At 36.8% G+C, this 57,671-nt stretch carries 50 protein-coding genes and 1 pseudogene (1 of these 51 running past the window's edge); 13 read left to right on the top strand and 38 right to left on the bottom strand.

From position 1 onward, the window contains the following. From APF76_08915 to APF76_08850, 14 genes are all read right to left on the bottom strand, one after another. Positions 1–994 carry the 5' portion of a hypothetical protein gene (locus tag APF76_08915; protein ID KUO53351.1) on the bottom strand. Its footprint begins 92 nt before the window's first position, so the window shows 994 of its 1,086 coding nt (coding positions 1–994); the start codon lies at positions 992–994; its stop codon lies off the left edge, out of view. Positions 995–1,052: 58 nt separating this feature from the next. Next, a complete protein-coding gene (locus APF76_08910; GenBank protein KUO53350.1) occupies positions 1,053–2,090 on the bottom strand; it encodes a hypothetical protein in 1,038 nt (345 codons plus the stop codon). Positions 2,091–2,111: 21 nt separating this feature from the next. After that, positions 2,112–3,344, bottom strand: a complete 1,233-nt coding sequence (locus APF76_08905) for a C4-dicarboxylate ABC transporter permease (GenBank protein KUO53445.1) — start codon at positions 3,342–3,344, stop codon at positions 2,112–2,114. A gap of 61 nt (positions 3,345–3,405) precedes the next feature. Then, positions 3,406–3,915: a hypothetical protein gene (locus tag APF76_08900; GenBank protein KUO53349.1), complete on the bottom strand. Its 510-nt coding sequence runs from the start codon at positions 3,913–3,915 to the stop codon at positions 3,406–3,408. A gap of 89 nt (positions 3,916–4,004) precedes the next feature. Continuing rightward, positions 4,005–5,069, bottom strand: a complete 1,065-nt coding sequence (locus tag APF76_08895; protein ID KUO53348.1) for an ABC transporter substrate-binding protein — start codon at positions 5,067–5,069, stop codon at positions 4,005–4,007. A 135-nt stretch (positions 5,070–5,204) separates the two neighbouring features. Then, positions 5,205–6,503 (bottom strand): hypothetical protein, encoded by a 1,299-nt coding sequence (locus tag APF76_08890; protein ID KUO53347.1) that lies wholly within the window; start codon positions 6,501–6,503, stop codon positions 5,205–5,207. Between the two features lie 30 nt (positions 6,504–6,533). Continuing rightward, the gene (locus APF76_08885; GenBank protein ID KUO53346.1) at positions 6,534–8,261 is read right to left on the bottom strand and encodes a dihydroxy-acid dehydratase; all 1,728 of its coding nucleotides are present in this window, start codon (positions 8,259–8,261) and stop codon (positions 6,534–6,536) included. Between the two features lie 155 nt (positions 8,262–8,416). After that, on the bottom strand, positions 8,417–9,481 hold the full coding sequence (locus APF76_08880) for a hypothetical protein (GenBank protein ID KUO53345.1): 1,065 nt from the start codon (positions 9,479–9,481) through the stop codon (positions 8,417–8,419). A gap of 308 nt (positions 9,482–9,789) precedes the next feature. Further along, positions 9,790–10,944, bottom strand: coding sequence for a hypothetical protein (locus APF76_08875; GenBank protein ID KUO53444.1), 1,155 nt, complete (start codon positions 10,942–10,944; stop codon positions 9,790–9,792). Between the two features lie 75 nt (positions 10,945–11,019). Then, positions 11,020–11,775, bottom strand: a complete 756-nt coding sequence (locus APF76_08870) for a 1-(5-phosphoribosyl)-5-amino-4-imidazole-carboxylate carboxylase (GenBank protein ID KUO53344.1) — start codon at positions 11,773–11,775, stop codon at positions 11,020–11,022. Between the two features lie 25 nt (positions 11,776–11,800). Beyond that, complete coding sequence (locus tag APF76_08865; GenBank protein KUO53343.1) at positions 11,801–12,976, bottom strand: hypothetical protein; 1,176 nt, start codon at positions 12,974–12,976, stop codon at positions 11,801–11,803. A 36-nt stretch (positions 12,977–13,012) separates the two neighbouring features. Beyond that, on the bottom strand, positions 13,013–13,765 hold the full coding sequence (locus APF76_08860) for an ABC transporter permease (GenBank protein ID KUO53443.1): 753 nt from the start codon (positions 13,763–13,765) through the stop codon (positions 13,013–13,015). Between the two features lie 54 nt (positions 13,766–13,819). Continuing rightward, on the bottom strand, positions 13,820–14,593 hold the full coding sequence (locus APF76_08855; GenBank protein ID KUO53342.1) for an ABC transporter ATP-binding protein: 774 nt from the start codon (positions 14,591–14,593) through the stop codon (positions 13,820–13,822). Next, positions 14,580–15,545, bottom strand: coding sequence for a hypothetical protein (locus tag APF76_08850; GenBank protein ID KUO53341.1), 966 nt, complete (start codon positions 15,543–15,545; stop codon positions 14,580–14,582). The genes APF76_08855 and APF76_08850 overlap by 14 nt, the downstream gene beginning before the upstream one ends. Positions 15,546–16,026: 481 nt before the next feature. On the opposite strand from APF76_08850, the gene APF76_08845 reads away from it, so the two are divergent. Then, complete coding sequence (locus tag APF76_08845) at positions 16,027–16,455, top strand: hypothetical protein (protein ID KUO53442.1); 429 nt, start codon at positions 16,027–16,029, stop codon at positions 16,453–16,455. Between the two features lie 28 nt (positions 16,456–16,483). Here APF76_08845 and APF76_08840 read toward each other — a convergent pair whose 3' ends face one another. Next, entirely contained in the window at positions 16,484–17,395 is a 912-nt protein-coding gene (locus APF76_08840) for a hypothetical protein (GenBank protein ID KUO53340.1), read from the bottom strand. Next, positions 17,395–18,012 carry a hypothetical protein gene (locus APF76_08835; protein KUO53339.1) on the bottom strand — a complete coding sequence of 206 codons (618 nt, stop codon included), beginning with the start codon at positions 18,010–18,012 and terminating at the stop codon, positions 17,395–17,397. Before APF76_08835 ends, APF76_08840 begins: the two co-directional genes overlap by 1 nt. Positions 18,013–18,242: 230 nt before the next feature. On the opposite strand from APF76_08835, the gene APF76_08830 reads away from it, so the two are divergent. Next, on the top strand, positions 18,243–18,752 hold the full coding sequence (locus tag APF76_08830; protein ID KUO53441.1) for a hypothetical protein: 510 nt from the start codon (positions 18,243–18,245) through the stop codon (positions 18,750–18,752). Between the two features lie 239 nt (positions 18,753–18,991). Here the strand turns inward: APF76_08830 and APF76_08825 are convergent, their stop codons facing one another. The 3 genes from APF76_08825 to APF76_08815 all read right to left on the bottom strand — a co-directional run bounded on the left by APF76_08825 (position 18,992) and on the right by APF76_08815 (position 23,047). Beyond that, entirely contained in the window at positions 18,992–20,479 is a 1,488-nt protein-coding gene (locus tag APF76_08825; protein KUO53338.1) for an arginine decarboxylase, read from the bottom strand. A 536-nt stretch (positions 20,480–21,015) separates the two neighbouring features. Then, a complete protein-coding gene (locus APF76_08820; protein ID KUO53337.1) occupies positions 21,016–21,417 on the bottom strand; it encodes a hypothetical protein in 402 nt (133 codons plus the stop codon). Between the two features lie 247 nt (positions 21,418–21,664). Continuing rightward, positions 21,665–23,047 carry an argininosuccinate lyase gene (locus tag APF76_08815; GenBank protein KUO53336.1) on the bottom strand — a complete coding sequence of 461 codons (1,383 nt, stop codon included), beginning with the start codon at positions 23,045–23,047 and terminating at the stop codon, positions 21,665–21,667. Positions 23,048–23,255: 208 nt separating this feature from the next. On the opposite strand from APF76_08815, the gene APF76_08810 reads away from it, so the two are divergent. From APF76_08810 to APF76_08800, 3 genes are read left to right on the top strand one after another with little or no spacing between them, the layout of a single operon-like run. Continuing rightward, entirely contained in the window at positions 23,256–23,636 is a 381-nt protein-coding gene (locus tag APF76_08810) for a hypothetical protein (GenBank protein KUO53335.1), read from the top strand. Next, positions 23,636–24,121: a permease gene (locus APF76_08805; protein KUO53334.1), complete on the top strand. Its 486-nt coding sequence runs from the start codon at positions 23,636–23,638 to the stop codon at positions 24,119–24,121. The genes APF76_08810 and APF76_08805 overlap by 1 nt, the downstream gene beginning before the upstream one ends. Continuing rightward, on the top strand, positions 24,109–24,636 hold the full coding sequence (locus APF76_08800) for a permease (protein ID KUO53333.1): 528 nt from the start codon (positions 24,109–24,111) through the stop codon (positions 24,634–24,636). Before APF76_08805 ends, APF76_08800 begins: the two co-directional genes overlap by 13 nt. Before the next feature lie 50 nt (positions 24,637–24,686). Here APF76_08800 and APF76_08795 read toward each other — a convergent pair whose 3' ends face one another. Beyond that, on the bottom strand, positions 24,687–26,537 hold the full coding sequence (locus APF76_08795) for an asparagine synthetase B (GenBank protein KUO53332.1): 1,851 nt from the start codon (positions 26,535–26,537) through the stop codon (positions 24,687–24,689). Positions 26,538–26,729: 192 nt separating this feature from the next. Between APF76_08795 and APF76_08790 the strand changes: the two genes are divergently transcribed. Continuing rightward, a complete protein-coding gene (locus APF76_08790) occupies positions 26,730–27,857 on the top strand; it encodes a hypothetical protein (GenBank protein KUO53331.1) in 1,128 nt (375 codons plus the stop codon). A gap of 1 nt (position 27,858) precedes the next feature. On the opposite strand, the gene APF76_08785 is transcribed toward APF76_08790, so the two are convergent. The 4 genes from APF76_08785 to APF76_08770 all read right to left on the bottom strand — a co-directional run bounded on the left by APF76_08785 (position 27,859) and on the right by APF76_08770 (position 31,343). Further along, positions 27,859–28,686 carry a polysaccharide deacetylase gene (locus APF76_08785; protein ID KUO53330.1) on the bottom strand — a complete coding sequence of 276 codons (828 nt, stop codon included), beginning with the start codon at positions 28,684–28,686 and terminating at the stop codon, positions 27,859–27,861. A 160-nt stretch (positions 28,687–28,846) separates the two neighbouring features. Then, entirely contained in the window at positions 28,847–29,761 is a 915-nt protein-coding gene (locus APF76_08780) for a hypothetical protein (GenBank protein KUO53329.1), read from the bottom strand. Then, positions 29,728–30,660, bottom strand: a complete 933-nt coding sequence (locus APF76_08775) for a hypothetical protein (GenBank protein ID KUO53328.1) — start codon at positions 30,658–30,660, stop codon at positions 29,728–29,730. Before APF76_08775 ends, APF76_08780 begins: the two co-directional genes overlap by 34 nt. Before the next feature lie 20 nt (positions 30,661–30,680). Continuing rightward, complete coding sequence (locus tag APF76_08770) at positions 30,681–31,343, bottom strand: transporter (GenBank protein ID KUO53327.1); 663 nt, start codon at positions 31,341–31,343, stop codon at positions 30,681–30,683. 192 nt (positions 31,344–31,535) lie between these two features. Between APF76_08770 and APF76_08765 the strand changes: the two genes are divergently transcribed. Next, positions 31,536–32,906, top strand: a complete 1,371-nt coding sequence (locus APF76_08765) for a glucose-6-phosphate isomerase (GenBank protein ID KUO53326.1) — start codon at positions 31,536–31,538, stop codon at positions 32,904–32,906. 101 nt (positions 32,907–33,007) lie between these two features. Here the strand turns inward: APF76_08765 and APF76_08760 are convergent, their stop codons facing one another. The 11 genes from APF76_08760 to APF76_08710 form a co-directional block, all read right to left on the bottom strand. Further along, entirely contained in the window at positions 33,008–34,441 is a 1,434-nt protein-coding gene (locus APF76_08760) for a hypothetical protein (protein ID KUO53325.1), read from the bottom strand. A 27-nt stretch (positions 34,442–34,468) separates the two neighbouring features. Continuing rightward, positions 34,469–35,920 carry a hypothetical protein gene (locus APF76_08755; GenBank protein ID KUO53324.1) on the bottom strand — a complete coding sequence of 484 codons (1,452 nt, stop codon included), beginning with the start codon at positions 35,918–35,920 and terminating at the stop codon, positions 34,469–34,471. Between the two features lie 167 nt (positions 35,921–36,087). Next, complete coding sequence (locus APF76_08750; protein KUO53323.1) at positions 36,088–37,881, bottom strand: hypothetical protein; 1,794 nt, start codon at positions 37,879–37,881, stop codon at positions 36,088–36,090. Positions 37,882–38,024: 143 nt separating this feature from the next. Then, positions 38,025–39,440, bottom strand: a complete 1,416-nt coding sequence (locus APF76_08745) for a trimethylamine--corrinoid methyltransferase (protein KUO53322.1) — start codon at positions 39,438–39,440, stop codon at positions 38,025–38,027. Between the two features lie 243 nt (positions 39,441–39,683). Continuing rightward, positions 39,684–41,039, bottom strand: coding sequence for a hypothetical protein (locus APF76_08740; GenBank protein ID KUO53440.1), 1,356 nt, complete (start codon positions 41,037–41,039; stop codon positions 39,684–39,686). A 404-nt stretch (positions 41,040–41,443) separates the two neighbouring features. Further along, complete coding sequence (locus tag APF76_08735) at positions 41,444–41,839, bottom strand: trimethylamine methyltransferase (GenBank protein KUO53439.1); 396 nt, start codon at positions 41,837–41,839, stop codon at positions 41,444–41,446. A gap of 99 nt (positions 41,840–41,938) precedes the next feature. Next, complete coding sequence (locus tag APF76_08730; GenBank protein KUO53438.1) at positions 41,939–42,868, bottom strand: trimethylamine methyltransferase; 930 nt, start codon at positions 42,866–42,868, stop codon at positions 41,939–41,941. Between the two features lie 424 nt (positions 42,869–43,292). Then, the gene (locus tag APF76_08725; GenBank protein KUO53437.1) at positions 43,293–44,957 is read right to left on the bottom strand and encodes a choline/carnitine/betaine transporter; all 1,665 of its coding nucleotides are present in this window, start codon (positions 44,955–44,957) and stop codon (positions 43,293–43,295) included. A gap of 481 nt (positions 44,958–45,438) precedes the next feature. Beyond that, the gene (locus APF76_08720; protein KUO53321.1) at positions 45,439–46,653 is read right to left on the bottom strand and encodes a pyridine nucleotide-disulfide oxidoreductase; all 1,215 of its coding nucleotides are present in this window, start codon (positions 46,651–46,653) and stop codon (positions 45,439–45,441) included. A gap of 39 nt (positions 46,654–46,692) precedes the next feature. After that, complete coding sequence (locus APF76_08715) at positions 46,693–47,019, bottom strand: thioredoxin (protein ID KUO53320.1); 327 nt, start codon at positions 47,017–47,019, stop codon at positions 46,693–46,695. Positions 47,020–47,263: 244 nt separating this feature from the next. Continuing rightward, positions 47,264–49,309 carry a nucleotide pyrophosphatase gene (locus APF76_08710; protein ID KUO53319.1) on the bottom strand — a complete coding sequence of 682 codons (2,046 nt, stop codon included), beginning with the start codon at positions 49,307–49,309 and terminating at the stop codon, positions 47,264–47,266. Between the two features lie 529 nt (positions 49,310–49,838). Between APF76_08710 and APF76_08705 the strand changes: the two genes are divergently transcribed. The 6 genes from APF76_08705 (at position 49,839) to APF76_08680 (ending at position 54,533) form a co-directional block, all read left to right on the top strand. Continuing rightward, entirely contained in the window at positions 49,839–50,630 is a 792-nt protein-coding gene (locus APF76_08705) for an ABC transporter permease (GenBank protein ID KUO53436.1), read from the top strand. Positions 50,631–50,669: 39 nt separating this feature from the next. Further along, entirely contained in the window at positions 50,670–51,317 is a 648-nt protein-coding gene (locus tag APF76_08700; protein ID KUO53318.1) for a hypothetical protein, read from the top strand. Between the two features lie 155 nt (positions 51,318–51,472). Then, entirely contained in the window at positions 51,473–52,324 is an 852-nt protein-coding gene (locus tag APF76_08695) for an FMN-binding protein (protein KUO53317.1), read from the top strand. Between the two features lie 161 nt (positions 52,325–52,485). Continuing rightward, entirely contained in the window at positions 52,486–53,562 is a 1,077-nt protein-coding gene (locus APF76_08690) for a thiamine biosynthesis protein ApbE (protein ID KUO53435.1), read from the top strand. Between the two features lie 12 nt (positions 53,563–53,574). Continuing rightward, positions 53,575–53,964 carry a hypothetical protein gene (locus tag APF76_08685; protein ID KUO53316.1) on the top strand — a complete coding sequence of 130 codons (390 nt, stop codon included), beginning with the start codon at positions 53,575–53,577 and terminating at the stop codon, positions 53,962–53,964. Between the two features lie 38 nt (positions 53,965–54,002). Continuing rightward, positions 54,003–54,533, top strand: coding sequence for a heptaprenyl diphosphate synthase (locus APF76_08680; protein KUO53315.1), 531 nt, complete (start codon positions 54,003–54,005; stop codon positions 54,531–54,533). Here the strand turns inward: APF76_08680 and APF76_08675 are convergent. From APF76_08675 to APF76_08665, 3 genes and pseudogenes are all read right to left on the bottom strand, one after another. Further along, positions 54,522–55,586, bottom strand: a complete 1,065-nt coding sequence (locus APF76_08675) for a hypothetical protein (protein KUO53314.1) — start codon at positions 55,584–55,586, stop codon at positions 54,522–54,524. The genes APF76_08680 and APF76_08675 overlap by 12 nt on opposite strands. Before the next feature lie 59 nt (positions 55,587–55,645). Further along, on the bottom strand, positions 55,646–57,010 hold the full coding sequence (locus APF76_08670) for a hypothetical protein (protein ID KUO53313.1): 1,365 nt from the start codon (positions 57,008–57,010) through the stop codon (positions 55,646–55,648). Positions 57,011–57,113: 103 nt separating this feature from the next. Beyond that, positions 57,114–57,671: pseudogene (locus APF76_08665) on the bottom strand.

The raw sequence follows: 57,671 nt of genomic DNA, 5'->3' as shown, positions 1-57,671 counted from the left end.
CATTTGATGCGACACCAACCTTAGCTACCAACTGAATATCCTTATCTGTTAACTGGCAAATTTCATCTAATGTAATTGGAACACCAATTGATTTTGCTAATTTAATGGCATCCATTATTTCTTGTTCTGGTCTTCCTTCTAATTCTAATAAGCACAAGTTACCATACCCTACAAGCTCACCATGGTATTTTTTATGGGCTTCATCAATATTAGTAAAACCAAAGTATATCGCATGGGCTGCAGCTCCCCTGCACTTATCGCCACCTAATACACTAGACATTCCTGCATGCCAGATAATAGCATCAACTGCTTGCTCTAGAGAATTTGATGGTTCATTTTTCTCAACTGATATCTTGGCATCAGGACCAAACTCAACTATTACATCATAACAAGCCTTTGCAAGAGCAACTGCTGCGATTGTCCAACTAGTTTTTGGTATTCTACTTGTAGTTGCTCGTAGTTCATACCATTTTGCTAGTGTATCTCCCATTCCAGCAAACAGCAGCCTATCAGGACCAGCAGAAATAATATCTGTATCAGCGAAAATCGCCTGCGGAATAGCTGATTCTAGACAATTTTCTAAATAAAAACCTTCTGGTGTATGGATTATTGACAAAGGTGTAAAAGGAGCACATGTTGCTGCAATGGTGGGAACTGTTACCATAGGCAGTCCTGCTTTATAAGCAGTTGCTTTACCAGTATCAATAGATTTTCCTCCCCCAATGCCTACTACTAAGTCAGCATCAGTTGCAGACACCTTTTCAACTAGTTTATTAATGTTATCCCAGGAGCACTCTCCTCCATACCAAAACGTATCTATGATCTCAATACCTGATTTCTCAAGAGACTTAATTAAATTATCCTTTACAGCCTCAAGTGATTTCTTGCCAGCGATTATTACCACTTTATTCCCAATGGGTTTACATACCTCTCCCATTTTTGCTATAACATTTCTTCCTCTAAAATATTTAGGTGGAACAAATGTAGTATCCATTAGCATACTCCTTTCAATAAATCTTTTTTGCCAAAGCTAACCTTCCCCTTTAATATTTCTAAGGAATTAGCATAACCTTACATGCCTCTCTTGACTGGAACAGCCTAAACCCTTCTTCCCACTTAATAAGCGGTAGTGAATGTGTTACAAGAGGTTTTAGATCAACCTGATTATTTCTGATGAGTCTGATACTTCTTTCCCATGCAGATGGCTTATGAGCGATTTCTCCAGTTACTTTGAGTTCCTTAAAAGCTATCAGGTCAAAGTTGATTGAAACTGCACTCCAAAAAAGGCCTAGTTGACAATATTTACCCCTCTTAGCTACTACTTCTAAGCACTGATTCGCAGATTGGCCTTTTCCTGCACATTCTAATACCACATCGGCACCATAGCCATGGGTAACTTTAGAAATCTTTTCCTTGTAATCATCTTTATAAATATCTAATACTACGTCTGCACCAAGCTTCTTTGCCAGCACAAGACGTTGTGCACTTGAAGTTGTTCCTAAGACAATAACAAAAGCTCCTTCAGCTTTAGCAACCTGAAGTGCTAATAAACCAATCGGGCCTGGACCTGAAATTACAACAAAATCTCCTGCAGATATTCCGGTGTTTTCAATAATTCCATGAACAACACATGCAAGGGGCTCAATTAAAGCACCTTCTTCATAAGAAATATTATCTGGTAAGACATGTACGTTTTTCTCAGGTACAACAATATAATTCGTAAAAGCTCCATCTAATTTTACTCCTATGTTTTTTCTGTCAGCACATAAATTATAAAATCCATCTTTACAATAAATGCATTTGTTACAGATATAACTCTGAGTTTCACTTGTGACCCTTTGCCCTACCTTAACTCTATTAACTCCTTCGCCGACTTCAACTATTTCACCTGAGAACTCATGACCTAAAACAACAGGAGGAACGGCTTTTATTGGTTCAACCATTCCATGATATAAGTGAATATCTGTTCCACATATTCCAGCAGCCATTATTTTTATCTTTACAAATCCGGCTGATGGACTAGTTGGAATTGGAACTTCCATAAGCTTCACTTGATCTGCATCATTTCCATACTTAACTAAACCGTACATGTATAAACCTCCTATTATCTACTATCTAAAAAGTTGAGGAAGGAATAATGATATCTGTGGAATATAGGTAATTACAAACAACCCTATAATCATCACAATAATAAAAGGCAAAATACCCTTTGACAATTTTTCCAAGGGAACTCCTGATATTCCGGAAGCAACGAATAAATTCACACCAACTGGAGGCGTCATTAGACCAATCTCCGCGGCAATAACTAACATAATTCCGAAGTGAATAGGATCTACACCCAAATTCAATACAATTGGTAAGAATAGAGGAGTAAAGATAATTATCAAAGACAAGGTTTCCATCCACATTCCGGCAAACAAAATAACTAAATTTATCAAAGCCAAAACAACCAATTTGTGTTCTGAAACCCCTAGAAGCATTTGGCCTAACATATTAGGAATCTGGTACATGGTAATTAATTTGCTAAAAGCTGCCGCCATTCCTACAATAATCATAACGCTTCCTGTAACCATTGCTGAGTTAACAAATACTCTAGGAAGATCCTTCCATTTAAGCTCTTTGTAGACAAAAATACCTATAATAAGACCGTATACAACTGCTACTACCGCTGATTCAGTAGGGGTAAAAATACCACTATAAATACCACCGAGGATAATGACAGGTGCTAATAGTGCCCAAAAACCCTCTCTTGCAACTTTCATGAAATTTTTCATTATAAAAGGCTCTCCCGAACCTTTATAACCCTTCTTTTTAGCGATGAAATATACAGTTCCTAATAAAATACTGGAAATAAATAGTCCAGGAAGAAATCCAGCTAAAAACATCTGTCCTATTGAAACATTTCCAACTACACCATAAATAATCATAGGAATAGATGGAGGAATCAGAATTCCTAAACCACCACCTGATGCCGCAACACTTGAAGCAAATGTTTTATGATAACCCCTTTTAACCATAGCCGGTATCATCATAGTTCCAATTGCAGCAACTGTGGCAGGACTAGATCCAGAAATGGCTGCAAAAAAAGCACATGCTAATATTGTTACCATACCAAGGCCACCCGTAAATCTTCCAACAACAGCATTTGCCACATCAATTAATCGCCTAGACAAGCCTCCCGTTTCCATTAAAGCGCCTGCCAAAATAAAAAATGGAACCGCCATAATTGCAAATGAATCTGTAGCAGAAAAAAGGTTTTGTGCTAAAAAAGCAAAGGGTATTCCCCCAACCCACAATGCTGCCATAGTTGAAACCCCAATGGTAAATGCAATGGGAACTCCCATAATTAAACATATAACGAAGGTTAACGCTAAAACTACTGGTGCAGACACTCTCTTACCCCCTTTAATCTATAACAATTTGTCTTTCTTCAAACTCTCCACCTTTAATCTCTTTTGCACGAATAATTACTTGCTGCACTAACCGGACTGACATTAATGCAAATCCAATAGGAATGGCCGCATAAACATATCCCATGGTTAGCCCTACTGCTGGAGATGTCTGCCCGTGACCTAGAATCATCATTGCAACGTTTTTACCCTGCACAGTCATAACAGATGTTAAAAATAGCCATATACAATCTGATACCAGCCCTAACCAAGCTGCTGCTTTTACAGGTAGAAATATCTCTGCTATCTGTACCCGAATATGTCTCCTATGCTTGATTGCCATGCTAGCCGCCAGGTAAACCAGCCATACGAAACAAAATCTTGCCAATTCCTCACTCCAAGATAGGGAGTAATTCAATAGAAACCGCGATAGTACTTGAAAAAAAGTCAACGTAGTCATTGTTGCAAAAATCACGACACATGATGCTTCCTCTAAATACTTATCTAGTAATTTAAGTACGTTCATAAAATCACCTCAATTCATAAATAACTAATCACATTTTTTTAAAAAGAGGGGTCTTAGTAAGACCCCTCTTAAATTATCCATAAAATTGCTTACTGCTGACCAGCTAATTCAATCTGTTCAAACATTTGTGCAACTAACTCTTCTCCAACTTCTTCACTATATTTTTCTATAGTTGGAAGTACAGCAGCTTGAAACTCAGCTCTAGCTTCATCAGACAAAGTAGTTACAGTCATACCATTTTCTTTTAGAACCTCTACGCTATTTTGCTCTTGTCTTCTAATTTCGTCTCTTTGCCAAGCATTGGCATGATCTGCCGCTTCTTGAAGAATTTGCTGCTCTTCAGCACTTAAATCATCCCAGAAAATCTTACTAATTAGCATTACAAATGGTGTATAGACATGGTTAGTAAGTGAAACGTGATCTTGTACTTCATAGAACTTTGAAAGTTCAATAGTGATTAGTGGATTTTCCTGACCATCAACAGTTCCCTGCTGCATAGCTGTGAATAATTCAGTAAATGCCATTGGAGTTGGGTTTGCACCTAAGGCTCTCCATGCATCTAAGTGAACTTTGTTTTCCATAGTTCTGATTTTTAAACCATCAAGGTCTTCTACACCAGCTACTGCGTGTCTGCTGTTCGTCAAGTTACGGAACCCATTTTCCTGGAATCCCAAACCAATTAAACCTTGGGCTGGAAGCATATCTAACATGGTGTCACCAAATGGACCGTCTAAAACAAAGTCTGCAACCTGACCATCAGCAAAGATAAATGGAAAGTCAAAAATCATATATTCTGGTATAAAGTTTGCTAACGGTGAAGTTGATGTAATAACCATTTCCAATGTTCCTAATTGTAAAGCTTCCATAGCTATTCTGTCATCACCTAGTTGCCCACTATGATATACTTCAACATCAAAAGCATCTGTTTTTGATTCTACAAATTTTTCAAATTCAAGACCCGATAAGTACGTTGGGTGTGCATCATTGATACCATTACTAATTCTGATAGTTTTAACTTCTTTAGCTTGAGGCTCCTCATTTGGTTCAGCATTTCCTTCATTATCGTTTGCTGCTCCTCCACATCCAACTAAAGCAACTGCCATAATCAACATAACTACCAGTAATAGCAACCCTCTTAATTTAAAAGATTTCATTAATTAAACTACCTCCTCTTATTTCTCTTCAAATTGTAATGCCTGTCTTTCATAAATCTTAGAACTTTGTATAGCATTTTAATCTATTCCTACCACCCCCTTCAAAAACTAGATAAAAATTTAAAGAATAAATTATTATAGCTGTGAAGGTCTTAATTGCAATCGTCCATTAGCATCAAAGAGAATTGCTTGTTCCTTCCCAAGAACTTCAATATCCTTATCCTTAATGTCATTTAAAAGTGGCTCAGAGACTAAGATTTTACTTAGTTCTAATGTATTTTTAATGAATACAACCTTGGCATCAGGTATTTTTACCATGTTACTGGTCCATAGTGCAATAACCAAAGCTTCCTTCTCAGTATTCATGGCTATTGGCAACTTTGCAGGGTCTAGAACTGTAGATGTTATTGAATTTGTATAGAGATAAGTAAAATCTATTTTTTCAACTAGACTCTTTGTAGTAATATCAGCCATGCCTATGCCACATGCATTACCTTTTGTTTTCTCTGTCAAGTCCAATACAACTAGCTTTTGGAAGGAAGGTCCATCAAAACCTGGCAAACCAGAACCTGGCCTTCCTACTATGTTTGGATCCATACCTGCTCCGCTAATGTCCTTGCCTATTTGTTCAATTAAAAGAACATCAAAGTTTCTAGGTATTAAATAACCCATGTAAGACTTTGCTTCTTTCAACAACTCAGGCTCTCTTATAAACAAAGTATCTGCAGGAACTGCCTCAAGCCTAGCAGTTTCATCACAAGCATTCTCTAAGATTGCCATTCCAAATAATATATTTGTCTTTTTTAAAATCTGTTTCCCCACTTCAGGTATTATAGTGTTGAATTGCTTAAATCCCATGTTATGAATATAGGAAGCGCCCTTGTGTTTACCTAGACCAATTACCAACATTTTCATAAGTCCACTTTCAAAAGATCCCTTAAAGTCTGTATGGGGCTTTATGCGATTTATTACAATAATTCCATCACTTTGATAGGCATTTTTGTCAAAATAAACAGGAACTCCATGCTCAGTTTCAGCTATTTTTACCGTTTCCATTGAGGATACTATTGGAGCACCAATCCTTTCTTCAGTAATGCCATACTCTTTAATCACCTTAATCTGGCCCTCAGCTGTAGCACCCCCATGACTTCCCATCGCAGGAATAATTATGGGCTTTGCGCCAAGTTTTTTCAGGTTTAGTACCGTTTGCTTAACTATCTCTTCCAAATTTACAATTCCACGACTTCCCACAGCTATTGCTATTCTACTACCTGGTTTTATAGATTTTTTTACTGCCTCTTTAGAAAACTCTAGATCAACGGCCATAGGAATATTTTCTAATTTATGTGCTTTAAATTTTTGTTGTATTGGAACTAACTTAGGTAGCTCTATATCATAGCCACCTTCAATTTTCACGTCGACATTATTAATCATTATAATTTCCTCCCTGAATACATTCGTGTCCTATTTATTCGTATCGAAATATGCGCCGTTCATGGGAGATGCAGCTAATTTCCTAAAGACATCTAGGATACCGGTGTGTTTTATATCAGGAGGCTGCCACTTAGCCTTGCGATCACTAAGAATAACTTCAATTTCTTTTAATGTCTTAATTTGACCAGAAACACCTACTATATTTAATGAATTATTTTCAATATCTATTTCTATAATATCGTTTTCCTCAACCAAAGCTATTGGTCCACCAGCAAGAGCTTCTGGTGACACATGCCCTATAGCCGGACCCCTAGTTGCCCCCGAAAAACGTCCGTCGGTAATTAAGGCAGTAGTAGAAACCAGTTTTTCATCCGAAGCTAGTGCTTCAGTTGTATAAAACATCTCTGGCATACCTGCACCCTGGGGACCTTCATATCTGATAATCAACACATCCCCTGGTTTGATGCTTCCAGTTCTGATAGCCTCTTGGGCTGCCTCTTCAGAGTCAAAAGGTCTTGCTGGTCCCCTATGTTTTTTCATTTCTGCTGCAATGGCAATATGTTTTACTACAGAACCTTCTGGTGCCAGGTTTCCAGTAAGAATTGCAACTGATCCCTTTGCATTTATTGGGTTTTCTATTGGTCTAATAATATCTTCCGGTTTTAAACAATATTTTCTTAAATAAGCATTGTTCTTCTCAATAAAGCCTGTTTCCTCAATCATTTCCAGATTCTCTCCCACTGTCTTGCCTGTCACGGTGAGAACATCCAAGTAAAGATAATCCCGTAGTGCAAGCATTACTGCCGGGACACCTCCTGCATACCAAAAGTATTCGGTAGCATGTTGACCTGAAGGCCGAACATTAACTATATATGGTATTTTCTGATTGATTTCATTAAATGTTTCGGGCTTAATTGAAATGCCTGCTTCCTTTGCTATTGCTGGCATGTGTAATAATGCATTAGTTGACCCACCTATTGCGGCATGTATCATTAATGCATTATAAAAAGCCTTTTCAGTTAGTATCATTCTTGTAGTTATCTTACCTTCTAGGAGACTCATAATTTGGCGAGCAGCCTGTCTAACAGCATACTTTTGTGCATTTAAAGCAACTGGCATTAAAGCTGTACCCGGTAAAGCTAGCCCTAATGCTTCAGACATTACCTGCATGGTACTAGCAGTTCCCATAAACTGACAAGCACCACATGTAGGGCACGCCTCCTTTTGATAATACTTGTATTCCTTTTCTGATATCTTATTTTGTTCCTTTAAAGCACCATAGGTTGCTGTCTGTTCTAAAGTTAAATTGTCAGGACCAGCTGTCATAGTGCCACCAGGAATATGGATGATGGACCTATCTAATCTAGCAGCAGCCATTAGATGGGCAGGTACTGACTTGTCACAGGACGAAATGAAAATGCATGCATCAACAACATTTGATTTGACATGAACTTCCACCATTCCAGCAATTAATTCCCTTGATAACAGAGAATAGTTCATACCATCATGGCCTTGAGCTATTCCATCGCAGATATCTGTAACATAAAAAACAGATGGCTTACCTCCGCTTTCTAATATACCTGTTGAAGCATAATCAACCAACTTATCCAGGTGAAAACTACCTGGATGACTATGCCCAAAGGTTGATTCTATGAGAATCTGTGGCTTATCTAAATCATCCTCAGTCCAATCCATAGCTAATCTTAGCGGATCAATTTCCCACCCTTTTTTCCTAAGTTCTTGAGACTTTAGCTCCATATTTTTTCCTCCTTATAATGTACTCTGCAGCTGAGGAATGTCCCCAACTTGGTGTACGGGGAGTATTGCTACGAAGCAGCTCTTGAATTCTCACATCTAACATCCCACTTCGCACTTCCATGGACAGGAATGTCCCCAACTTGGTGGTTAAATACTTAGTACTTGTGGTTTCTAGCTGTTGTAATCATTGCTTTTAGGTTATCCAGCGGACTATCAACGGCTACTTCACAGCCGGAGCCTAGTATAAAACCACCATTGTCTCCTGCGTTTTCAATGCATCTTTCGGCCTCTTGCTTGACAAGCTCTGGACTTCCCTGCAGTAAGACTTGTGTAGGGTGAAGATTTCCTAATAAACACGCCCTATGTCCAACAGCCTCCTTTGCAGCTTTTAAATCCACCTTATAATCAATTTCTATAATTGGAGCCCCTGTATCAGCCATCAGACCCAAAACCTTTGTAGTGTTACCGCAAATATGTAATACGGCAGAAGCCTCGTACTTTTTGGAGTACTGATTTATCTCCTGAAAGAATTGTTTTTCGTAGGGAAATGCCCATTCTTCATACATTTTCGGAGAAATAACATCAATAGATGCTAGAGAATCTCCTGCCTGTACTATATGTGCACCAGCATCAATTTCTGCCTTTGCAAACTCAGTCAAAGCTTCTGTTGTTAATTGCATTAGTTTTCTAAGAAGCTTAGCACTTTTGCCATCAGGGTCATGTTTAGTCATTGCCAATTCCATCAAAAATCTTTCTGTGCCCATTAGATGGGAAGCCAATGAAAATGGGCCAGTACCCGTACCACGAATGGTCACCTTATCCTGCATTTTTTTTGCTAAGATGCTGATTGCCTTTAAATATACAGGCATTCTTCCATCAGATAAAGGATTTGGTACTTTCAATTTATTTATATCTTCTAGTTCATTTATAACAGGTTTTTTTAATGTCGGTGTAGAATCATATTCTAAATCTATCGTAATTCCAAAACCTTCAGCAATGTAATAATTGTCACTTTGGACAACCAACATATCCTGTCCTAATATTGTCCAGGCTGTATATTGCGCTTCAGCCATCTTCTCTCCATCAGTACAATATTTTGAGATTGGTACACCAGCTAATCTAGCCCCATAGTTGCCCATGTATGGTGCAACAGGAACTACATCAGGCTTTTCCAATTTAATTGCCTTAGATACTCTTTCACGGGAAGTTAATTCAAACAAGTCACAACGCCTCCATTGTTGCATAATACGAAACTATAATTCATCATGTTGAACAATAATATTCTCTGAATCTTTTAAAATTCCTTCCCAAAAACAAAAAAAATTATATTCTTTTTAATTTTCTTACTAATGGTTAAGAAAAATAAATGTTGGCAAAGCAAAGTACCCATGCTACAATAAAGTTACCATATAAGAAATTCGATTTCGCATTATGAAACAAAATATGGGTGTTATTTATTCTAATACGCCTCCTCCTCACTCAAATATATAATATATAAAAGACAGGCATCCTTCTAGATGCCTGTCTTTTATATATCCTTATTATTTTCGTATATGACAATTGCTTTTTGGTAAATAACTTTAAGTGGAATTCCTTTTTCTTGGGCTATTTTTTTACAGTCCTCATACTCTGGTGAAATATTTACTGATTCATCTTGGTAAAAAGCTAGCTTTATATTCACCTCACCCCATGGAGTCTCTACTTTTTGGGATTCTCGTTTAAGCATTATCTTTTCAACAGGATATATCCTTACACCTATACTAGTTGTTTCTTTAAAAATAACCGAAAGAATAGCAGGCTCTATATCCTTTGCATATAATACACTCAGTTTTAATGCAGGGCGGTTCTTCTTCATTTGAATGGGTGTTATGTAAACATCCTTTGCTCCTGATTGAAACAGTTTTTCCATGACAAATTCCATAAATTCATGATTCATATCATCTATGTTGCACTCAAGAACCCACTGTTTCTCTTCATTTAAGACATTATTTACTTTACTCCGCTCTCCCGCTTGTAAATACCCAAGAGATACCCTAAGGACATTGGGTATTGACAGGTCTTTTGTGCCTGCTCCATATCCAATTCTATCTACCTTCATTAGTGGCATTTTACCAAATCCATTTGCTAATGTACTAAGGATGGCTGCTCCTGTAGGAGTTATAAGTTCACCTTTAATTTCAGTAGAATATATAGATGCTCCTTTTAAAAGTTCTAGAGTGGCTGGTGCAGGTATAGGCATCATCCCATGTTGACAGGCAACAAAACCACTACCTGTATGTATTGATGAAATATATATTTCATCCACTTGAAGCTTGTCCAATAGAATTGCAGTACCTACTATATCTACTATTGCATCAATGGCACCTACTTCATGAAAGTGTATTTTATCTACTGTTGTTCCATGTATTTTTGCTTCAGCTTCCCCTAGTCTAGTGAAAATTTTAACTGCAGTATCTTTCACTTTTTGATTAAGAGAGCTTTCATTTATGATATTTTTTATTGTTGTAAGTCCCCTATGGGGAGAATCCTCTTCCGTTATTACTACATCAGCTTTTGTGGCTTCTATTCCCCTTTTATTTACCTTTTTCACTGCAACTTCAAAACCCTTTAATGGAAGTTTATAGAGCTCAGAATTTAGTTCTTCTACACTTATTCCTAGACTTAAAAGCGCACCTAATGTCATATCTCCACTTGCACCTGCTGAGCAGTCAAAAAATAATATCTTTTTCAATAAAGCTCCTCCTCGTTAATCTTTTACCTATTCTTCACCAAGGGCATTAATCAAGGATGCTGAATACGCCGCCCCAAAGCCATTATCAATATTTACAACACTAACTCCACTAGCACAGCTATTTAACATTGTAAGTAAAGCTGATATACCGTTGAAGCTTGTGCCATAGCCAACACTAGTAGGCACAGCTATGATAGGCTTATCTACTAAGCCACCAACAACACTTGCTAGCGCCCCTTCCATGCCTGCTACAACAATAATGACTTTTGCGTGGTTAAGCTTTTCTCGTTGTGCTAGTAGTCTATGTATTCCTGCAACTCCTGTATCATAGATACGAACAACATTATTCCCCATTGCTTCAGCTGTAATGGCAGCTTCTTCCGCAACTGGTAAATCTGCTGTACCCGCACTTAGTATGACAATACACCCCTTATTTTTTTTCTCACCTTGTTCTATTATGAGTATATTAGATTGTGGATAATATATGGCATCTGGAAGCCGATCCTTAATTAATTCATATACTTCCTTTTTAACTCTAGTTGCTAGTACGTTGCTACAGCTTTTGCCCTTTAGCTTGAGCATTATGTTTACTATTTGTTCAGGAGTCTTTCCTTCACCATAAATCACCTCTGGAAACCCTTTTCTTAGCTGTCTATGGTGGTCAATTTTGGCATAACCCAAATCCTCAAAGGGTAAATCCTTAAACTCACAAATAGCCTTTTCAATATCAGTATCTCCTGACTTTACAGATAAAAGTAACTGCCTTATCATATTTTCATCCATGATTACCACCCCATTATTTATCAATTTACTTAGTTTGTAATACTTTACTTTTGTAGGACCAATAGTAAATCCATGTCAAACATCCTAAAAGCAGTGTAACTGTTCCCCCAACAAAAAATGCCATATTATATGACATAATGCTTGCTACCACGCCCAGTATAAAGCCAGCCAAAGAGATGCCAAGGTCAAATGCATTTCCAAAAAAAGAAATAGTAAATCCTCTGTTTCTAGGTGAGCATTTATCTATTGTAAATGCTAAAAGCCCGGTGTGTCCTCCTCCAAATCCTAAACCTATTAGAGCACAGGCAATATAAAAGTACATGTCACCTGTAAAAAAAGCAATAATATACATGCCAGCAGCAGTTGCCAGGATAGTTGGTAGTATAACTATTTCTCGCCCTATCTTGTCTGAAACCCTGCCAACAATATACCTACCTACCACCAAGAAGATTCCTAAGAAAGCAAATAAGTATCCAATATTGCCTACTCCAAGCTGATTAGCAAAAACCGCCATGAAAATTAGAATGCTCCCAAAGGAAAAAGCTAACCCCAAACCAATCATAGTTGGTACAAATAAAATGGGATCTTGCACAAGGTCTTGCCAAGAGCTTTTTGGAACATCCTTGTTCGAGAAGCTAGTAGATGTCTTTTCTTCTTTTACAAAGGAGATTATTAGTAGACCAACTGCTGCAATTAAGGCGGACACAGCAAAAACCCAATTAAAGCCATAGAAGTCCATTAGCCAAAAGCCAATAAGAGGTCCTATAATAATGGCAGATGCATCTCCTATTCCTTGGAGAGCTAACGCCTGCCCCCTGTTTTGTTGGTCAACTTGTTCCGCCATAAGGGCCTGTGTGGCAAGCACTACACCTGCCATACCTATACTCTGAAATATCCTAACCAGGGCTATCCACAGAAAACTATCTCCCATAAGCAAAAATACTGGAGATAAGAAGGAGGCAAGCATTCCTATAATAAGTATTCCCCTTTTGCCGTTCACATCACTCCACGTACCCATTATTGGTCGAACTATAACTGTAACAATTCCAGTTATACCTATCAACCAACCAATTGTACTTGGGCTTCCCCCTAAGCCTTCAATATAAAGAGGTAGTGGAAGCTGTAATATGTCAAGGCTTACGAAAAAACTAAATGTTATTAGAAATAAGAAAACCATGTTACGAAGATTAGTTTTAGTCATATTTAATACTCCATTCAAAGATTATCATACAAAATATTATTTTTCTAGGTGTTTCCATCTACAGAACATCTTCTCAAATAAGTCTATCATAATATACATGAAAAATCCTAACATTCCCATTCCTATAATTCCTGCAAACATCCTAGAATAATTAAACCTACCCATGGAATCCATTATATAGTATCCAAGCCCTTCCTGGGTAGCATAGGCTTCTGCTATAAAAAGTACGGCAATGGAAGTGCCCAGGGCAACTCTTAGAGCAGTTAATATTTCAGGAAGGCACCCCAAAAAATATACATGAAAATACAAGTGCCAGTTTCCTGCGCCTAGGGACTTAACAGACATAATAAGACCTGGATCTATACCCCTTGCTGCATCTCTGGTGGTAACAAGTATTTGATAAAATACAATAAGTGAGATTAGAAATATTTTTGAGCTATCACCATAACCAAGCAAAATTAAAAGTACTGGTAAAAAGACAATCTTGGGTATTGGGTAGGTTAGGTAGATCATAGGTGCAATATAGGAATCTAGCTTTTTATGAGTTCCAAATAATATACCTAAGGGTATTCCAACCAGTAGTGCAAAAAGTAAACTCACACCAATCCTATAAAAACTTACCCAGGCATGTGTTGCCAGTCCCATTTGAATTTGGGCGACAAACTCCAGTAATGCTGCTCCTGGAGGTGGTAATACTGGCTTATCGACTAATCCAGAAACAAGCCACCATAATATAAGCAGTACTGCTACTGCTATATAATAAGGTTGCCAGGCAAATATTTTATTAATGCTTTTTTGTAAAAGTTTTTGCAAATTTCTCACCCGTATTCTGCATTTATTAAATTACTGAAGCAGAGATCTTAAAAAAGCACACCCATCATAAAATTCCTTTTTTCCTCTATAAGAAATATCTCCTGCCAGCGGATTATCTACTACGTTTATGATAGTCCCTGGATTTTTGGACATGACAAATATCTTTTGCCCCATTAAAACAGCCTCTTCAATATTATGAGTCACAAGTACAATACTAATTTTTGCTTTTTCCCATATGCTTAGCAATAAACCTTGCAGGCTCTCTCTTGTCAACGCATCCAGAGAGGAAAAAGGTTCATCCATAAGAAGAAGCCTTGGCTGCAGAGCCAGGCTCCTTGCTATAGCAACCCTTTGTCTTTGACCACCACTAAGTTGGGCAGGAAAACGTTTAGCAAGGTTATCAATAGCTAAATCAGTTAATATGGAATTAACCCTTTGTCGTGCATCATTTTTGGATACACCCCTAATTAAAAGGCCTAGTACCACATTCTGTTCGACAGTTTTCCATGGTAGTAAACCATAATCCTGAAGGATTAACGTTGTGTCATTTCTTCTTGACAGAAGGAGTTGACCATCAATATAGACTTCCCCTTCCTGTGGCTTTAATAGTCCAGACAAAACATACAATAGTGTACTTTTTCCACATCCTGAAGGCCCAATTATTACGGAAAATTCTCCGGGATTAATGTCTAAGTTTACATCCATTACAGCTTCTACTTGTTCATCCTTTTGTTGATAGACCACATTTAATGACTTCACGTGTACAAACGAGCTGTTGTTGTTTTTATTTTTAGTAAAGTCCATTACTTATCAAATCCTCATATTTGATGGGAGTATCCAGCAATTCTTTTTTTACAAGCCAATCGTACACCTTGTCCAGATCATTTTGCTCAGGTACTTTAGGCTCGGGAAATACAGGAACAGAATAAGTATCCTTTATTGCTTCAGGAACCCCAGTCTCTGTTATAAAAAGCTCATGATATTTTTCTGGATTGGAATTAATTGCCTCTACTGATTTTGAATATCCCTTATAAAAACTTTTTAAAACATCTCTTTTCTCTTCCACAAATCCTGATTGGAATAAGAGTACAACTTGGGACAGATTATTGCCTTCTGTATCATCTGCAATTAATGTTGCCCCCTGGATTTGGGCAAATGATAATAGTGGCTCTGGTAAAATAGCTGCATCGAGCTGTCCACTCATTAGCATTTCTAACCTTACAGGTATTTTGGGAACTGAAACCTTTTCAACAAAGTTTTCATCATCTATACCTTCTTGCTCCAATAGTCCGTCTAAAACATATTCTATAATTGTATGATACGACATGCCAACTTTTTTTCCTTGTAAGTCATGTAGATTCTTAATTTCTGACCCAGGGGCTGCTACTATACCAAAGGGTCCTTCCTCTGGTGTAACACCTAGTGAAAGAGATCCAATCTTCACCGGTACTCCTGCACCCTCTAATGAATATGCCACAATTACATCAGTAATTATACCATCAAGGTTGCCTGACTGAAAGGCGCTTTCCTTTTCTACAGCACTTTGGAAGGTGACCAATTCTATTTCTACACCTATTTCCTTAAAGTAACCTTCCTCTATTCCAACCACAAGGGGAAGCATATCCCCAATTGGGAAGACACCTATTTTGATAGTATTTTCCCCATTTTGCCCGCTCGACTGTGAATTACCACAGCCAGCAAGTAGAATGGGCAACAATAAAACCGTTAAAATTGTTATAATTATTTTCTTTTTCATTCTAATCACTACTCCTTTAACCTAAAGTGAAACTGCTTTTTAAAAAAATGAACGGCGGTTCATTTTTTTCTCTGAGTTAACTTCTCTTTTTTTGTTTAAAATCCTTCTTTTATATAAAGGTTTTAAAATCAAAATTCAGCAGAAATTCCCCTGGTAAAGACAACCAGAGGAACCATTGATACATAATTGGAATAATGTGGTCTATAGAGTTAAAAAGAGAGGAGTGAATAATATGATTTATGTAGTTCAACCTGGAGATAGCCTGTTTGTCATTGCACAACGTTTCAACGTCAGTATCGAAGCCTTACTAGCAGATAACCCGCAAATTACTGACCCTAACTTGATATTTCCTGGTCAAATAATAGGTATCCCGCTACCCGGTCCTACACCACCTTCGGTTCCCGGCATCACCTATATTATACAACAAGGAGATACATTATTTTCCATTGGCCTCAGTTTTGGAGTAAGCGTTGATGACCTGATGGCTGCCAATCCACAAATTGAAGACCCTAACGCTATCTTTCCAGGTCAGGTAATAACAATTCCCACAGGCCCCACACCACCACCCATACCACCACCAAGTTTCACTTATGTTGTTCAACCTGGTGACACATTATTTGTCATTGCCGGACTTTTTGGAGTTAGCCTTAATGCTCTAATTGCTGCTAACCCTGAAATTGCAGATCCTAACTTTATATTCCCAGGTCAGTTTATTAGAATTCCTACAGATGATCTGCTTCCTCCACCTCCATCCGGCGGCTCTGTCTATATTGCGCAGCCCGGTGATACCCTTTTCTTCATAGCCCAACGTTTTGGAGTAAGTCTTAATGAATTAATTGAAGCAAACCCTCAAGTAAGTGACCCAAATCTCATTTTTCCAGGCTTGATTATTATTATCCCGCCAGTTTAGAGCAGTCTAACACCCCCACCTGGGGGTGTTAGACACTTATTTTTTCAAACAATTCATGGGTTCCTGCAGCAATAACTTTAAATCTCAAATCCTTTAAAAGACTGTGATCATTTACTATCCTGGTCAAAAAGTCAGCGGAATACTCAGGAGCTGCTTTTCCTTTATTTAATATCTGAAAAGCATAAATACCTCCTGCTTCCTTAACCAGATGATAGGATTGACAGACATCTGTTACTTTTAATCTCCCCGAATCAGAAATATAAGCATCATATTGACCACAAGCAACCTGACATAAATCTAAGTGTGAGCTTCCCAATCTACGTTGGATAATATGTGAAGAAATCAAACTGTATAAGGGTTGAGAGATTTCACTTATATTATCTAAATCAATTCCAATAATACATTTTTCTTCTAGAGTTCTTACTGGAGATACCTTAATAGGAATTGTAGAATACCCATCACTAAAATAAGCACCCTCACCACTTATTCCATAAAATACCCATTTTCTAAAAATCTCCTTATGGAGACTGATAGTTATTGCATCTGCCATAAGTTTTTCATACAAGTCACTTACATAGCCAATTGCTAAGGACATGGTTATATTCGGAGCAGGGGTAAAAAATGATCTTATATTATTGGAGCCATCTACTGGGTCTAGAATAAGAAAATATTCAGGGCACCCAGAACCCATGAATTCAACTCCAGTCTCTTCACTTATTATTAGAAGTGGGTGGATTTTGGTAGTGCTCTTGAATATATCAATAATTCTCTGATTTACCTTTTCATCAAACAGGGTAATCTTGTCCCCACATGAATTAACCCTATCAAAATGGGTATGTAATTGCACTTTATCACTTAAAAGTTTTTTTACATAAAAGGAAACTTCCTCTGCAATATGTAAACCAATCTCAAGCAAATCTTTAGAATTTAACCTTACCATTACTCTACTATTTCCATTACTTCATTCAAAGGCTTTCTAGGACGTGCCTGGGGAACTTCTAAAGGAACCCCTACAGGAATAACTGCTGCTAGCTTCCATTCTCCTACAACCCCCAAAACCTTCTCAATTTCTCTTGCAGCTACATTTGGCGCTGTCATCCAACAACCACCATAACCCATAGAAGTGGCAGCAAGGAGTATATTTTGAATCGCACCGGCTATGCTTTGAATTCCTGGATTAGCACTTACCTTAGCTATTTCATGGGGGCCCATTTTATCCCCGACTAAATCTTCTAAGAAACCCTTTGCAGGACTATGAAAGGCATAAATCACAACAGGAGCATTATTAAAAAACGAACTGTAAAATCTCCACCCCTTAACCGATTCCTTGACTTCATATCTTTCAACCAAGGAATTTATCTTAGCTAAAACAGTTTTCGAAGCCCTAGTGTTAATTTCTTTATTATAAACTACTTTGAAAAACCACTTTTGTGTATTATGGGCACTAGGTGCTAATGTCCCAATTCTAATTATCTCTTTTATGTCTTCCTTGGGAATACTATTTGATTTAAATTTACGAGTGCTTCTTCTCTCTTCTGCAACTTTCTTAAAATCCATCATAAAAACCTCCTATGGTATAGAATTCAGGAGTCAGTAGCCATAATGCAGCTTAATCTCCAAAAATTTTGTGCTGTTTAGTTGTTTTAATCATTTTAGGGCAAACTTGAAAATATGGCAAGTTTTTGCGAAAGTCAAGGTTATATAAAGGACTTTCCATAACATAAATAGAATAGTATAATGTTGCGTATACAAAGGAGGCAACTTAGTAAATGGGAACTTTTAGAACAATTGCGAAAAAGATACTTTTAAATGAAATTGTACTTGCAATAATATTTGCACTACTATTAAAGGCATACATAATGGACAGCCGTTATGTACCTAGTTCTTCAATGCACCCTACCTTGCAAGTTAACGATAGATTACTTGTAAACAAACTCAGTTACAAATTCGGTGAGATGCAAAGAGGTGACATAATAATCTTTCAGCCACCTCCAAGTGTAGAATCCGAGTACGATTATGTTAAAAGGCTAATCGCAATGCCAGGTGATATAGTGGAAGTAAAAAGTGGTATTCTATATGTTAATGGAGAGCCCCAGGAAGAGGACTATATAAATGAAATTCCGAATTATGAATTTCCAGCCACACAAGTACCAGACAATAGTCTGTTTGTTATGGGTGATAACAGAAATTATAGTTTTGACAGCCACCTTTGGGTTGACTGGTTACCTATAGGCGATGTGAAAGGAAAAGTTTTTTATAGGTATTGGCCGATTAGCAGAATAGGCACAGTTCAATGAAAAAAAGCAGTTACATGGTAACCCCATGAACTGCTTTTATGCTTTATTGTTCTTTTTCTATTAATTGTTCTTTTTCTATGGTTCCAGTATCTGCTGTTTCAATTACATTATGAGGAAATATATTAACACCTAGATCCTTACTTTGTCTTAGTACATAATAAAAAACCGCTACGATTACACCTATCCCAAAAACTACACCCCAAGTACTCATCATGACCCCTCCGTTAGTATCAACTTGTTTAGCTTATCTGATCCTCTGTCTTAGCTAGTGTCAAAACAGGTTTTAGAACCTTAATATAATCTATCTTTGGATCTTCTGTTCCTTGTAAGTCTGCCTGTTCATTTTTTAAAACCTGAACATAATCAATGGTTTCTTGACTAATATACTCTCCAGGACAGACTAAAGGAATTCCAGGTGGATATGCCATAATCATTTCTGCACTAATTTCCCCGACAGCTTCTATAAGTAGTATCCTTCTTGTTTCACCATACATGGCATCCCTGGGTGATACAGATACTGTAGGTATTGCAGGCCATGGAGGTACATATTTAAGAAGTTTCTCAAGCTGTCTTCCCTCTGCAATTTCCCTGCAGGAATTAATGAGATATTGGATAGTATGCTCATCATCAGCAAGGGTTAGTAAAAATATTACATTGTATAAGTCGGCTAGTTCTACTTGGATTTTGTAATCTCGCCTTAATATTCTTTCCATATCATATCCAGATAAACCAAGGCTTTTTAAATTGATAGTCACTTTTGTTATATCATATTTTTGACATCCAGAAGTTTGTTCTTCAGGTTCAAATAGTTTAATTCCTGGTATTTTTCTCATTTCTTCCCTTGCCCATCTTGCTAATTCAAGGGTTTTTGTTGCTATTTCTCTCCCATTTAGTGCGATTTGTTTCCTAGCAACATCTAATGATGACATTAACACGTACGATGGACTTGTTGTTTGAGTTATATTTAAAACTGCTTTAACCCTCTGTGAACTTATTAATTTACTCTTAATAAGCAACATAGAGCTTTGGGTCATAGATCCCAGAAGCTTATGGGTTGAACTAGCAGCTATATCCGCACCAGCTTGCATAGCTGATAATGGAAGGTCATCTGAAAGATGGAGATGGGCACCATGGGCTTCATCTACTAAAACTGGAACTTCATACCTATGAGCTAATTTTACTATTTCCTCTAATTTAGAAGATGTACCATAGTAGTTGGGATTTATCATAAAGATAGCCTTTGCCTCTGGATGCTCGTCAAGGGCAGCTTTTATAGTTTCTACTGAGACTCCTGTGGATATCCCATACTCTAAATCCATTTCAGGTCTTACATAAATAGGAATAGCACCGCTGATAATCAAACCGCCAAATGCAGATTTGTGAGCATTCCTTGGCAAAATAACCTTATCACCTGGTTTACAAACAGACATAATCATAGCCTGAATACCATTTGTAGTTCCATTTACAAGGAAAAAAGCTTTATCAGCTCCAAAGGCTTTAGCGGCCAAGTCTTCTGCTTCAGCAATAACTCCTATTGGGTTACAAATATTGTCGGTATCTGGCAAGCATGTTAAATCAATACCCAACGTATTTTTACCAACAAATTCACAAAACTCTGGTATTCCTCTGCCTTGTTTGTGACCTGGTACGTGAAAGGGTATTGTATCGTCTGTCATATATTTTTTTACTGCATCGAAAACTGGAGTTTTAGATTGATGATTTAACATCTAGCTCACCGCCTTTCTTACAAAACAATATCTACCAAGAATAATTAGACCACAATTTTTAATAAAGTTCAATATTAAATTCACAACTTTTCAAGTAAAATACAGATACTTTATCCGATGACTATCACCGCTAGCCTTGCATGGGTTCAGCTATGTCAACAAGTTGACAAGTTTCACTCCAAGACTCCCATCTTCTAGCCTTGCACTAGTATTTCTACGCATTGCTAAAACACAATGCTAGAACTACGGTCGTAAGTGGGAGATAAGCGGTGCTATGTCCCTGGATAACGGTTTCCCCTAAAGGATTAGCTCAGCTAAACATTTAATCTGCTGATTAAATGAAGTTTCGCTCTATAACCTTCAGATGGAGTAATTCAGTGAAACTTAGTTCAGATGCTTTTTTCTGAACTGTAGTTGAACTAATCCTGTGGGAAACTCCACCTGAAGTCAAGAATCCTGTTTATTAGTATTGGCAGTAGAATCAAAAAGACCCAGCTAAAGCTACCTTCAGCTAGGTCTTAGATTATGTTCAACTATTAGATTACATCATTATAAGTATATAACGTATATGTTTCTTCATGCTGATAGTCTTGTCTATAATTTATTTCATCAACCTCATGAACTAGAATAGCATATTTTGCTTCTGGATCAAAATTGGGAGGAATCTCTTTTCTATCAGAGTAAGTGGATTTGTTATAAACTAACTGTTCGAATTGAGTAATTTTACCCAATGTAATGGATTCAGGTCTAGTTGATGCAATGCCGATTACTTTTTTTGTATGCTCTCTGTTTCCAGCCCAGTCATACTTCATTTTTATATCTTCATTGGTTAAAACCCTTTTTAACTCCTCTACATTTTGGACCGCTTTCTTCTTAATAGCAGTTTGATTACCCTCCACCTCTTGAACTAGTCTTTTAACATGGTCCAAATTCACCATTATTAATTCCTCCTTCCGATTTTATGGTCATAATATCTCAACAAGTCTACCTTGCTGCACATTTGCATTTTTGAGTTTACATATCCCTGTATTTCTGCATACAGTTATTCTATAATCATATTTTATGCTTCTGGAAGTATTTTGTCAATAGTTCTTCGGTAAATTTTCTGAATTTTTTTTAAAGAATCAAAAATACAGTCACAATAATCGGACTGTATTTTATGTAATCCTCTTTTAAATTGTGTGCCTATATATTAATAATATCTAGCAATTTTCTTGCAGCATCAATGTGATTTGTCACTTGTGCAGGAGCTGGTCCACCTGGAATATTTCTTTTTGCCACAACATTTTCTATTCTTACTTCCTCAAAAATATCATTTTCAATTACATTAGAGAACTCCTTATACTCACTTAGCTTTAACCCTTCTAGGTCTACTCCCTTACTGATGCAATATGCAACCAGCTCACCAACAATTTTATGTGCTTCTCTAAAGGGTATTCCCTTTGTTACCAGGTAATCAGCCACATCAGTTGCTCCTCCAAATCCTCCCCTTGCGCCTTCTTTCATTACTTTGTCTTTGACAGTAATGCTTGCAAGCATTGGCGTAAATGTAATCAAGCATCCTTTTACAGTATCAATACTATTGAAAAGACTTTCCTTGTCCTCTTGCATATCCTTGTTATACGCCAGGGGCAGCCCTTTCATTACAGTAAGTATTGCCATTAGATTTCCATAGACTCTGCCAGTTTTTCCCCGAACAAGTTCAGCTACATCAGGGTTTTTCTTTTGAGGCATTATACTGCTCCCTGTACTAAAGGAATCATCCATTTCAATAAATCTATACTCATCACTTGACCAGATGATAAGTTCTTCGCAAAACCTACTTAAATGCATCATTATAATAGCTGCAGTACTGTTAAACTCTATAATAAAATCTCGGTCGCTTACTGCATCCATACTATTACGGGTTATTTCTTTAAAGCCTAGTTCTTCTTTAACCATATGTCTATCTAGTGGAAATGTAGTACCTGCAAGGGCACCAGAACCAAGAGGCATCATGTCGGTTCTTTTATAGACATCCTTGAGCCTATCAATATCTCTATAAAACATTTCCCAATAGGCCATACAATGGTGGGCAAAGGTCACAGGTTGAGCTTTCTGCAAATGAGTATAGCCTGGCATAATAGTATTCAGATGCTTATCTGCTTGTTTCAATAAAGTTTTCTCTAAATCAATTAACATCTGCGTTATGTAAACTATTTCCTCTTTTAAATATAGTCTTATATCGAGTGCAACTTGGTCATTTCTGCTCCGCCCAGTATGAAGTTTCTTACCAACATCCCCAATTTTTTGGATTAGAAGTGTCTCCACGTTCATATGTATGTCTTCTGCGTCCTGGGATAAGTCAACCTTTCCCTCCTCTAGTTCCATTAAGATTTCACTCAATCCATCTATGATCTGTTGTGACTCTTCTAGGGTTATAATTCCGCATTTCCCTAACATTCTGGCATGGGCTTTACTTCCTTCAATATCTTGTTTATATAATCTTTTGTCAAAGAAAATAGATGAATGAAAGTCTTCCACAAGCTTATCTGTCTCCTTTGAAAAACGTCCTCCCCAAAGTTTCATAACTTAACCCTCCAAAGTTTACTATTATATTTGTATTTTATTATACACCAAGACATATTTTTTTCCACTCTTATAAAAGTAATCTAATTAGATCAATGTATTATCACCTGTATAATCTCTATACCAATAGTATTGACATAAACATCCAATAAGAATAAAATAAAGTCACATACTATATGTGTAATACATATATAAGGAGATGACATTTATGTGCCACAGCAATGGAGAATGCAGCCCTGGGACATGTAACTGCAGGGGTGGAAAAATTGAACGCTTTATTGAACCATGTATACTTCTATTATTAAAGAAGAACCACCCTGCACATGGATACGAGCTTCTTGATAAATTAAGTGAATATGAAATCAATAGCGATTCTGGTGCACTATATCGTACTCTAAGAAGGCTTGAGGATGAGAAAATGGTTATTTCAGCTTGGGAAACTCATGGTGCAGGACCAGCAAAAAGAATGTATGAAATAACCCTATCTGGTGAGACATTGCTAAAAAATTGGATTGCCAACTTTAAAAAGACCAAAAGGACTCTTGATAAATTTATAAGTGAGTTTAATGAAATAGGGAGTGATAATTAATGTTTACCGTTGCTCTTTATACATCTGCAATAGCTGCTCTAATTATTTCCTACTACAAGGACAAAGGAAAAACAAAACAGGCATTAAAAAAGGCTTACAAAGCTTTTACAAACATCCTCCCAGAATTCTTAACAATTATAATAATTATTGGATTTGCACTTGCTGTACTAAAACCTGAGAGCATCTCAAAAGTTATAGGTGACACATCTGGAATTACAGGACTTCTAATTTCTAGTGGGTTGGGTGCTGTAACTCTAGTTCCAGGGTTTATTGCTTTTCCACTTGCAAAAGCACTTCTAGAAAATGGCGCAGGAATTGTACCAATTGCTGCTTTTGTATCAAGCTTAATGATGGTAGGTGTAGTTACGCTTCCGCTAGAAATAAAATATTTTGGTAAAAAAGCGGCATATGTACGAAATGGTTTAGCTTTTATATTTTCAATAGTTATTGCACTATTATTGGGGGTAATGCCATGGGTGTTGTAAAAAGATATAAATGGGTATTGTTGTTGGGTTTGATGTTATTGCTAGCTGTAGTATTCAGTCCTGATTTTGGCTTAGAAGCTGCAAGCATAACCTGGCTTAATCTAGTTTTTATGCTAAAAATTTTGCCTCCCATATTCTTATTACTAGGAATCCTTGATATCTGGGTTCCTAAGGAAACTATGATAAAATATGTGGGTGCAGGCTCAGGGATTAGGGGTGGTATAATCGCTTTTAGTCTAGGTTCTGTAGCGGCTGGCCCCCTATATGCAGCCTTTCCCGTAGCCCAAATGCTACTAAAAAAGGAGACATCACTAATTAATGTCTTTATATTTATTGGAGCTTGGTCTACCACCAAAATTCCACTAATTCTATTTGAAACTAGTGCTCTTGGAGCTGGTTTTTCCATATCAAGATTATTATTAAATATCCCTGTAATTATTATAATTGCCTATCTAACTCATAAAATAGTTCATAAAGAACAAGCAGCAATTTATCAAGCCTCTCATCAACTGTAACGGTTCAGATGAAGTATATCTCCATCTGAACCGTCAGCATCCTGCTTTTATTAAGCAATTTGTATTTGATAGTGTTTGAGCCATAGATTTACTTGATAGATGTAGGCATAAAACTGTGCTTCACCCATTAGCTGCCCAAACCAGGGTACTCCAGCATTATGAGGATTGCTTCCTAGCATTTTATTGATAAAATCCACATTAATTAATGGAAGTATGGGTGAATTATGATTATTAATAATATCCAGCACCAGGTTTTTGGTTGCTTGTAAATATTCTGGATTATGTGTTTTCGGGTAAGGACTTTTTTTCCTCCATAAAACATCGTGGGGCAATAATCCTACAAGTGCTTCTCTAAGTATGCCCTTTTCTCTACCTTTAAGCTGCTTTAAGTCCCAAGGAATGTTCCATGCATATTCCACAAGTCTATGGTCGCAGAATGGAACTCGCACTTCAAGGCCAACCGCCATACTCATTCTATCCTTCCTATCAAGTAATGTAGGCATCCAACGGGTAAGGGTTAAATAGAATATTTCTCTTAAGCGAGCTTCCTTCTCACTTTCTCCAGGCAATCTAGGAACCTCAAATAAGGCTTCATAATACCGATCTTGAACATATTCTTTGGGGTGAACAATGCTTCTTAATTCATGTGACATTAACTGTTCTCTTATGTCTAGATTTGATGACCAGGGGAAAGTTTTAGCCTTTACTAGTTCTTCCCTATGAAACCAAGGGTACCCACCAAAAATTTCATCTGCACATTCTCCAGATAATGCAACTGTAGCTCCATTTTTTATTGCTTCACAGAAAAGATAGAGAGATGCATCAACATCGGTCATTCCTGGCAAATCCCTTGCATATACAGCTTTATCTAAAGCAGATATCTGTCCATGGGTATCTAGAGTCGTATAGTGATGGTCAGTTTCTAGATATTCGGAAACTATTTTTATCCACGGTTTATCTGAATTGGGTTGATAATTACTGGCTTTAAAGTATTTGTCATTATCTTCAAAATCTACAGAGTAGGTGTGGATTGGACCATTTCCTGCTTTTTGTAATGCTTCAGCTGCTACAGCTGTTATTGCACTTGAGTCCACTCCTCCTGATAGTAAAGTGCAGACTGGAACATCTGCTACGAGCTGTCTATTTACAGCATCACTAAATAGGTGTCTTACCTTTTCTATAGTTTTCTTTAAGTCATCTTCATGAGCTTTACTTGTTAATAACCAGTATTTATGTCTTTTAAGGCCATTGTGATCAAATATCATAAATTCACCAGGGATAACTTCTGAAATTTGAGTAAATACTCCCTGCCCAGGAGTTCTAGCAGGACCAATAGCAAAAATTTCTGCAAGACCGTCTAGATTTACTTTTGGTTCTATAAAAGGGTTAGCTAATAAGGCCTTATGCTCTGAACCAAAAACAAATCGATTGCCTTGAAAGCTATAAAACAAGGGTTTTACACCAATTCTATCTCTAGCCAAATAAAGCGTTTCATCAACATCATTCCAGATAGCAAAGGCAAAAATTCCGTTATAGTGTTCTACACAAGCTGGGCCCCATTCAATATATCCCACCAAAACTACCTCAGTATCAGACCTGGTGTGAAAGGTATGACCCCTTGCCTGTAAATCCTGACTCACTTCATCTGTATTGTATAATTCGCCATTATAAACAATAACAAAATTTCTATTTCCCCTTTGTCGCACCATGGGCTGCAAACCACCTTCAGGGTCTACCACTATAAGTCTTCTATGAACCAAGGATGCTTTTTTAGTTACCCACATACCCTTTGCATCAGGTCCCCTGTTTGTCAATTTTCCCATCATTCTGCTAGCTTGCTGTTTTCTCTCTTCTACCCTTAAGTCAATTTCCCAGTCTACCCAACCTGCTATTCCACACATTTTCTAACACCTTCTTTGATAATGATTTTCATTCTCTATTGTATGATATTTGCAAATAGAGTAATGGGTGCATGTCTCCTAGGCACAATTTAATATTTTTTCCCAACGGGATTTTTTAAGTAGGATTTTCATAATATTTATAGAAAGTACTAGGTGATAAAACCTATTTCTTTTTAAAGGGGTTACTCTTTGATGAAAAAAATGCGTGATTTGTTTATTAGAAAAAAGAAGCAAGTAAGACCTCTAGAGGCTATTCAGGTAGGTATATCCCCTTGTTGCAATTTAAAGTGTACTTTTTGTCCTACAACTTTTATTCATGAAAAAAATGCAAGAATAATGAATATTGAAGATTTTTCTTTACTAAAACCTTATTTCTCATGGGCTAATTGGATTTACCTTCAGGGTTGGGGTGAACCACTCTTAAACAAAAACATTTGGGAAATGGCTTCTCTTGTAAAAGCATCTGATGCCAAGGTAGGTTTCACAACAAATGGAACTTTAATGGGTACTGAGGTTTCAGAAAATCTTGTCAAAAATAATATAGATATAATTTCTGTATCCATAGCTGGAGATGCCTCTGCTTCACATAATAAGCTAAGGAAGGGTTCTGAATTTACAACAATTATTAAGAATATTAAGGCACTAGTTTCTATGAAGAATAGATATAACTCACCTACTCCTAAAATTAGCCTGTCTTATATGCTTACAAAAGAAAGTATCCTACACCTTCCAGATACAGTTAAACTTGCTCATGATATTGGTGCTGATGATTTATATGCCATAAACTTAGACTATGTTTTTAGCTATGAAACTAATGAGAGTAAAATATTTACCTGGGGCGAAAAACCTAGGCAGGATTATGCAAATATTATGGCGGAATCTAAAAAAATTGCTGCTGAAAGAAAATTTTCTTTCAGATCATATCTATTAAGTATGGAGGAGCAAGAACCTGTTTGTGAGCTTGACCCTAATAGATTTGTATTTGTTACAGATGATGGTGATATTACTCCATGTACCTATTTAGGCAGAACAATAAATCCAAGAGTTTTCCAAGATAAGCTAATCAACTTACCCAGAAAAACCTTTGGTAATATTAAAGATAATAGCTTTGAAGAAATTTGGAATAGCGCTGACTACATGGAATTTCGTAGTAAGTTTACCGTCCGTTTAGAGGAATACAAACTACTAATGAATACCTATGCCGATTATGAGCCAAGTCTAATAATACTTAAACAAGCCGAAAAAAGATACTCAGAGGCATTAGAAAAAAATCCCCTACCTATTGAATGTCAAAGCTGTCCTAAGGCCTATGGAATCTAATTTATTCCATTTCTCTTTTGAAAGGTACTTCCAGAAGCTCATGTACTAATATAAATTCAAAACCGTCCTTTTTCAAAACCTCAATAATTTCGCCTAGTGCTTCTACAGTTCCACTTAAATCCTCATCAATTCCGCCAGCGGAATGCTGTAATATAATGGAACCATCTGTAACATCTTCTAGGATGTTAGTTTTAATCTCATCCGCAGAAAGCCCCTTCCAATCCAATGAATCTACGTTCCATGCAATTATTCTATATTCACGATTGGCAACTACCTTTAGCTTTTCTATATCCATTGATCCATAAGGTGATCTAAATAATGTGGGAGTATATCCAACTAGTTTCTTGATAATCACTTCTGTCTCCCTTAATTCTTGAGTCACCTTATCATTAGACAACTTAATAATATTGGGATGGGACCAAGTATGGTTAGCAACAATATGTCCCTCCTTGTCTATCCTTTTTACAACCTCAGGAAATAGTTTGCACCTTTTTCCCATAACAAAAAATGTTGCAGGTACATTATGATCTTTTAATACATCCAAGATTTGTGGAGTAAAATTATCATCAGGTCCATCATCAAATGTAAGTGCAATCCTTTTTGATTCATCTGGTCCGTAGCGGTAGAAAAGCCCTGGAAACTCTGAGGCTAAATCTATAATTTCTCTTTGTGGAAAACCTCTTTCAAGTCTTTCCGGCCCTCCAGCTAAATCAAATTCTTCTGGTGGAACAGGCTTTTGGGGCATATTTACTGGAATAATAAAAGCCCATACTAAAAAGATGCCGATGACCAGCAAACTCAAAAATACATATAGTTGATTTTTACCCATTTCATTGTCACCTCAGAATTATTCTATCCAATTTTAATAATTAAATGTAGAACAATACATGGTTTTCGTTAAGCCATTTCAAAACGCTTATAAAAAGTTTCCTGCAAAAAAATATCGCCTCTCAATCATGAATAGGAGAGGCGATATTTTGTATATATATTTAATTGATCTTGCCAGCATTGTCTAGTAGTTTAAGAGAATTGACTCTAAAGACTAAGCTTAGCTCCTTTTCTGATAGTCCTCCCCTTTGTTTAATATCTTTAATAAACATAGAAAATTCAGCTTGCCTTTGCTTTCTTGGGTATATCAATAATGGAAAGTCTGAACCATATAGAATTTTTTCAACCCCCACAAGATCTGCTACAGCCCTAAACACTCCCATTTTATATAAGAGGGGACTTCCCGCAGACTCATAGTAAACATTTTTCATTGCCTGTTTTACTTCTGGCCAAAGTTCGAAATATGGCAAACCTCCACCCCAATGAGCTAAAATTAGCTTTAGGTTTGGTAACCTTTTGGCAAGTTCGTAAAAACCTTGAATTGGAGTAGGATCTTTACCAGAATATATTTTACCTACAGGCTCCCCAGCATGGATATTTACTAACATATTACATTTTGCTGCAGCTTCCATTAAGTTAAGGAAATCCCTGTCATTTAACTCCCAACCCTGGCCTCCTGGTCCCATTTCACCTATTCCTGCAAAACCCATTTCATAACATCTTTCCATTTCCCAAATTGCACGCCACCCAGCCCTGGGATTTATACTTGCAAAGGCTATAAAACGGTCAGGATATTTACTTATTACTTCTTGCATGTAATCATTATGATACTTGCATAAGCCATGATCTCGCCAATACCAACCCTGCATTACTATCTTTTCTACACCAGCCTCATCAGCCAGAGCTAACGCTTCCTCGGCAGTAGCATAACGTTGTATTGTACACTTAGGGTCTGCGACTACTCCAAAATAGGTGTCCAGTCTGCAATACTTCTCTTGGTTTCTAATAACATCGGGAGGAAACATATGGGTATGTATATCTATTATTCCCTTTGAAACATGCTTGGATAAATGCACGTATTTTCACTCCCTTCTCCTGCCAATCCTAGCAATCTTAAAGCATTTTTTCCAAGAACGTTGTCTAAAGCTTCTTTATCCTTTATTTCGTCCTTTACTTCATTAACCATAGAAAGAAAGTTGGGTTGCTTTTCCTTTTGAGGATATAGATGTAATGGATAATCTGTTCCAAAAAGAATTCTCCTATGACCAACAAGATTTATCGTTGACATATAAACCGCTGGGGAACAGATTAATGGACTAGCTGCTGTATCGTAATATACATTGGTAAAGGCCTTACTTATCTCAGGCATCAATTCATAGAATGGTAATCCACCACCCCAATGTGGAAGAATCACTTTTAGCAAGGGCTTTGCCATGATTAAATACACATAGTCATTTAAAGAGACATCTGATTTTCCAAAGTAAAAGTCTCCTACTGGTTCACTAATATGAATACTTAGTGGTATATCAGCATCTATACATAAATCACTTATTATTAGGAAGTTCTCATCTTTTAAAGAAAATCTTTGACCATATGGATCAAGCTCACCTACTCCTGCCATTCCTGCTTGAAGGCATCTTTTTACCTCCCTTTGTGCATTTAACCCATCGTTAGGATTTACTACACAAAACCCTATAATCCTATCTGGGTAAGCTTTCATTGCCTCCATTATATAGTCATTTTGCATAACACAATATTCATGGGACAAAAATGGCCATCCTTGGATTACAATTTTATCAACACCATCTTTATCCATTTGCTTAATGGCCTGCTTATAGGTTGCGAAGAACTGTTTAGTATGGTTGGCTGGGGTTGATGTGGAAAGAAACCCAAAGTAGTCATCCCTTAAAGCAAAGCTAGCAGGATCACTAGTAATTTGTTCAGGGAGAATATGTGTATGAAAATCAACAATCATTGTTTTCACCATCCTTTCATTTAAATGGTGGAATTAAGGTTTTTTGCAGTATCAATAAATGGTACATTTCTTTTTATTAAGTTAACAAACATGTAAATAAGTGGAGTATCAAGTATAGAAATTATAAGTTTAATAATATATTCACCAACAATAATTGCTAATAATGGTGTTCCTGTACCAGAGAATGCAATAGTTACGAATATAATAGTATCAATAAGCTGAGATGCACCAGTTGAAAAATTATTTCTTAACCAAAGATGCTTCCCCTTAGTTTTTTCTTTCCAAAAATGAAAAGCCCAAACATCATGATACTGGCTAATTAAATAAGCAACCATACTTGCAAATACAATACGAATATTCGCTCCTAGAATTAGCTGGTATTCTGCCTGTTCAGTCCAGAAGGATGCAGCAGGCATATAAATTGCGAGTTTAATAAAAATGGCTGAAAGTACAGAACCAAAAAAACCAAGTTTTATTACATATAATGTCCGTTTCTTTCCCCATATTTCCGCAATTGTATCTGTTAGAAAAAATGTAAGTGCATAGCAAATGGCTGCCGCAGAAACTGTCAAGCCTCCAATAGTAATAAGCTTAGCAGCAATTACATTACTAACAATTAGTAGTGAAACAAATGTAATAGCTAGTAACAAAAATATTTTTTCTTCTCTTTTGAACGCTTCCATCTGATTCCTTCTTTCTAGTAATAGTTTTGCGCAACTTCATTATAATGCACTTTGTTTGAAAACCGCAAGATTTACAAAGGTTTTATTTTATGTAGACTAACAAAGTGTTCACATGGCATACTAAAAGTGATAAACTAATATTGCTTAAATAGGAATTATTAGCCATTTCAAATTAAAGGAAAGGAGCACTTTATGGCTTCAAATATTAGATTTGACTATAGTACTACAAAAGACTTTATCAAAAGTAATGAAATAGAATATGTACAAGAGGCAGTAGAGGTCGCACACCAACTACTTCATAGTGGAAAGGGCCCAGGTAATGAATATACTGGATGGCTTAATTGGCCAAAGGAATATGATAAGACTGAGTATAATAGAATTAAGGAAGTCGCTGCAAAGATTAGGAACAAGGTAGACGTATTTATTGTCATAGGAATCGGTGGTTCCTATCTTGGTGCTAAATCTGCAATAGATCTTCTAAAGAATTCTTTTTACAACCAGCTTTCAAGGGATATTAGGCAGTCTCCAGAAATCTATTTTGCTGGCAATAATATTAGTTCAACTTACCTTTCTAGACTGCTAGAACTAGTTAAGGATAGAGATTTTGCCATCAATGTTGTGTCTAAGTCTGGTACAACGCTGGAACCTGCTATTGCTTTTCGGATATTTAGAGAAATAATTGAGAAGAAATATGGAACTGCACGGGCAAAAGAAAGAATCATTGCAACTACTGACAAATCAGAGGGTGCTCTAAAAAAGTTGGCAGATGAACAGGGCTACGAATCCTTTGTTGTCCCCGATAATGTAGGAGGACGCTACTCTGTTCTAACTTCAGTAGGACTTCTCCCACTTGCAGTTGCTGGCATAGACATAGATGAAGTAATGTCAGGAGCTAATACTGCTCATGATAACTATCTAAACAAAGATCTTAAGATAAATGAGTGTTACCAATATGCTGCAATTAGAAATATACTTTATGGTAAAGGAAAAAACATTGAGCTCCTCGTAAATTATGAACCGGATCTTGCTTCTTTCTCAGATTGGTGGAAACAGCTCTTTGGGGAAAGTGAAGGCAAGGAAGGCAAAGGTATTTTTCCTGCAAGTGTAAACTTTTCCACGGATCTTCACTCCCTTGGCCAGTATATTCAAGATGGGAGGCGAAACCTATTCGCCACAACCATATGGGTTGAAAACCCACCTTACAACTTTGAAATAAAGGCAATTGACGAGGATATGGATGGACTTAATTTTCTTGCAGGCAAAACAATTCAACACGTTAATGAACAGGCCTGCCGGGCAACCATACTTGCCCATACTGAAGGAGGAGTTCCAAACTTAAAGGTGAACATAACAGATTTAACTCCTTACACATACGGGCAGCTTGTGTATTTCTTTGAAAAGGCATGTGCAATAAGCGGCTATCTACTAGGCGTCAATCCATTTGATCAGCCAGGTGTGGAGACATATAAGAAAAATATGTTTGCTTTATTAGGTAAGCAAGGAACAGAAAAGATAAAATTGGAAATTGAAGAAAAGCTTCACCACCTGTCAAAAACACAGTAAGTGAACACCTTGAAATTTGCACTAAAAACAAAAAGTCAGTCAACCCTTGGGCTTGCTGACTTTTTATAAGAGGAGGTTATGTCCCTAAAATCCAATTAGTTTTAAATATGTGGATACTCCTTTTTTATTTCTTTAATAATTTCTTCATTATATGCTACATCTGTGCTTTCCTTAAAATATTTGCCTACTCGTTCTCTAGCAACTTGCCCAACATCTTTACAGCCATTTTCCTTCCAAATGTTATAGCTCATTCTTGCAGCAACATCAGGCATAAAAGTTTCACTTCGCATATATTTTAAAGTATGTGGGTGTGTGAGGTAATTACCACCAGGCCCAATTGCTTCAATAACTTCTAATGCTAATCTATCTTCATTAATATCTAAGCCTCTCACGGCCCGCATGACCATCCCATTGATTTCATTATCAATAACATATTGCTCAAGAGATACTGTCATTCCACTATCAATAAGGCCAGCCGATTCATGTATCAGTTGCGCACCAGCTAAGGCTGGCATTAAAATTGTGGTTGCCTTTTCATAACCCGCTTGAGCATCAGGGACCTTTGCTTCTGTTGTACCTCCAGTAGCATACATAGGAAGATTATAGAAGGATGCAAGTTGGGCACAAACGCTATTCATAATACCGTTTTCTACTGCACCAAATAAAAAGTTCATGGTTCTCATATCTGCTGTAGTAGGAACTACACTATAAAGAACAGGAGAAGCCGGATTGATTAACTGGGCTAAAAGAATGCCACTTAATGCTTCAACATTTAATTGTACTAATGTTCCAGCAAGAGTCATGGGTGCAGTAGCACCACTTATAGGCGCACATGATGTGACTAAAGGTACACCAGCCTGAACTACTTCAAACATATGCTCCACATAATTCTTCTCCATCTTAAGGGGACTCATTATGGAGCAAGTAATTGATATGTTAGGTTTAGCTTTTAGTTCCTTTGCTCCTCCTGCTAGAAGCTGTGCCATTTGCACAACTTTTTTCGCACCTTCAGGCCCAAATACACCACCCATGATATGCTTAGTAGTATTATTAAGCCCTGCAAAGAACCTATTAACATCAACATCCTCATTAGAAACATCATTAGGATATACTGGCAGTACAAACCAATGTATATTGTCCAAGCTATGACAAAGCTTAGCAATTGTTTTTAAATCATCTAAAGTAGTAGGCCTACGAACCCCACTTTCATAGTCTAGGATACCCACAGCACTTCCACCACTTCCAAGAAAGGTTCTCCCAGGCTCTACTACAAGATGATGTTTATCCTCTCGACCATATAAAATTACTCTTGCTGGAGCCATTTTAATCTTTTCAATTATCCACTTTTCTGAAGCCCTTACCCTTTTGTTGATAAAATCTACCTGAGCTCCATTTTCTGCAAATAGTTTCAGAGCCCTTTCATGATCAACTTCAATTCCTACTTTTTCAAATACATGCATTGCAGCGTTGTGAATTATTTCAATTTCTTTGATAGATACAGGTTGGTAGTATCCACTTGCTGTACCAAAGTACATGAAGTGCTCCTTCTCCTAACCGCAGGATTAGGCTTTTATTTCTCTTAGATAGGGAAACTCACTTTTAACATGTAAAATCTTCTCTGATTCAAAAGGTTGCACTTGATGATTAGCTAAAGCTTCTCGTGCAATTTCATTTGCTCTCTGCCATGAATTTTTACTTCCATCTTTAACCCAATCTGTGTATATATTTCTATTAGCAACCTTTGGAAAAAAGGTTTCAGTTCTCATGTGTTTAACCGTATGCCCTTGTGCAAGGTAATTACCACCTGGACCTACACTTTTAATGGTTTCATAGGCTAATGTATCATCATTTACTTCTATACCCCTTGTAGCCCTTAGTGCCATACCATTTATTTCATCATCTATAACTAACTGTTCTAAACTAAAACAGATGCTACCCTCTAGAAGTCCTGCTGCATCATGGATTAATTGAGCACCTGCCAATGCTGGCATTAAGCTACCCATAGCCTTTTCATAGCCTGATTGAGCATCACCAACCTTGGATTCAGATACACCTCCTGTTGAATACATGGGAATATTATAATAGGATGCAAGTTGTGCACAAGCTGCGTTCATAATACCACTTTCTACTGCTCCAAATAAAAATCCCATGGAGCGCATATCAGCAATAGTTGGTACTACACTATAAAATACAGGGGTGCCATTGTTAATTGCCTGAAGCAAAAGAATTCCACTCAATGCCTCTGCATTTAATTGCGCCAACTGTCCTGCGAGCGTCATGGGAGCAGTTAACCCTGAAATAGGACATACTGACGTAACTACTGGAACACCAGCATCTGCTGCATCGAACATAAAGTTGACATAATTATGTTCCATCTTTAAGGGACTTAAGAGACAGGTTATAAAGGTTAGAATTGGTCTTTTTCGAAATTCTTCTTCTCCACCAGCTAATATTTGTGCCATTTTAATTACATCCTTGGCACCATCTTCATGATAAATACCTCCCATAACATGTTTAGTGGAGTTATTCAATGCATTAAAAAAACGATTAACATCTACTTCATTGGTTTCTATTCCTCCCGGATATACAGGAAGCATTATCATATGTATATTATTTAAATAATCTATTAATTTGCAAATTTGGGATATATCTTCAAGAGTGGAATCTCTACGTTCTCCTGTTTCTACATCAATTGTCTTAATAGCTGTTCCACCATTACTGTAATAGGTTCTATTTGCTTCAATTACAAGATTATTTTTTTCATCCCTACCATATAGGGTGATTCGAGCGGGAGCCTTTTTTATTGTTCTCATAAGCACATCTGGTTCAACTCTTACAATTTTATTTAGATAGTCCACTTTACAACCTATTTTTTCAAGAACAACTAGAGCCCTTTTGTTATCCACCATAAAGCCTACTTCTTCTAGTATTCTAAGTGACGTGTTATGTATCTTCTCAACTTCCTTGAGTGATAAAGGTTTATAGAATCCACTTGGATAGCCGTAAAATGTCATCACACTTCTCCTTTTCATCTTGAAGTCACACTATTTACTTCTATTAATAAGTAATAAGCAATTTTAGTGCCAAAATAAACATACCAAAAAAGCCCTAATTAGCTTGTATTTAAGCTAATAGAGCTTGTAATATCCAGATTTTTATTATTAATTGTAATAATAATTACTTAACTATTATTAAGTTTAATATTATAGTCTTTGAGTTTTCTATATAAGCTTGGTACACTTATACCTAATTCATTAGCAATAAGCTCCTTCTCTTTTAACGAACCACCATGCAGTAAAATGGCTTTCATAATGATCTTTTTCTCTACTTCTCGCACATGGCATTTCAAATCTAATTTTTCTTGGACAATTTCTTCTCCTTTAACGCTTCTAAGTATGCGTAGTGGTAAACTTGCTGGCATAATTAGATTGCTTTGCTCGAAATTACAAGCATATTCAATTGCGTTTTCCAATTCCCGTACATTTCCAGGCCAGTTATACAGCTTCAAAATTTCCAAAGCTTCAGGGTGAATTGTCTTAATTGTTTTCTTAAGAAATTCATTATATTTATAGATAAAATAGTCGACCAAAAGAGATATATCATCTCTTCTTGCACGAAGAGGGGGGATATATAAAGGTATAACATTAAGCCTATAATATAAATCCTCTCTAAATTGTCCATCAGCAACCATTTTCTCAATATCCCTATTAGTTGCTGCAACAATTCTCACATCAATTTTTATTTCGCTATTACCTCCCACCCTTTCGATGGTTCGGTTTTGTAAAACTCGTAATAGTTTTGCTTGTAAATAGAGAGGCAACTCCCCAAGCTCATCTAGAAAAACCGTACCTCCATCAGCTAATTCAAATTTACCAATTTTACCACCATGCTTTGCCCCTGTAAAAGCACCTTCATCATAACCAAAGAGTTCACTTTCCAGAAGGTTATCAGGTATGGCGCTACAATTAATAATTTTAAGGGGTTTATTTGCCCTCGGACTAGCAGCATGAATTGCTCGAGCAAAGAGCTCTTTACCAGTACCACTTTCTCCCTGTATCAAAACTGTAGAGCTACCTTGGGCAACCTGTAGTACTCTTTCTTTTACATCTTTAATAATTTCACTATCCCCGATGATTTCTGAAAGGGTAGATTGATATTCAGTACCTGCCCATCTTTCTGCCTTTCTTTGAACATCAGACAGACGGTAAAATGCTTCAAAGGCTCCAGTTAAAATTCCATCACTATATACAGGATAAAAGTAACTTAAAACTCTCACCCGTTTTTCCCCAATTTGATAGGTAATCACCTGCTCTTGGTCTATCTCCTGTTTTAAAATAATTTTACAAAGGGGAGATTTAGATAAAACAGTATTAATACTGCTACCCCTTAATTCTTGCCACGGCAAACCAAGAATATCTCCTGCGGATTGATTTATTTGTGCTATGTATCCCTCCGCATTCACCCCAATTACTCCTATGTCTATAGAATTAATTATTGTTTTCAGAAATTCTGCAGTTATTCTTAACTGTTTTGTACTGCGATTTTCCGCTATTTTACTGGACAATAATTCAGACATTTTTGCAACATATTGCAATAGTGTTTGTTCTTGATTTAACAGTCGGATTTTTTGCTCATCTGTAAAAGCCACAAGATTAATTAATCCTACTGGCATACCCTCCAATTGGATTGGCATAAAAAAACCAGCTTTTATAATATCACAATTACTATACAGGTGACATATTTCACAGATCTGATCTTTTCCTGGTTCCACAAGGATAAAGGGTTTTTTGCATAATAGTGCATGTCTGCAGATATGTCCCATAGCCATTTTTGTACCAATCTTTTCCTTGGATTCCCCAGTACCTGCAATTCTTAATAAATGGGAGTCTATTATTTCCACACCCATATCAAGGGCCGCACTAATTGCCTCAGCTATGTCTTGAACAAAATCTTGAATACCTCTCAATTCAGACAACTGTCACACCCGCTTTCAAGAACTTGCTAAATTGATATAATATTCTATAATTTACCACCAATCTCCTGCACTTTATACAAAATAGTAAATCTTTGTCTCGAGTTGTGTGCATAAAAAAAAAGCCCGGTGGGCTTTTTTTTATGCTATCCTTTAGCTGTTTCCATGTATCTTCGTATTTCCTTGTCTATTTCTGAATCTAATAAAGTTTCAGGGGCATTGCTTAGTATTTCTTTATATTTCCGATTTGCCCTGATTACCACATCCTCTGATCCCGCTGCTACCCAATCCATATAGGACTCGCAACCGGAAACTGTTGGCATCCATCTACTACGAAATTTCTCAAAAGTACTTTGGTGAGTTAAATAGGATCCAGAATGTCCAATTTCTTGAATTGCTTCTATCGCTAATGCCTCTTCTGATATCTCCACACCTTGTTTAATACGCACCATTCTTTGAATCAATTCTTCATCAATTATAAATTTCTCATAAGAAGTAGTCATAATAGCATCTAGAACACCCATGCACTGTACAACAATATGACCACCGCCCAATACACCCATCATAAGATTTTGCATGGTTTCATATCCAGCTTGACAATCTACAACCTTTGAGTCAGTTACACCTGATAATATTCTAGTGGGAACCTTATAATAGTCCATACCCATTTGCAAGTTAATTATATCCATCAACAAACCTTCAGGGTTACCTCCGATAAAGCTACCTGTTTTCATATAAGCAGTATTTGATGCAATTGAGTACAAAACTGGATTACCTGGATTTATTAATTGTATTAAGGTTAGACCAGCTAATATCTCAACATTTTGTAATACAGCTGTTCCTAATAGAGTTATAGGCCCAGACACACCTGCCATTATACATGGAGCCAAAAATACTATTTGATTACGTTTTGCATATTCTATGATGGTTTCCAAAGCATCCTGGGAATAGCCCAATGGACTAAGTGGATTAATAGCCACCGCTGCATAATGCCCATTATTTAATTTCGTTCCTAAAGCAATTTCAATCATATCCAATGTTTGCTGGGCTTCATGCCTATATCCAGTATGTCCAATAATTGGTTTATCTGAGTTTCGTACAGTTTCATATATCATGTGTAGGTGCTTTTCATCCTGTGAGATATCACTTGGATTTACAGGTATAGATCCCACAAGATGAACCACATCACTATGCTGGCAAAGCTTCTGAATGTTGCCAAAATCCTCTAATGTACCTACACGCCTACCCTTGTCCAAATCTTGAATATATACTGGTCCCAAGTTTGGTTGAATAAGAAAGCCCTCACCCACTGTTACTGACTTGTCCATGTTTCTCGCTGTCCAAGTAAAAGTCTCTGGACAATTCTCTATAGCTTCCTCTACCATCTTCCTAGTAAAATACACAGTATTACCTAAAATCTTTGCACCATGAGACCTGCATATTTCCAATGCTTCCTCGCAATGAAAAGCCACACCAGTCTCTTCTAGTATCTTTATTGATGCATCATGTATCATTTGAAAATCCTCTTTAGAAATAACCTCTAATTTGGTCTTTAACATCATAATCCCCTCCATAGCGTTGAACTAAATAATTTTGTAACTTCGAACATTATCTTTAATCTGATGCAAGGACTATGCCATTTAATAATATCTATATAAAAGCCTATATAGCTGTCTTTGCAAAGCTAATTCTAAGTCCATACGGGTTATTGTAAGTCATTTAGATTTAAATTGATAGCGAAATATAGTTTAGCATCTAGAACAAAATAAATAGGAGAACACTTAGTGTTCCCCCATATTTTTAGATTATTTATTTAGATATCGGCGGATGCGCCTATTTGCTTTACTTTGACTAATATTTAGCGCTTTTGCAACCTTATATGAGCTTCCCAATTGTTTATAAGCCTTGATAATTAATTCTTCCTCTAGCACATCTAATGGAACAAGATTAGGCAATGCTAAATTAGCTTTAGCTTTATCGCTTTTACTGAAGCTTTTGGGGAAATGCTCTGGTAGTATCTTTGATTCCTTAACAGTTATCACTAACCTCTCAACAACGTGTTGTAATTCACGTACATTTCCTGACCATGAATGAGTAATTAATGTATCTAGACTATCTTGGGAAAAATAATGGGACATGCCATATTTTTTATCATATATGTTTAGAAAATAATGCGCTAGGAAGACTATATCCTCAAGTCTGTCCCGTAAGGGTGGTATTTCTAGTTCAATTACATTTATTCTATAGTATAAATCTTCTCTAAATAATCCATCTCTAACCATTTTTTCTAAATCCCTATTGGTAGCTGCAATTATTCTTATGTCAATATTTTTATACTCTGTACCACCAACTGGTACAAATCTATTCTCTTGGATTACCTCTAGAAGTTTTGCTTGCAGTCTTAGTGGTATCTCAGCTATTTCATCTAAAAATAATGTACCACCATCAGATAATTCCAGAAGTCCAACTTTTCCCGCGGTATTAGCCCCTGTAAAAGCACCACGATGATAGCCAAATAGTTCAGATTCGAGCAATTGGTCAGGTATAGCTGCACAGTTAATTGTTTTAAAAGGTCCATTTTTTCTATTGCTTATATGATGAATATACTTAGCCATTACATTCTTACCAGTTCCAGAATCACCTAATATTAGAACAGTAGAATCCGTAGAAGAAACCTTTTGTGCCAATACAACACATTCCTTCATGCTTTTGCTACGAACTACTAAATGTTCGTATTTGTATTCCTTTTTTCTTAGTTCCTCAACCTCTTGCTTATACTTTTGTACTAATTTTTCAGTATCTTCTAAATTGCATTTAAGCTTTTCTATTTCAGTTATATCTCGAGTATTCATTACAACCAAGTCTATATTACCTTCTCCATCTAGGATTGGAGTAGCAGTAACAACTAGTTTCTTACCGATCATTGTTTCCTGTGTAAGGGTAACCCTCTTTTTTTCTTTAAAAACCACAGGAGCTATTGATGGGCTGTAGTAGCCCTCTTCCACAAGATGATAAACTGTTTTTCCAATGATTTCAGATGGCTTTAGACCATAATTTCTTTCACTAGCATTGTTAACATAGGTTACAATACCTTTACTATTGACCACAAAAATTTCATCGTATGAATTATTTAATATTTCCTGAAGCTTTTCCAGATTCATCTCATCTGACTCAGGGATTGGCTCGCTACAATAGAACAGGTAACATTTCAAATCATTCTTGAAATTAGCATTCCGAATTAGATTTGTCATTTGAAAAGTAATATTTTTATTATCCATATTTTCAATAACAATATCAATCTGCTTACCCAAGAGTTGTTGATCGGGTAATAGGCCTTGCGCATTTTCATCACAGAAAATAACTTGCCCTTTTTCATCAACTAAAATAATACCATTCGGAGAGCTTATCTTTTCAACCATGTCAGATCACCATACCATCTTCTTAATAATATCTTTATTATATCAGATTTATAACGTTCAATATATTGTTAATTTATTGAACAACAAGTCTATATAAAATAATAAGCTCCCACATACGGAGAGCTTATTACAACGTTAAAGCTAAACTATTTTTTATTAACGCCAAATTCTTCTTCGGCTGCTTCAATAATATCTGCTAATTTTGAGGCTATATCTGCCATAAGTGGCTCTGGTTTATGATTTTCCAGAATATTAATAGCTTCTTCACGGGCTACCTCAGTTAGATTCTTAGAACCAGTTTCTACCCAAGAATGCTTCATTTTGCGATTCATTAATTTCGGACTAGACTGTGCAGTTCTCATATGCTTCATGGTATGCTCTTGCATTAAGAAGTCTCCGCCGGCACCTACCTGCTTAATGACATCTACAGCTAGAGTTTCATCATTGATATCTATACCCTGCACAACCTTATTTACCATTTTAATTATATCGTTATCCATTACAAACTGCTCAAAGCTAAAGGTAATTCCGAGTTCTAGCATTCCAACTCCGTAGATAATATTGGCACCTGCCAATGCAGTTAACAGAGTAGACATAGTTTTTTCATGAGCAGATTGAGCATCAGGAACTTTACTATCAGCCTATCCGCCAGCTACCCAACTTGGCAATAGATAGTATTGAGCCAACCTTGCTACAGCTGCATTTATCATGCCTAATTCAGGGGCACCAACAGGTGCTGTTGTGGTCCTGAGATCCATTATTGTAGTGGAGCTTCCATAAATAACAGGTGACCCTTTACGTGTTAACTGACTTAAAACTACACCAGCTAAGACTTCTGCATTATGCATAACCAAAGTACCACCTAGAGTTACAGGCGCGGATCCACCTGCCATTGCCATCGAAAGAATATTACAGGCAATTCCATATTCTGCACATTTGATTATTGCTTCAGTACAATGGCTAGTAAGCTGTAATGGGCTAGTAGGGCAAACATTAATTGAAAGGATAGGGCGTTCTCTTAGTTTATCTTTTCCTCCAACAACTGTTGCTGCCATATCAAATAGTATTTCAGCTTGTCTACCACTAATGCCGCCTGTGAAAATGTGTTTTGTTGTATTTTTAAAGCAAGCCTCTAACTCATGTAATGGATGAACCTTTGCGGAAACATCATGGGCCGCTACTGCTCTTAAGCAAATGTCCACCTCATCAAGAGCATCACACATTAAAGCAGCATTTGCCGTATCTTGTTTAATTGATTTTCGGTATTCCCCGGTAAATGGGTCAATTACCATAATTCCTTCACCGAAATTGGTGAAATGAACTCTCTTATCTTCAATTACCACATCATGCTTGGGGTTTCTTCCAGCTAAAACTATCTTGCTAGGTGCTGAATGAATAGCATCCTCCACAAGGTACGGGGGAAACTGCACTATACGAGTATTCTTATCAACGAATGCTCCTCCAGCTTGAAATATTTCTAATGCTTCCTCGCTTTCAACTTTTATACCTGATTTCTGTAAAACTTCAAGAGTCGCTAAGTGGATGGAATAGAGTTCATCCTCTGAAAACATTTTTAATCCAAAACCACTAATAAAATCTGAAGCAGCGTAAAACTTTCTAGCCAAATAAATCTCCTCCTTATCTTTAGATTTGGATATTACATAACGGTTAGTATTAATTTAGCTTATCCTTTCTGCCTCCTTCATTGAAATCCTTATCATACTTCATGGTAATTGTATTTTGCAAATTCCATACCAGTTTGTTGTAGATTTTCATGGATTTCTTTATTTACAATAGTTTTAATCGTTTTTTGATACTCATAAGGTTCTTTAAGCTTGGAAAAGCCCTTTATTAATCATGGAAATAAGTTTTTTTAACTTGTTTTTGAGTATATGTGACTTAAGCCAAGGTTTGAACTTACCAATATAAAAAGCAGGCATAGGAGTAAATTCCTTCTTTTCCAATGCCTGCTTAACATGCCCAAATTATTGTATTTTATATATTTTTAGTAATTTTATCATCGATAACTGTCTTTGGAGCATTTTTACTTTCAGTATAATCTATTGTAAGTATCTTAGGTCCAACAGCATCTCCAAAATCTTCCTTAAGCCATTTCATTACGGATAGCATTAGGATAACTATAATAAACACAATAGGTACACTAGTTGCCACTGAAGAGAGTTGTACAATCTGAAGTCCGCCAACCGACATTATAGCAATTCCAATAACACAAAGCAGGAAGCACCAGAATAGTCTTGCCCAACGTGGAGGCTCCTGGTTGTATTTAATCTCATTACAGGAAATCATTGCAATGGTATATGCATTTGAGTCTATGGTAGTCGCTTGGAAGATTAGCATTACTAAGACGAAAAATGGTATTACTATACCACTAAACGGTAAGCTTTCCAATACAGCCACTATCATAGCTCCACCACCTGATGCAGCCAAAACTGCATCAAGTTCTAACCCTTGGTTAAGTTGAAGATCTACTGCGTACCCTCCAAACACCAAGAAGAATATAGAACATCCCAAAGTTGTTGTAAAAGCCATATTCAAGATAACATCTTTAATTGTACGTCCCTTTGAAATCCTAGCAATGAATAATCCAAAGTATATTGCCCATGCAACCCACCACGCCCAATAAAATACTGTCCAGTCTTGAGGAAATCCAGACTTGGTTATTGGGTCAGTATATAAACTCATACGCAAGAAATTATCCAGTAAAACTCCTATGCTATCAACATAAAATGACAACATCCAAAGTGTGGGGCCTGCTATTAATACAAAGCCCAACAATCCAAAGCACAGCCAACTATTTAGCTCTGATAATTTCTTAATTCCACCACGCAAACCTGAATATGCACTATATCCAAAGATTACAGACAATAAAACTGCTGTGCCACTTTTAACCATCAAGGTATTTTCAACACCTATCATATGAGCAATTACCTCTGAAATCATAGGAATAACTACGCCCATGGTTGTTCCCAAACCACCAACTAGTCCAACAATAACAAACAAATTAATTGCAGTTCCAACCCAACCGTCAACTACATTCCCTAATACTCCCCTACATGCGTAACTGGGATAGAAATATGGCTTCTTCCTCACATATATCATATAAGCAAATGCAATTGCTCCAGGAGTAAATAGACCCCAAGCTAAAACACCCCAATGAAATACTCCATAGGCAATAGCAAATTGAGCAGCTTGAGCCGAAAAAGCTTCGCCCCAAAATGGAGGCCACTTAAGATAGAAAATCGGTTCAGCCATGGACCAGTAAACAAGGCCTGCTCCGACCCCACCTGTAAAAAGCATTGATAACCAACTAAATCTTGAAAATTCCGGACTATCATCTGGCCCACCCAACTTTACATTGCCATATCGGCCAAAGGCTAGCCATACTAAGAATATAAAACACCCAAAAGCTAACAATAACCATAACCAATCGAAACTATACGTTACTGCTCTTAGAACTTGTGCCCCAAGTGGTTGCAACTGCTCACGAAGAACCAACATAGGTCCATAGAAAATAACACAAAAGATTACGCCACCATAAAAAACTATAGGATTAATTTTTGCATATTGACTCAGCTTAGATTTATCCACCGTTTTTTCCCAACCTCTCTTGTAATTTGAGCTCCCAGGTTTGTATAGTATGAAAGCTCTATTAAAAACCCCTTCTGCATGTTCATTTCCCTTCATTTCCCTTATTTAATAATACAGTATATATAATACTTTTTCATTATATCATGGCATCACCACCCTCTACCTTTAGTAATAATTTCAAGTATTGCAAACATTGTGCCAGTTATTAATATTTTCTGAATACACTAATGTTTCCAATGGAAATAAGTATTCAGAAACCGAAAATCTTTATAAGATTGTCATTTGTTTTTAGAAAAACCAGTCAAATAGACTCATCTCTTTTTTAGGTATATGCTGTAGGCCACATTATTGCTATGAATAGCTTAGTGACCTGCAGCTGTTTTTATAATAACCCATCAATTAATTCTGCTACCTCTTCCTTTGAACGAAGTCCACCAATACGTCCTTTAACCTCACCATTATTAAACATCAACAATTGTGGTATCCCTCTGAGTCTAAAGCGCCCCTCCTCTCTTTACTTTACTGATTTGTCTTATCTTAATTGAGCTTTTAGTTTTTCTTTATCCATCGAATAGTCCAATCGCTTGATCTCTTGCCCTCTGTCTAATACAACAACTGATGGCACGATTTTGACATCATACTTTTGGGCAAGTTTTTTCTTAGTAGCCATATCGATTTTAACCACTTTGCGGCGTTCCGCTAGTTCTTGATTTGCCTCTTCTAATAAAGTGCTAAACTCCAAGCTTTGATTATCTAAGGCATTAAAGAAAAGCAAGAGAACTTTTTTATCGCTTTTCAGAACACTCGTACTAAATGCATTGAGTTCCTCAATATAGCGCTCGGCAGCGACTGCGGCTGTTGCCCCATCCCCAGCAGCTGAAACCACTTGCCGTAAATATTTAACCCGATTGTCTCCGACCGCATATACCCCTTCGAGATTCGTTTCCATCAATTCATTAACGGGAATATAGCCTCTGTCCATCACAATGCCACTTTCCTTAAGGAAATGAGTTGAAGGAATCATCCCAACAAAGAAAAAAACACCCTGGCAAGCAAGTCTGCTTGAACGGCCCGTTTTTAAGTTCTTGATTTTAACCCCCTCGACATTATCCTCACCCAGGACTTCTTCAATCGTGGAGTTCCATATAAACTCCATCTTTTCATTTTGGAAGGCCCTTTCCGCACTCACTTTATTGCAATCGAGAACGCCTTCATCATGAAGTACAATCACTGTGACTTTGCGAGCGAACTTGGTAATGTACATGCCTTCTTCGATGGCTTGATCCCCGCTGCCAACGATAACAACATCTTCTCCTTCAAAAAACTCGGCATCACAGGTTGCACAATACGCAACCCCACTTCCCTGAAGCCGCTTTTCACCAGGAATATTTAATAGTCTCGGCTCACTACCACAAGCAATGATAACCGCCTTGGCTGTGTATTCTTTCTTTTTTTTGGTAGAGATAATTTTGTCTTCTTTAGCAAAATCAGCACTCACAACTTCATCTCGTAAAAATTCAACGCCAACAGACTCGGCATGCTTTTTAAAGTCTTTCATAAGATCGGGTCCACTAATTTGGCTATAGCCTGGATAATTGGCGATCTCTCGTGTAGTATTGACCAAACCGCCAACCGTTCCTTTGTTGATAACCAAAGTTCTCAGCTTCGCTCTTCCCCCATAAATAGCTGCCGTGAGTCCTGCGGGACCCCCACCGATTATGATTAAATCGTACGTCACATCTCCCATTTTCCTAAATTACTCCCTCTCTGTAGAATGTTTTAATCATTACGATTCTAAAACTTCCTCAATCTTATCCATAACTTTGTCTTCGTCAACAGCACCTGCAAGTTTTGCTCGATATTCGCCATCCTTAAAGAAAAGAATCTGAGGAACTCCTTTTAAAGAGAATCTTTGGAACAAGTTTTTTTCTTCTTCTACATCCACGTAATAGAATCCAAACCTGTCTTGGTATTGCGGTTGAAGCTCCTCCAAAATAGGAACGACATCTTTACAAACGTGACAGTCTTTTCTTGAGAACATAACAAGACAGGAGTCCTCATTATCATAGATAATTTTTTCAAAACTATTTGCATTTAATTGTTCTAAGAGCATATTTTCCACTCCTTTAAAATTGAATTACAGGAAGCAAGCATTCAAATTTCTCCTCCCTGTCGTATTTGCCCAAATAAAATTACGTCTTTCCAAGCAATTAAGGATCTGCAGAATAATTAGAAGTTTTGTCCAATCTCTCCAAGATGTCTTAAAAGAATTTCCGTTTCATGAATAATAGAATAAAGGCTAAAGGCAGGCTATTTCATGAAGTCAATTTTATGTGAATAAGCCTGCCTTTTTTATATTAGAATTCTTCGGTTAAAATCTGATAGATTGGTGCACCTTCGCAGTGGGCAGGCATTCTTACACCTAATAATGTTGCAATAGTTGGTGTAATATCAACTTGTCTAATGGTTCTAGCTGTTGTAAAGTTTTCTTTAATTCCACTCCCTGCTGCTAGAAAAATTGGGGAAACAGAAGTATCGAAAGCACCCTCTACAGTAGCTAACCCATCACCATGTAAACGGTTATATCCCTCATCTACAGTAAAGAAGATATCACCACACTGCGGACCGTTTGTTCCTAATACAACAGCGTCTTTATTCCGCATAGCAAGCCCGATAACACGCTGTCCTTTATATCTATAAGAGTACAGGTCAGACATAATTTTTCTTTCCAGTTCATATTTGTCCGCCGGGTCAACAATGCCATGGGCATCACGACCCTTTAAGTTAATATAAATATAGTTACTTCGGGTCTGGACAGCGGTTGTCTTTTCCCAATCTACTTCTTTCAAAGTCTTACCGTTTTCATCCTTTTTCATAACGGTATAACCGAGTTCCTCCATTACCTGTACATTCATGCCGCCATATTCACCAATTTGTGGTGGGAATTCTTCCCCTACCAGTAAACCATGGTCAGCTACAATCATGATGGTCCATCCTTCATCTAACAGATGTAGGAATTCTCCCAGATATTTGTCTGCCTGAATGTAAAACTTCCGGATAAAGTTCTGATTAACTTCAGGGTCAGTATAGCTCCAGCGCTCCAGATTTTTCGCTAAATGCCAAAACATATGACCTGCACAGTCAACATTATGCAAATGAGTGAATACTACTTGGTATTCACGATTTTTAATTAAATGATTTAAAGCCTTTGCCTGCCATTGACAGTACAAATCCCAGGCTGGTTCATAAACATTCTCAACCAGGTAAGCATCTTCTCCCCCAACCAAGCTAACAGGCGGAACTGGGCCAACATGTTCAACAATATCTTTTAGCAATTCCTTGGGGTGAAATAATTTATCCTGACCAGTATCTAGTGCGTTACTGATCCACATTTTCAGTTTTCTACCATCCGGAGAAAGTTCCAGGAGTTTCATGGACCTACATGCGGGTTTTAATTCACCATCTTTATTAATGTCGTCTACAATACCGGAAACCATTTTCCCGACTTCTAATACTACGATTGGTTTCTCTGCCTTCTTGTTTTTATAAATTGCTATGTGGTCATAGATGCCATCAGCATTCTTTAAAATTAGTGCGGGACGTCTTGCAATACCATCCGATGTTAAAATAGTAAATTCTTTGGCGTCTGCCGGTGCAGCTGCCCATCCTTCTGCATCTTTCAACGGGGAATTGACTAAATCATAATGAGGAATAGATTCAATGACCATTTCCATATTTTCTGGTCCCATGATATATTCACGGATTTCACTGCCTGTCATGGCAGCTTCACCATACCATAATTCCATCATATCGGTAGCTGGTTCTTCTTCTTCAGTAATAGCACTCAGATCAGAAATCATGCAGCCAGTACCGGCAGGACGTTCTACTTTAGGAGCATATTCTAATTCTGTAATTTCCTCATTAGCAACGATAACTTTTTCCCAATCAAGTTGTGCCACACCCATGTTAACAGAACCCGGCTGTGTTCCATCAATAACGTTTAAATTTGGGTTGTCACTGGTCGGAGGCCAAGCGGAACCAGGCCAATGCCATACTAATGTTTTCAGGCCGGCTGCAGTAGTTACATTCCATAATTGCTCAGCTTCACAGTTTCTGGAATCCATATTATATACAACAGCATCCAAGCTCTCTGGTGACTGTCGCCAAAAGCAGGTAATACCGTGTGTTCCTGGATAAGCACCCGTTGATAAAGTCGTCCAGCATGCAGGTGTAATCGTTGGCAGGGCACCTAAGTGAGATAAATCTTCTCTTGCCGCACCTTTTTCAATAAATTTTTTTAAGTTTGGCATTATTCCTTCGGCTAAGAACTTCTGGGTTATTTTGGGATCCATCCCGTCTACCCCTAATACCAATAATTTCTGGGTTAATGCTTCTCTTTTCATAATTTAAATAACAACTCCTTAAATGGTTTTGCTTAGGATATTGAATGTGTGTGAGATGTAACTTTTTTTCTTGTTATTAAATAATAGCAATTACTGTGCCAATTTTTTTATGCTTTAAAAAAGACAGCTTTTCCTTGAAAAGCAAGAAAAACAACAACAATGAATATATAAAAAACACCCATTACTGAGTCCGAATGACTTAGAATGAGTGTTTTTGACTTTTAATAAAATTTACAAATAAAATTTCTATTGAAGAAAAATTCTTGCTAGTTCTTCCATCCATTTTCTCCTCTCTAGTAGTTAGAGAAATACGCGTCAATTGTGTTTGTATTCAGCAGAAACTGAAGAAGGAGTTTGTGTAACAAATATTCCCATGCCAATAGCTATAATGAAGATGACTCCAATTTTAGAGGATTTAACCGATTTATGTTATACTTTAATAGCCATTAAAATATATGAGACGTTAAATCGTCTGAAACTTGATTCATGTGTTGGACTGCTCAATAATAAAAATATGGTTGGTATTGCTATGTCAAAAAATTTTACTTTAACAAATACTAATACGGAAAAAAACAATGAACCCACCGATATGGATGGTCTTATTAAGTTTATCCTAGCTATAATGCTCGCTAGCATGCCTTTTCTTTTTGAGCAACAGATGAGTTTTGGTATACTATCCGTTTACTTATTGATTGCGACCTTGGTTTTGAGAATTAAATTTCGAACCCTATTATTAAGCGCTGCTTCATATTGTATAATTGTTCTGATGCCTTACCTTTTTGGATTCTTGATGAATTCACTTCTTTATTCGTTTACGAATAACGAATTATTCACGTATAATCAAGGAACGTATGAGATTGTTTTAAGACTGTTTAGATTGTTTATTATCTGGTATGTGAGCATCCTATATTTTCACACAACCCCTATTAAAACAATAATTGGCTTAGTGGATAAGCTCTTTTTTCCTTTAAAATTAATAGGTGTTCCTGTTAAGGACTACTTAAAAGTAGTGATGTGTATCTTTTTAGAGCTTAAAGGCATGGGAACCGAAATAAAAAAGAATTTTGTAGATAGTGCACGTTCAACCATAGGTGGAAAAAACGAAAATTTTAAAATGAAAATGAAAGGTGTATCTCAAATTATTGTTTCTTTGCTTGTAAATTCTTTCGAAAAACTAGATAAAATACAAAGTTTTGTTGAAAAAGTGAGCCCTGAAGATTTATATCATTACAAATTTAATGTCTCTAAAAGAGATGTAGTTGCTGTAATGAGCTTTATCTTGTTAACATGGGTGCTTTTATTAGTTGAAAGAGGCTATTGATTCGATTTGAACTCCAAATACCATGGGAGGAATTAAAAAGTGAAAAATACGATTAAAGTATTGATAGTCGATGATCATAATATAGTCAGAGATGGGTTAAAGCTGATTTTAGAATTAGATGACTCTATCGAAGTATGTGGAGAGGCCAAAGACCTCAAAGAAGCCCTTGATCTTGTTAACAGAACTAATCCTGATGTTATTTTGCTTGACTACAAGTTTCCTGATGGTGATGGAGTTAACGGATGTATTAATATTAAATATTTGAGCCCTAAAGTCAAAATTATTATTTTAACAGCATACTCCAAAGAACAATTCGTAATAGAAACTATTAGAGCAGGAGCAGATGGTTATTTATTGAAAAATATCAATAGTGAAGAATTAATTAAAAACATTAAAAAGGTCTACGAAGGACATTCTGTATTAGATACTTCTGTTTCAGAGGGTGTTATTAATGACATTATTGTGCAAAATGAAAGACTTAATGCAGAAGACAATAAATTAAGTTCAAGAGAAACATATATATTACAAATGGTGAGTCTAGGTAAGGCTAATAAAGAGATTGCTGAAGCCTTGGATATTTCTGAAAAAACCGTCCGGAACTACGTTAGTAGTATTTTCAAGAAATTAAACGTTTCTAATAGAACTGAAGCAGCTAGCTATTGGATCAGAAACAAAAACCTATTATAAGGACAAATGTAAGGACATATGTACCTAGTCTTGGGACAAAAGTCATGATATTAAATCCCCTCTTTCTATGGTAAATTAACTAAGCAAGTACTTGATAAGATAATCACATAGTACTTATTTGAAAAATTAATTAACCTTAAGGGAGGATGTATGCAATGCTTAAGAAATTTTTTGCTGTAACACTAGTTCTCATGTTAGCCTTTTCACTTTCAGGCTGTGGATCTAATGAGCCGACAGAAGTAGAGCCTCAAGGATCAGATGGCAAATATGAAGACGGTATCTATTTTGCACAAGAGGACGAATTCGTTAAAGATTGGAAGTATCTTGTAACTATTGAAGTTAAAGATGGTGAAATTGTATCAGCTGATTGGAACGGTGCTAACATAAACGCAGGACCTGATAAAGACACAGTCTCTAAATCAGGTGGGTACCCTATGGTTGAAAACGGTGGAGCACAAGCTCCATGGCATGAGCAAGCTGAAAAAGCTGAAGCTTATCTCGTAGAAACCCAAGATCCAACACAGATTGCTTATAATGACGATGCAGGTCACACCGATGATATTGCAGGTGTATCCATCCACGTTATTGAATTCTTTGAACTTGCAGAAAAAGCTTTAGCTAATGGACCTGTTGGTAGAGGCCCATATAAAGACGGTGCTTATTTTGCAGAAGAAGATGATTTTGTTAAAGACTTTAAGTATTCAGCTAGCTTAACCGTTATCAATGGTAACATTGTGGCAGCCGACTGGGACGGTCTACACACTGATGGTAGTGACAAAGATACCATGTCTATTGAAGGTGAATACCCTATGGTTGAAAACGGTGGAGCCCAAGCTCCATGGCATGAGCAAGCTGAAAAGGCTGCAGCTTATCTCTTAGAAATTCAAGATCCAACAGCAGTTGTTTATAGTGACGATGCAGGACACACAGATGATATTGCAGGCGTATCCATCCACGTTATTGAATTCTTTGAACTTGCAGAGAAAGCTTTAGAAGAAGCCAAATAATTTAAACCTGTATACTATAAAAATTTGTGAATATTAAGGAGGAGCGGTTCTTGCTGCTCCTCCATTTATTTAAAAAATTGGATTTTAAAGAAACTATTCCTCTGATATTTTCTATGATAAAATATTATTCAAGGCCTAAAGATGGAGGTGTTTGTGAAACTATGCATTTAAGAAAATTATCAACCTTCACATATCTCATTGTTTTTCTAACTCTGACAGCTTTTGTAGCAGGCTGTATTCCTCAATCACAAAACAATAATGAACCTCAAGAAATCAAGCCGGTTATAGAAACTGCTTTCTTGATGGGTACTATAGCCAAAATAACAATTTTCGATGAGGTTAAAGATAAGGAAATATTCCAAAAAGCCTTTGACCGAATTTCTGAAATTGAAGACAAAATGACCATTGCTAAAGACAATGAAAAAAGCGAAATCATCCAATTAAATAATTTTGCCGGCAAAGAATATATGAATCTAAGCCCGGAGACTTTTTATGTTCTTGAGAAAGGGAAATACTACTCAGAGCTTTCCGATGGCAAATTTGACATCACCATTGGCCCCCTGGTTAAGCTTTGGAAAATTGGTACAGAACAAGCAGCGTTACCAGAAAAAATACAAATAGCCAATACACTACCTTTAATAAACCATAAAAATTTAATACTGGACAGAGATAGCCATAGTGCCAAACTTAATGCTCCAGACATGATCGTTGATTTAGGTGCTATTGCTAAAGGATATGCCGCTGACGAAGCAGCTAAAATATTAAAGGAAGCTGGAATTAATCATGCCATCATCAATTTAGGCGGGAATATACTCACTCTTAATACTAAACCTGATGGCACGAATTGGAAACTTGGTTTACAAGACCCATATGAACCACGGGGTGACTATATGGGTATTGTTAGCCTTAATGATCAAGCTCTTGTATCTTCGGGAATCTATGAAAGGTATTTTGAATTAGATGGGAAGAGATATCACCATATCCTAAACCCACAAACAGGCTATCCTGAGGAAAACCCAATACTAAGTGTTTCAATCATTACCAAAGACTCTATTGATGCAGATGCATTATCAACGACCATTTTTTTATTAGGACTTGAAAATGGAATGCAGATGATTGAAAATTTACCTAGTACTGAAGCTATTTTTATCACCTCTGACAATAAGGTTTATGTTTCATCTGGAATCAATGAAAAGAATTTTGAGATTAGTAAGGATAAGTTCAAATTACAAAGATAAGTGGTGATCTCTATGAGATTTAAAAAAGGTGACCTTGTCATTATAATACTTTTGATTGCTGCTTCTATAAGTTGGTTTATGAAAGATATCATCTGGCCTAACGACACAAATAACCAAGCAGTAATAAAAATTGATGGTCAGATTCACACTACAATCCCTTTAGACAGCAGTAATGAACGAAAGGAAATAGCTCTCACGCTTCCAGATGATAATGATGTACATTCTATAATAGTAACTGAAAAAGATAAAATTTGGGTAGAAGAATCTTCCTGTCCAAACAAAATATGTGTGAATACAGGTGAAATATCCAAGCCTAGCCAAAGCATCGTTTGTCTCCCTAATAAAGTGGTGATCTATATTGAGGGTTCAGAAAAAACGGATATAGATGATGTTTCTTTCTAGAGATACTCCATTACATCTTTCGAAAGCGGGTATTACGTATGAATAAGAATAAAAGATATGCCGTCATTATAATATTAGTTTCCAATGCAATTATAATATCTTTACTGGAATCATTGATTCCAATCCCTATTCCTGTACCGGGAGTAAAGCTTGGGTTAGCGAATATCATCATCTTAATTGGGATTGTTTTTCTACCCCTAAGCGATGTCCTTCTTATTGTCATAATCCGGTCTTTTGTAGTAGCACTATTAACTAGAGGAATAATGACAGTAGCCTTTAGTCTAGGCGGAGGCATCATAAGTGCCTTAGTCATGGCGTTGCTTTATAAGAAGTTCTCCCGCTTTTTCAGCATAAAAGGAATTAGCGTTGTGGGAGCAATCCTTCATAATACAACACAGCTTGCTGTCGCCTACTTGTTATTAGGTGAAGCCGTAGTTCTATTATATTTCCCTATTCTTTTAGTATCAGCTGTAATTACCGGTTTGATCACAGGTAGTATAGGGGAAATGGCCATCTCTGAAATAAGGAAGAAAGAGATTTTTGCTGCCGAAAAGCAATTAAGTAATTAGGAATGAATCCCTCATTAACTTTTCCACGGCATCTTCTGTAACCTTTTTTGGATTTGTCTTTCCATTAACATTTGCTGCACCAATCTTTTTAATAGTTTGTAAGTGTCCATTATCAATTGTTACAGGCTTAATATCATATTTTTTAATTGCATTTTCAAAAATGTTACTGATCTTTTCAACTAAAGGCAGCATTTGTTGCCTTTTTTCCTGAGATATTGCCTCTTTGTTAAACTCTGCTGTAGCTTTTAATAGGCTAGCACAAATATATCCATGAGAATAATCCGGATAAAAGCCAGGTACTATATTAGCAATACAATGCAGTATACCCAGACCAGCATTGAGCATAGCATTACCAGTTAGCAAATCAGCTTCTAGTATGCGGGAACGTACTTCTATATTATTACCATCTTCCATTGCTGATTGAATGTTTTCCACAACCATTTGGCATCCTTTTAATGATTGCATATCAGTTAAAATAGATGCACCTGTTCCAAAATAGGCCTCCATCCCATGGGAAAAAGAGTCAAGACCAGTAAACAATGTAGTAACGGGAGGCATAGATACTGTTGCAATGGGATCCAGTAGTGCTATGTTAGCAGGAATATTTTGTAAGCTTATTTTCTCACTATTTTCATCCTTAATTAATACTGACCACTCATTAATATGGCTTCCTGTTCCCGCGGTAGTAGGAATAGTAATAAAAAACTTTGCTTCACAATCTTTAGCAATTTTTTTGGCTGCATCCAGAATCGATCCTCCACCAAGTGCTATAAAAATACTGGACTTATTTTCTTTAGCAATTTCTATTCCCCTTATACATTCAGACATCTTTGGGTTTGGACTAATAGCATTATACTTTACAATACTTTTAAATCCCTCTTGATATAGGCTAATCTCCAATTCTTTTATCAATGGCTCCACCCATCCACCAGAGTCTGTAACCAGCATAATATTTCCATGTTGATTATACTGTTTTAAAATCAAGCCAATTTCCCTTGTTCTACCTGCACCAAACATAACCCTTGAAGAAACATAATATTCATATTTTGTCATAATACACCACCTTTTTTTCATAGAGAATTTTCTTTTTGATTTACATGGATTTGCCTTAGCTATGATTTTCTATATCCTAATACCAATAGCAGAAAGCTTACTACCACCCCAGGATATAAAGGGTTTATTTCTTTTGGTGCGAATATGGACCAAAATATTACAATAACCGGTGCTATTAAAATAGCCCATCTGCTGATTTTGGGACTAATCCTGTCTTTTAAAAAGAATATGCCTAGCAGTGGTAAAAATACAGTTGCCCCTCTTAAAGCCATAGATAAAAATGCCCATTCTAGTATTAAAGAATTTACATTGGATGTTACAAATACAAATACAATGGATGAGATAAGTATAATTAAAAATCGAAAAACCCATACCATTTCCTTATCTGTAGCTTGTGGCCTTATATTCTGATAAATATCTTTGCCAATAATCGTAGTGATCCCGAGTGTAAGGGCTGCACCAGTCATTACAAGAGAAAGAATTAATGTTGCTAGTACTATACCTCCGAGCCCAGGTCCTAAATGCAGAATTACAAACATTGGCAGGGCAGATGCTGGATTAATATCAGGATAGGCAACCCTCATAAACATTCCAATTAAAACACTAGCCAACCCCGTTAATGGTATTAGTATTGCAGCAATAAGGCTACCTCTTTGGGCAGTTTTTACTGACTTAGCAGAAAAAATTATTTGCAGATATGTCTGGGTGGAAATAAAACCAACTATTACTGATATGCCAGCACCTAATTCTACACCAATACCATGAGGAAAAATGGAAAACCAAACTCCCTCACCAAGTCCACGCTGTAAACCTGTTATGCCTTCTGCCAGCCTATAGGCAATAAACCCTCCTGCTACTAGTGTTGTACTAAGCAAGATTGTTTTTATAATACCTACATATCCAGTACTCCATATTCCACCAAAGACAGAATAGCAAACTATTAATGTTATAATTAAGGTAACTGCCACTAAAGGACTTAAAGCAAACATGTTTGTCAATACTGGGACAGCAGAAAGTACCTGAGCAGCTACTTGAACTAGAATTCCTATAGATACAAAAAACACGCTCCAAAGGGCTGCTTTTTTACCATAAAAAGACTCAAATAGCTGCGGTATTGTCACAACTTCAGATTTCCTTAAAGGTTTTGCTAAAAATAAAGCAAGGAAAAGACAGCTTAATCCAGCCCCAAGTGTAAACCAAATTCCGCTTATTCCATAAAGGTACGCAACTTGTGCGGTTCCTACAGTAGATGTCCCTCCTACAAATGCCCCTACCATGGAACCACTAACTAGTACACTCCCAAGCTTTCTTCCTCCAACACAAAAGTCAGAAGATGTCTTTACCTTGTTAGATGCTAAAATACTAATAAATGCCACAAAAACTAATGTGACACTTATACTTATAATGTAACCTATTGATAGCAATCCCGCTCCTTCTTTCTTCGACCCGACGTCATTAATATTGTAAGCCATTTAGAAGAAGTCTTTCAACTTTTATTTGCCATTCTAATACTCTTAAATAAACCTTTTAAGCTTCCACCCCATAAATCTCAGGAAACTCTTCGCGAATACTAGCCTTTAACTCAGATGAAACTAGTGAAGGCTTATGTGTAGCCAGTATTTCCCTGACCATTATATGGGCGCGTTCTTTTGTCTCAGGAGAACCAGCTTCTTCCCAAGCCATTCTTGTCCTTCTATCTGAAACCTTGGGGAAGAAGAATTCTTTACGAACATGCTTTACTGTATGGGGATCTGCTAGGAAATGTCCTGCTGGTCCAACTTCTTTTATTCTATCTACTGCTAGGGTATCCTTATTGACTTCTACACCCTTCATTACTCTAAAGATGTTACCAATTATTTCATTGTCAGTAACCATCTTTTCATAGGAAAATACCTGACACATTTCTAATAACCCTACTGCATCATGGATATAGTTGCAGCCAGCTAAAGATACTGTCATAGCAGTTAGGGCGCTTTCATAGCCTGCTTGTGAGTCATTAGTTTTGGAATCTGACATTCCACCTGTTCCATACATGGGAAGCTGGTAGTGCTGGGCCATTTGGGCAAGGCTAGCATTTACCATGGC

This window comes from Desulfitibacter sp. BRH_c19 (assembly GCA_001515945.1).
Lineage (GTDB): Bacteria > Bacillota > DSM-16504 > Desulfitibacterales > Desulfitibacteraceae > Desulfitibacter.
The sequence above is the reverse complement of the archived record's forward strand: the minus strand, read 5'-3'. Positions and strand labels throughout refer to the sequence as shown.

What these genes read in the sequence shown, in the direction of transcription:
- APF76_08885 (KUO53346.1), bottom strand. Translation starts at nt 8,261, where the DNA reads ATGGAGCTAAAGTCTCAAGAACTTAGGAAAAAAGGGTGGGAAATTGAT.
- APF76_08735 (KUO53439.1), bottom strand. Translation starts at nt 41,839, where the DNA reads ATGCTAGAACTCGGAATTACCTTTAGCTTTGAGCAGTTTGTAATGGAT.
- APF76_08845 (KUO53442.1), top strand. Translation starts at nt 16,027, where the DNA reads ATGGCTGCCAATCCACAAATTGAAGACCCTAACGCTATCTTTCCAGGT.
- APF76_08710 (KUO53319.1), bottom strand. Translation starts at nt 49,309, where the DNA reads ATGAAAAGAGAAGCATTAACCCAGAAATTATTGGTATTAGGGGTAGAC.
- APF76_08855 (KUO53342.1), bottom strand. Translation starts at nt 14,593, where the DNA reads ATGGACTTTACTAAAAATAAAAACAACAACAGCTCGTTTGTACACGTG.
- APF76_08870 (KUO53344.1), bottom strand. Translation starts at nt 11,775, where the DNA reads ATGGATGAAAATATGATAAGGCAGTTACTTTTATCTGTAAAGTCAGGA.
- APF76_08820 (KUO53337.1), bottom strand. Translation starts at nt 21,417, where the DNA reads ATGGTGAATTTGGACCATGTTAAAAGACTAGTTCAAGAGGTGGAGGGT.
- APF76_08745 (KUO53322.1), bottom strand. Translation starts at nt 39,440, where the DNA reads ATGATGTTAAAGACCAAATTAGAGGTTATTTCTAAAGAGGATTTTCAA.
- APF76_08720 (KUO53321.1), bottom strand. Translation starts at nt 46,653, where the DNA reads ATGGGAGATGTGACGTACGATTTAATCATAATCGGTGGGGGTCCCGCA.
- APF76_08695 (KUO53317.1), top strand. Translation starts at nt 51,473, where the DNA reads ATGCTTAAGAAATTTTTTGCTGTAACACTAGTTCTCATGTTAGCCTTT.
- APF76_08715 (KUO53320.1), bottom strand. Translation starts at nt 47,019, where the DNA reads ATGCTCTTAGAACAATTAAATGCAAATAGTTTTGAAAAAATTATCTAT.
- APF76_08800 (KUO53333.1), top strand. Translation starts at nt 24,109, where the DNA reads ATGGGTGTTGTAAAAAGATATAAATGGGTATTGTTGTTGGGTTTGATG.
- APF76_08770 (KUO53327.1), bottom strand. Translation starts at nt 31,343, where the DNA reads ATGGAAGCGTTCAAAAGAGAAGAAAAAATATTTTTGTTACTAGCTATT.
- APF76_08910 (KUO53350.1), bottom strand. Translation starts at nt 2,090, where the DNA reads ATGTACGGTTTAGTTAAGTATGGAAATGATGCAGATCAAGTGAAGCTT.
- APF76_08675 (KUO53314.1), bottom strand. Translation starts at nt 55,586, where the DNA reads ATGACAAAATATGAATATTATGTTTCTTCAAGGGTTATGTTTGGTGCA.
- APF76_08730 (KUO53438.1), bottom strand. Translation starts at nt 42,868, where the DNA reads ATGTTTTCAGAGGATGAACTCTATTCCATCCACTTAGCGACTCTTGAA.
- APF76_08840 (KUO53340.1), bottom strand. Translation starts at nt 17,395, where the DNA reads ATGGTAAGGTTAAATTCTAAAGATTTGCTTGAGATTGGTTTACATATT.
- APF76_08805 (KUO53334.1), top strand. Translation starts at nt 23,636, where the DNA reads ATGTTTACCGTTGCTCTTTATACATCTGCAATAGCTGCTCTAATTATT.
- APF76_08895 (KUO53348.1), bottom strand. Translation starts at nt 5,069, where the DNA reads ATGAAATCTTTTAAATTAAGAGGGTTGCTATTACTGGTAGTTATGTTG.
- APF76_08890 (KUO53347.1), bottom strand. Translation starts at nt 6,503, where the DNA reads ATGATTAATAATGTCGACGTGAAAATTGAAGGTGGCTATGATATAGAG.
- APF76_08900 (KUO53349.1), bottom strand. Translation starts at nt 3,915, where the DNA reads ATGAACGTACTTAAATTACTAGATAAGTATTTAGAGGAAGCATCATGT.
- APF76_08765 (KUO53326.1), top strand. Translation starts at nt 31,536, where the DNA reads ATGGCTTCAAATATTAGATTTGACTATAGTACTACAAAAGACTTTATC.
- APF76_08685 (KUO53316.1), top strand. Translation starts at nt 53,575, where the DNA reads ATGAGATTTAAAAAAGGTGACCTTGTCATTATAATACTTTTGATTGCT.
- APF76_08815 (KUO53336.1), bottom strand. Translation starts at nt 23,047, where the DNA reads ATGAAACTTTGGGGAGGACGTTTTTCAAAGGAGACAGATAAGCTTGTG.
- APF76_08825 (KUO53338.1), bottom strand. Translation starts at nt 20,479, where the DNA reads ATGTTAAATCATCAATCTAAAACTCCAGTTTTCGATGCAGTAAAAAAA.
- APF76_08755 (KUO53324.1), bottom strand. Translation starts at nt 35,920, where the DNA reads ATGACATTTTACGGCTATCCAAGTGGATTCTATAAACCTTTATCACTC.
- APF76_08905 (KUO53445.1), bottom strand. Translation starts at nt 3,344, where the DNA reads ATGGGAGTTCCCATTGCATTTACCATTGGGGTTTCAACTATGGCAGCA.
- APF76_08850 (KUO53341.1), bottom strand. Translation starts at nt 15,545, where the DNA reads ATGAAAAAGAAAATAATTATAACAATTTTAACGGTTTTATTGTTGCCC.
- APF76_08740 (KUO53440.1), bottom strand. Translation starts at nt 41,039, where the DNA reads ATGAATCTGGAAAAGCTTCAGGAAATATTAAATAATTCATACGATGAA.
- APF76_08835 (KUO53339.1), bottom strand. Translation starts at nt 18,012, where the DNA reads ATGGATTTTAAGAAAGTTGCAGAAGAGAGAAGAAGCACTCGTAAATTT.
- APF76_08810 (KUO53335.1), top strand. Translation starts at nt 23,256, where the DNA reads ATGTGCCACAGCAATGGAGAATGCAGCCCTGGGACATGTAACTGCAGG.
- APF76_08875 (KUO53444.1), bottom strand. Translation starts at nt 10,944, where the DNA reads ATGACATTAGGTGCGCTTTTAAGTCTAGGAATAAGTGTAGAAGAACTA.
- APF76_08680 (KUO53315.1), top strand. Translation starts at nt 54,003, where the DNA reads ATGAATAAGAATAAAAGATATGCCGTCATTATAATATTAGTTTCCAAT.
- APF76_08760 (KUO53325.1), bottom strand. Translation starts at nt 34,441, where the DNA reads ATGTACTTTGGTACAGCAAGTGGATACTACCAACCTGTATCTATCAAA.
- APF76_08865 (KUO53343.1), bottom strand. Translation starts at nt 12,976, where the DNA reads ATGACTAAAACTAATCTTCGTAACATGGTTTTCTTATTTCTAATAACA.
- APF76_08795 (KUO53332.1), bottom strand. Translation starts at nt 26,537, where the DNA reads ATGTGTGGAATAGCAGGTTGGGTAGACTGGGAAATTGACTTAAGGGTA.
- APF76_08705 (KUO53436.1), top strand. Translation starts at nt 49,839, where the DNA reads ATGTCAAAAAATTTTACTTTAACAAATACTAATACGGAAAAAAACAAT.
- APF76_08790 (KUO53331.1), top strand. Translation starts at nt 26,730, where the DNA reads ATGAAAAAAATGCGTGATTTGTTTATTAGAAAAAAGAAGCAAGTAAGA.
- APF76_08785 (KUO53330.1), bottom strand. Translation starts at nt 28,686, where the DNA reads ATGGGTAAAAATCAACTATATGTATTTTTGAGTTTGCTGGTCATCGGC.
- APF76_08690 (KUO53435.1), top strand. Translation starts at nt 52,486, where the DNA reads ATGCATTTAAGAAAATTATCAACCTTCACATATCTCATTGTTTTTCTA.
- APF76_08775 (KUO53328.1), bottom strand. Translation starts at nt 30,660, where the DNA reads ATGATTGTTGATTTTCATACACATATTCTCCCTGAACAAATTACTAGT.